Source organism: Sporofaciens sp. St.21A7 (assembly GCF_059728535.1).
This window is the reverse complement of the sequence record NZ_BAAGFN010000001.1, coordinates 4765239-4822909: the sequence shown is the minus strand read 5'-3', so window position 1 is coordinate 4822909 and position 57671 is coordinate 4765239. Positions and strand designations below refer to the sequence as shown.

Below are 57671 nucleotides of genomic sequence, written 5' to 3'. Positions count from 1 at the left end.
CAGGAAGATTGTATATTGACGGCGGCAGGCAGGGAAGGAAAATATCCGGCGCTCACAGAGGCAGACCGGTTCGATTTGCAAGGACAGGGGGATTCGTTCGACCGGTGGAGGCAGGCTTTAGAAAAGCTGGAGGCAAGGCATAATCCAGAGCAGGTGCGGCTCGTACTGCCGGCGGGCTTATGCGTGACCAGAGTCTTGCAGCTTCCTTACGGCAAGGGAAAGCAGTTAGCGGAAATGGCGGCAAGGGAGGTACGTGAGAATTTCCGTAATGAGATTACAGACTATTCGATTGTCCGCCGGGAAAACAAAATCGGTGTGGACATCTGCGCAGGCGGTGCGGAGCAGGGTAATCTGGAAAGATTTCTGCATATTTGCGAAGAAACAGGGCTTCGTGTCAATGGCATCACCGTTCCTCTGGAAGGGTATCTCAAGATCATGCAGCATTTGGAACATTTTTATAAGAGGACTGGAATTTACCTTTTCTTCGAGGCTGGGAGCATGACAAGTATCCTTTGCCAGAAAGGGCAGTATCTCTATTCCAGCCGTACACGCCTGTTCAGTGAGCCGGGAACGCTGGATTATGGGACGGAGATTGTGAGAAGTATCTCCGGTATCATCCAGTTTTACGCAGGGCGCAGCCAGGAGGAACCGATTACCGAGGTATGCTATGGAGGATGTCCGGATGAAGACTTTGAGGTAAGCGTGGAAGGAATCCGAACCCTGAACCTGAACGTATCCCCCATGGTCATCGACCCGAAGATTTCCGTGCCGGGGCGGGAGAAGGCATCGGATTGGATTCCCTGTATCGGAGCGTTGATGCGAAGTACAAGGAAAGAAAAGCAGATTGACCTTATGAGCGCCGGACGTAAATCCGAGGAACAGGGCGGACAATGGGATATCGGCAGACATTTGGTAATGCCGGGCGTTGTTTTCCTGACCTGCGCGATTCTGACCGGAGGAATTGCGGCGGCGAACCGGATTGTCAGTGCAAAGAACCTGACAAAACAGGAATGGATTGACAGAGTCCGCCGGGAAGGAACTTACCAGAAGGCCCAGGAGTTGGAATCACAGCTTATGGCGGTGGAAAATGGAATCGTTTCCGTGGAGCTGCTGAACCAAAACCTGTCTTCTTATCCGGAGTTTTCGGGCGGTGTGCTGCGCACGATTGAAGGAGTAGGAGGAAGCCAGATTGGACTTTTAATAACGGATTATGATGTGGAGACAGGGACTTTGACCTTCGACGCCAACAGTCTGGCGGTGATTGACGTGTCTGGGTATATTTTGCGGCTTCAGGAAACAGGGCTGTTCCACACGGTAGATTATACGGGGTATACGTTTGAAGACGGCTGGTATACATTGTCGCTGTCATGTACGATGGAAGGCAAGGTATACGGGGGAGGTGCGCAATGAGGCTGACGGATAAAGATATACTGCTGCTGAAACTGGCAGTAAGCATCCTGACCGTATTTCTGATGGTACGGTTTTTGATTATGCCGGGAATTGGGCGTTATCAAGAATATATATTAGAGGGCAAAGAACTAGATGGGACGATTGAGGAAATGCAGTCTGCCATTGATGGAATTCCTGAGTTGGAGCAGGAGATTGAAGAACGTAAAAGAGAGCTTACGGACATTTCCGCAAAATATTATGATCTCATGGAGAACCGGCAGGTGGATGAACTGCTGACAGGGATTGCCCTGGATGCGGGACTGTTCCCGGTGTCCCTGTCTATTGGGGAGGCGAAAGGGGAGATAACTGGGCCTTACCTTTATGGAAAGATTTCCGGAGGAATGGATGTCCCTGTGCAGGAAGGAGAAGACAGTTCAGAAGGAGAGACAGGAAGAATAGATGGGGAGAATGGCAATACGGACAGAGAAGGCAGAACGGATGGATATATCCTGACCGTCAACTGTACGATGGTCTTGCAGGGAAGTCCGACTCAAGTATATCAGTTTATAGACGATATCGCTCATAATTATCCCGCAGTCCAGATTCGCGCCATGCATATAAGTGAACGGACATATCTGGATACGGAATGGAATGTAGTGGAACAGCCGGAGGCCAGTTTTGAATTAGCTGTGTATATGCATGGCAGCATCGGGCAGCTAAATAATTAAATTGTAAACGAATGATATCTTGCATTTGACGCGGATGGCGGCAGACGAACTATTTTTGGATTGGAGCAAAAGGAGACAGGACATCTTGTAAAGGATGTGAAAAGAAGTGGGAAGGGGAATCGAGGCTTGAGGACGAATCTGAGGATTGGGGAAATATTAGAAGAAAGAGGATATGTAGACGCCCGGCAGATGCAGGAGGCGCTTGCCTACCAGAAAGAACACCGGGATAAGCGGGTCGGGCAGATTTTGATAGAACTGAATTTTGTGACAGAGCAGCAGGTATTGGAGGCTTTGGCAAGCAGGTTAGAGTTGGAAATCGTGGATGTGGCGTCCCAGCAGGTAGACTTGGAGGCGGTTGCCATGGTCAATAAAGAACTGGCGGAAAAGAATCTGTTCCTTCCGCTGAGTGTGACAAATCGGACAATGGTTCTTGTGACGAATGACCCGCTGAATTATTTTGCTTTGGAAGAGGTGCGCCAGCAGACCGGATGTTACCTGCAGATTCTTTTAAGCGAAGAGAAACCCCTCAGGCAGGCTATTTCCTATTATTTTGCCGAGGTAGGGGCGAAACAGGCGGCGACTGAGGCAAATGCCGGGTTCGGTGCGGATGATTTCGATGATCTAGACCTTACGGAACTGGAAAATGTAGAGGAGGAAGCTCCTATCATCCATCTGTTGAACAGCCTTGTGGAGCGCGCAATCAAGAGTAATGCCAGCGATATCCATATAGAACCCTTTGAGCGTGAGACGAAGGTAAGGATGCGGATTGACGGTGTGATTCTGGAATATGTGGCAATCCAGAGAAATGTCCACCAGCCGTTGATTGCCCGGATTAAAATCATGGCAAATCTGGATATCGCTGAGAAGAGAATCCCGCAGGACGGTCATTTCCGTGTAAGGACGGAGAGTGGGTATGTCAACATCCGTGTATCCCTGATGCCTACCGTGTTCGGGGAAAAGGCGGTGCTTCGTCTGCTTACTTCCTCGGGACAGTTGGATTATCCGGATCAGTTTGGCATGGATGCGGACAGTTATGGGAAATTCTTTCCGATGCTGAACAGCAGCAATGGGATTATCTATATTACAGGACCCACAGGAAGCGGGAAGTCTACGACATTGTATATGGTGCTTGAGTATCTGTCCGGGCGGATGCTGAATATTGCCACGATAGAAGACCCTGTAGAGAAAAATGTGCCAGGTATCAACCAGACACAGGTGAATCCAGTGGCGGGGATGACATTTGAGACTGGGCTTCGCGCATTGCTGCGTCAGGACCCGGATGTTATTATGGTTGGCGAGACGCGGGACGGGGAGACGGCGGGGATTTCTGTGCGCGCGGCGATTACCGGGCATGTGGTCTTGAGTACACTGCATACCAACAGTGCGGCTTCCAGTATTGTACGTCTGGAGGATATGGGAGTAGAGACGTATCTGGTTGCGAATTCGCTGGTGGGCGTCGTTGCCCAGAGGCTCATGCGGAAAGTATGTCCCCATTGTGCGCAGGAGATGGAGACGACAGCAGAAGAGAGGGATTTCCTTGGGGAGGAGATAGAGACTGTGTGGAGAGGAAGGGGATGCGCCCACTGCAACAACACGGGGTACAGGGGACGTATTGCCGTGCATGAGATTTTCACCGTAGACGCCGTACTGCGCCGAATGATTAGCGGCCATGCGACCATGGAGGAAATCGAGAATTATGCCAGGGAACACCAGCAGATGCGTACTCTGAAAGAGAATGGGGTGCGGCTGGTGGCGGATGGGGTCACTACGATTGAGGAATTGATGAAAATTGCTTATGAATAGGAATCATATTTGAGGACAGGGCGGTATTGTAAAATACTGCCCCGTCCTTGGATAAATCGAATGTATTTTATTTATAACCCTTTATTTATAACCCGTAATGTTCATACATATGGGCGAGATATTCTTCATCTTCGGTGATTCGCTTTATATCGTCTATAAGATTATTGTTGATGAGACGCTGAATCAGAGAAGCAAAGCGTTTTTCAGTCTTTTTGCAAGCATTTTTTTGCACTTCTGCAGCTTGAGATTTGAATTTTTCTTCCTGGGATTTGAATTTTTCTTCCTGGGATTTAAATTTTTCTTCCTGGGATTTGAATTTTTCTTCCTGGGATTTGAATTTTTCCTCCTGGGCTTTGAGTTTCTTTTCCTGGGCTTTTAGCTTTTTTTCCTGAACTTTGAACTTTTTCTCCTGAGCCTTTAGCTTTTCTTCCTGAGCTTTCAGCTTTTCTTCGTGCTCCTGAAATTCATCCGCAAATATTTCTTTGAATGCATCACATACCATGACCCTTGCCTCCTTCATCGTCTTAGGATTTGCCCGCATGATCAGATCCATTGCCGCCTGATACAGGATGGATTGCTTATGCATATTATAATCTCGGATTATGCATTCCGTATCCGCATTCACTTCCAAATTGTGCCTAAGGCTGTTAAGCCATCGGTTTTCATCCGGAGAGAGCTGATTGATTAATATAATCTGCATAGGAATAGGATCGTTATGCAGCCAATAGATACCAGCCTCCCTCTGTTCAACATAGATACCCCGCTCTTGTTCCAGCAGCTTTATCATTTTTTTTGGATAATGGCTGCATACAAAAGTCAGTGACACATCCATCATGGATATGGAATGTACCCTGTCCGTATTGGACTGGTATAGGCATGCATAGCCATATGCTTTGTAAAAATCATCGATGCTCAGATAATCATCCGGGCTTTTGTATTCTATTAGGTTATGTTTTCGGAAAATCTTTCCAATATTCTTTTGTATCGGCGTATCGTCTGATTCCATAATAACAAGAGTGTCAATCCTCAACGGTTTCTTATACAACTCGTGTTCTGAATAGAATCTCAGACGTGCAGATTCTCCCTGAAGTTCAATCTGGAGCGCTGCGTGAAAGCCGTCATGCCATTGTAAAGCCTCATCTGCCATTCACTACCTCCATTATATTCAATTATCGGCCCATACGCAAGACGTCAGCGTCAATTTTATTCAATCATGGGAATCACCTGCACTTTCCGGATTCATACACAAATCGGATAATTCCTGACGAATGTCAGATATGAAAATAAGATTATCTTGATCGTTGAACATTTTTAATGAATGTACTATAACATATTTTTCACTATTATACAATCGTTTCTGCGAACTTTAAATGAAAATAAGAAATCATTTCAAAAGATAACAAATATTGTTATAATGAAGTTAATATGTCAAAATATATGTATTAAGGAGAGGATAAGACGATGTTAGCAGTAGTAAAAGAACAGGCCGGACCGGGATTTGCGGTGAAAGACGTACCATATCCGGTATTGCGGGAGGATGATGTCATTATTAAAGTAAGATCCGTTGGAATCTGCGGGACAGACGGTCCCATACTCGCCGGAACCCGTGAAGTGCCATGGCCTTTGATTCCGGGGCATGAATTTGCCGGAGACGTGGTGGAGACAGGTTCCCGCGTGAAACATCTGAAAGTGGGCGATCGTGTGACTCCGTGTATCGTTATTGGATGCGGAGACTGTGACATGTGTATTGAAGGGAAGGAAGTACTCTGCGACAATCTGGTGGAAACCGGGATTCATGTGGACGGCGCATTTGCAGAATATGTGAGGGTTCCGGCCAAAGTCTGCCGGAAGATGCGGGATACCACGACCTATGACCAGGGCGCGTCCGTAGATCCGATTGCATCCGCTTACCGTACCGTCAAGGCGTCTTCTATCACTTCTAAGGATGTCTGCGTTGTATACGGTCCAGGACCGATTGGGCTTTACGCCGTGCAGTTAATCAAACTGCGAGGTGCGAAAATGATAATCTGTGTCGGTACAGACGTAGACAGCCAGCGTCTTGAACTGGCAAAGGAACTGGGGGCGGATATTACAATCAATGCATCCAAGGAGAATCCGGTGGAGCGGGTACGCGAGATTACGGGAGGACGGATGGCGGATTACGTTCAGGATTGCGTCGGTGTGCCGGGAATTCCGGTTGCGGCAATGAATATGCTGAAAAAAGGCGGTACTTATGCAGTTACCGGGCTGTATCACAGCCTGCCGGAGGTTGACCTTGGGAAAGTAGTGAGGAGCGAGATTCACATTTACGGGACAATCTGCTATACAAGACAGGAGTTTGAGGAATGTCTGAATTTTGTGGAAGACGGACGAGTGAAGGTAGAACCGCTGATTACCCATCATTTCCCACTCAGGGAGATGGAACAGGCATTTGCCGTGATGCAGTCGAAACAGTGTATGAAGATTATTATGCATCCGTAGGCGCTGGAGTTGGTTAGGCGGCTTATGCTCAATGATTTTAGAGGGGGTTATGACTCATTTGAGGCATAGCCCCCTCTATTTGAATGCTTCATGCATGATGCATCCTTAAAAAGTATTTGGATGTGGAGATTTTTGGACATCCAGTTTGGTAGACTGATAGAGAACCGAGGAAAATACGAAAACAGGAGGTGCATAGTATGAAGGGTTATTTTGTAGCGGATGGTTATATGGGATATGTGAATGGAAGCTATCTTCTGTTTGCAGATGAAAGTGATTATCGTGAATTTTTGGAGGAAGAATAATGAGAGAGGTTATCGGTTCCGTATATGATTATAGATGCGCAAATGATTTGAATATGTTCGGGCAGGTGGTTGGTTTCCTGTTCCGGCAGGAGGCGGACAAGGAGGAGAAGACAGAGTTTGAATTGTCCGGGCTGATTGCAGAAGAACTGGAAGTGATGGGGCGAAGAGAGCGGAGGGCAGTTATGCGAAGAGCAGGGCTGAATCCGGATAAGTACGACTTCTGATAGAGGGTATTCCCCTTGCGGGCGGGTGGACTTCGTCCATAAAGGTATACCCACAGGGCATCCCGTAATTCATGCCCCTGACGGGGCGGGTGGACTTCGTCCATAAAGGTATGCTATAATATTGTGGAACAAGTATGAGGTGCGGAGGGAAGTCAGTTCATGGCAGTTTCACAGGTAAAGCTAAGGACACTCTATATCATGAAGATGCTTCTGGAGAAAACAGACGAGAAATATACAATGTCTGCGGCGGATATTGACACTGCATTGCGTGATTATGGGATGTCAGCGGACCGGAAGACGGTGTATAATGACATTGAGACGTTAAGGGAATTCGGGATGGACGTACTGCAGGTGAAGGGAACGAACGGCGGCTATTACATTGGAAGCCGGAAGTTTGAGCTTCCGGAGCTTAAACTTCTGGTGGACGCAGTACAGGCTTCAAAGTTCATCAGCCGGAAAAAGTCGGAAGAGTTAATCCGGAAGTTGGAAAGCCTGGCGAGCGAACATGACGCCAGACAGCTCCAGAGAAATGTATTTATCTATAACCGCCCTAAGACCGGCAATGAGACGATATATTACAATGTAGATCAGATACATACGGCAATCCTTGAGAACAGGCAGATTCAGTATCAGTATGCAGAATGGACTGTAAGGAAGGAGTTAAAGCCAAAGAAACAAGGGGCTGTCTATACGGTAAGCCCATGGTCGCTGACATGGGACGACGCGAATTATTATCTGATTGCATACGACGAGAAAGCAGACTGTATGAAGCATTACCGTGTGGATAAGATGCAGCGGGCATGTGTGACGGAGCGGGAACGTATCGGAAAAGAAAGGTTTCAGGATTTCGATCTAGTTGAATTCTCCAAGAAAACTTTTTCTATGTACGGCGGGCATGACGAAGAGGTTACGCTTCAATGCGGGAATGAGTTGGTCGGAGTGATTCTTGACAGGTTTGGAACGGATGTGATGATAATACCTGCGGATGACGGTCAATTTCGGGTACGCGTTCTTGTGGCGGTCAGCCCACAGTTTTTTGGATGGGTGACAGGGATTGGGAGCGGGATTCGGATTACCGGACCAGGAATGGTACAAAAGGAATACCGGGAGTATCTCAAAGAGATTTTGCAGGGATATTGACGGGTGTGTTCCATTAAGGTTTAAGGCAGGGGAAAAATAATGGAAAATAGGCAGCATACGGAAAAGCGCAAGGGAAAGAATACGCCCCAGAATCGTCGTCATTATGTGAGCCTGAGAGAACGTAGAAGAAGGAGACGGCGCAGGCAGATCATTCTTCGTGCTGCGGCGGCCTGCGGAACGATAGTATTGGTCATCTTGGGTGTTTCGCTATTCATGGTATTGGGCCGGCACGATAAGAAAGCGCCTGAGAAGCCTGAGGATGAGAATGCGAAGCTTTTAGAACAGTATTATGCAGATTTTATAGCGGATGCAGGGGGAACAGAAAAAAAGAAGACGGGATTTTCCTCATGGTTTCTTGAAAATTGCGGGGAAGATGCATGGAAGAAAATTTCCGGAAAACTTGGAGGGGCAAGCTTAAAGGAAACGGATTTTTATGAGATAACAGGAAAGACGCTGCATGTCCTTTCCGATATGTATCAGGGTCGGCTAAAAGATGAAAAGACCGCCGCAAAGCATCACATTTACATAAGGGAAAACGGGGAAAAGAAAGCGGCAGGCCTGCTGATTGCGGGAGATATCTGTCTTGAAGAGGATGATTTTGTCATAGACTATTATGACGAAGTGCAGGAACTTAATCAGTGTATCTCCCCTGAGATTTTACAGCGTACCAATGAAGCGGATGTGTTCTTGCTGAATCACGAATATTGCATCAGCGACAGGGGCGAGCCGCTGGAAGGCAAATACTATACATTCCGTGCAGACCCGAAACGGATGAAGCTGATTGAGGAGTTGGGGACGGATATGGTTTCATTGGCGAATAACCATGTCTATGACTTCGGGGCAGATGCATTTTCGGACACCATGGAGCTTCTTTTACAGAGCGGAATTCCTTATGTGGGAGGAGGACATGATATAGAGGAAGCAAAACAGCCGGTCTACTTCGTGGCAAATGGCGTGAAGATTGGTTTTGTGGCGGCTTCCCGGGCAGAGAAGACACGCTACACCCCTCAGGCAGAAGAGGACGCGCCCGGAGTGCTTCTGATGTATGAGTCGGAGGAATTTGCAGAAGTGATAGAGAAAGCCTCTCTTGCGTGCGATTATCTGATTGCGTATGTCCACTGGGGAACAGAAGATTCCAACCAGTTTGAGGATTATCAGCATGACCAGGCGGAAGTATTGCTGGATAGCGGGGCAGATATGATTATCGGAAGCCATCCCCATGTGCTGCAGGGGATAGAATTTATAAAAGGCAAGCCTGTCATATACAGTATGGGGGACTTCTGGTTCAACGGCGAAACAAAATACACTGGGCTTTTGGATATTAAAGTGACGGGAGAGGGACTGTCTGGGATATCATTCGTCCCATGCCGGCAGACGGAGTATACGACAAGATATCTGGCGGAAAAAGAAGAGCAGAGAGAATTGTATGATTATCTGGAAGAACTGTCGGTGGGGGTAAAGATTGGGGACGGAGGAGAGATTCAGGAAGAGAGTCATGGAGGATTTGACAGATAGAAATGGCGAGGGAGAAAAGGAGGATTCCAGTCCTTATCTCCCTCGCCATATTTGCGTCTTGTCTTGAGCCTGGGCGGCTATTCCTTTATCTTGTCGATATCTGTCAGATTTACGCCAAGAACATTAAGGATTGCTTTTAAAGAGAGGTATTCGTCCTTTAATTTGGCATATGTTTTGGTTGCGTTTTCCTCTTTCGCCACTGCCATATAATCTTGAATTTTTTTAAAATCATCAATCGCATTCTTAGCAATCTCAGCATTGTTTGGCATATTATCACCTGCTTTCCGTAAAACCTTTTAATATCTAGTTCCTTTTTAATATAATAACAGATGGGTATAGCCGTGTAAAGGAGTCTGGTTAAAAGAGTAATAAGTTCGCCAAATAAATAGAAAATATCTATAAATAAACATATATATGAATATTATGAATTTGATAGGGGGGTATTATGATAATATTAAATTTGGCAAAGTTCAACAAGGAGGAATTAAATTATGAAACGCAAATTAGCCAGTATGTTATTATGTACCGCTCTGGCTGCATCTTTAGCGGCAGGCTGTGAAGGAAAATCAGAAGAGAGCAAGACGGAGGACGCCTCTTCTGACAAGGCAGAAAAAACGGAATCTGTGGAGACCAAGAATGAAGGCGACCCAATTATCCTGGCGACTATGACGGATGAAGAAGGGCAGATTTACGGAGAACTGATTAAACAGACCCTTGAGGCAAACGGTTACGCTGGAAGCATTGGGGTTATACGTCATTGAAGATCCAGAGTTTGTATCTCCGGTATACAGTCCGGCTCCGGTGGTGCGCGAGGAAGTTATAGAGACATACCCGGAACTTACCGAGATTCTAAAGCCGGTGTTCGATGCCATAGATGCAGACACGATCCGGGATATGAACAAGAGATTGCAGGTAGACGGAGAGAATCCGGCAGATATAGCGACTCAGCTTTTGCAGGATAAAGGGCTTGTAAAATAGTGGATGATGATTACGGAATCTGTTTACAAATATGTAGACGGTTCCGTAGTGTTATATTAGGAGGAGAATGATGTTAAAGAAACAAGATGTGGCTGCCGATCTTCTCGCATTGCTGCTTTTTTCCCTTCTGTTCCTGAATCAGTTTATGTTCAAGGCAGCGGCACGGGTAGGGGAGAAAGAAGGGCTTACGGCAGGAGAATGTCTGGGCGCTAATTATGTGATTCTGTTAGTCCTTACGGCTGCGCTGATCGTGTTGGTGTTCCTGAAGGCAGACAGAGAAAATCTGAATTTTCTGGCAGGAATCGTGGCAAGCGCCTGTCTTGGCTGTGCGGTTTTGTTTGCCGGACAGGCCGTCAATGTGGTGGAAGTTGCGTCCGAGAACGGAAGGGTATCGATGAGCGTGGGCTGCTATCTCTATATCGGTTTGGCTTACCTGATTGAAGTAAAATGTAATGAGTATATCGGAAAAGTGTGGAAACGGTTTCTGGTAATCACAGTCGGTTTCGGCATTGTGGCGGCTTCATTTCTGACCGGACAACTGGACGGCTTATCTGTGATGAAAGAATATACCACATACCAGAAACAATTTGCCGAATGCTTTGGAAATCATATCGGGATGGCGTTCAAAGTCGTAGTGTGCGGCGTAGTTGTAGGAGTGCCCCTGGGATGGTATGCTTATAAGCATGCCAGAGCGGGAAAAGTAATCAGCACAATTCTAAATACCATAGAATCTATCCCCTCTTTGGCATTGATTTGTGTGATGATGTTCCCGCTTTCCTTTCTGAGCAACCGGTTCCCGTTCTTGAAAGACCATGGAATCGCCGGCGTCGGGGCAACACCGGTATTCTGCGCCTTGTTCTGCTATGCGCTGTTTCAGATTGTGAACAGCATGTATGGAGCGTTGAAGGTCGTGGATAAGCAGTATATTGACGCGGCAAGAGGGATGGGAATGACGGTGCGCCAGATTTTCACCAAGGTAGAGATCCCAATTATACTGCCGGTTATTATATCTGGAATTCGTGTATCGCTTACTGCCACGGTGCTTGGAGTGACGATTGGCTCCTACATCGGTTATGGCGGGTTAGGGAAATTTATTTTACAAGGGTTAAATGGATTTGCCATTGATATTGTTATGCTGGGGACGCTTCCGATTATGGGGCTGGTCTTTCTGTTTGATTTTGTGTTGAAAAAACTGGTGGTTCTGATTGAAATTCATAGAAAAGCTAAGGGAGTAGTAAAGGTATGATAGTATTAAAGAACGTTACGAAGAGATTTGGAAACCAGATTGCCGTAGATAATCTGTCCATGGAATTGAAAAAAGGGGAACTGTGCGTATTTGTAGGAGAATCGGGATGTGGAAAATCTACGACGCTTAGGATGATTAATCGGCTGATTGATGCGGATGAAGGTACGATTGAGATTAATCAGAAAAATATACATGATTACAATGGGGAAGAGCTTCGCAGAAGAATCGGTTATGTCGTCCAGAGTACAGGCTTGTTTCCACATATGAACGTGCGTGAAAATATTTCGGTTGTGCCACGACTATTGAACTGGAAAGAAGACCGGATTCTGGAACGTGTGAAGGAGTTGATTGCGCTTGTTGGGCTGGATGTGAAAGCCTATATCAATAAATATCCCTCAGAGCTTTCCGGAGGCGAGGCACAGCGGATTGGAGTAGCGAGAGCATTGGCGGCAGATCCGGAGATTATCCTGATGGATGAACCCTTTGGCGCCGTAGATCCGCTGAACAGGGCAAACCTTCAGAATGAATTCCTAAAGATTCAGAAACAGCTCAAGAAAACGGTTATTTTTGTCACCCATGATATTGACGAGGCGATGAAAATGGGAGATAAGATTGCAATCATGTCCAAAGGGATTCTGCGTAATTTTGCAAGTCCGGAGGATACCCTGCTGTCTGACGATGAATTTGTAAAATCTTTCCTGGGTTCGGAGACATACATTAAGATTTTAAGCCGTTTCCGCGTAAAAGAGCATATGCGTCCGCAGAATGGGGCGGACATACCTTATCATGCAGACTGCGAAGCGAACCTGAGAGACGTGCTGGCGCAGATGATAGAGTATGGCACAGATTCCATGCATGTGACAGAGAAGGGAAAAATTACGGGAACCATATTATTAAGCGATATTCTTAATTTGTTTCAGAAAGGACGTAAGGGAGAATGAAGGCAAAAGGAAATAAAATAGACGGCCATATCGTTGCGATTGTACTGCTTCTGACCGCACTTTTGCTCTTTGTTTTTGGTTTTCAATATATCGAAGAGTGGGTATATGACATATGGCCGTATGACGTTGGAAATGTGGCAAAATACAGCCTGCCGAAACTGACGGTTGAATTCGTGGAGATAGCAGGAATCTCATGTATCCTGTCAGCGTTTGTGGGAGTGGGGCTTGGAATCTTCTGTTTTACAAAGCCGGGAGAGTCCTTTGGACTTGTGATTGAGAAGACTTCTATGATTGTGCAGACGATACCGGCGATGGCGGTTCTGATGTTTGGCATGACGGCATTTGGAATTGGAATGAAGGCGGCTGTGTTCGCGCTTCTGCTCCAGTCATTGCTTCCGATTGTATTTGCTACGATGGCAGGCCTTAGGAATGTCCCGGGAACTTATCTTGAAGTGGGAAAAGGACTGGGTATGACGAAACGGCAGATTCTCTGGAAGGTGCAGATTCCGTTGGCAATACCGGTTATCTTGTCAGGAATGAGAACGGCGCTGATTATCTGCATCGGGGCGGCGACTTTGGCGTTCAGTACGGGCGCAGGCGGTCTGGGGCTTTTGATACAGACTGGGTGTTCGACTTATAATACAGTGTACATTCTGGAAGGTACTGTGCCGATTTGCATCATCGCCATTTTAATGGATCAGGTACTTAGGAAGGTGGAGAAACATGCATATCGGACAGGAGGAATGTAACGTATGGATGAAGAGGCAGTAGAATTTCAAACCTTGCTTGGTATGGCGAAGGACAGGCATTTGGTTGGCGTAAGGTTCCTGTTTTCAGAGGCAGAATATCAAGAGGCCGAGGGAAAGGAAGCGACGCATCAGATGTTTTTCTGCATGATGGTCAAAGCGGCGGCAGTCGGGCATGGTATGAAGGTAAGAAAAGAGCATATTTACTGTTCGGCAGCAGCAGAGGCATTGGGATTCGCCAAGCCTTTGAAAGAGTCAGAGCCGGGAGAAATCCTTTATAAGAGAAATATGTACGGAACTAGAGAGGCGGCGGCAGATATCAGAGAGAATATGCCTTGTCTGAAACACGAGGTCTATGGAATGTGTATACAGCCGTTGGAGCAATGTGACCGGAAACCAGATGTTGTGCTGGTTTTCTGTCAACCGTATACGGCAATGCGGATTGTGCAGGGATATTCTTATCAATATGGATTTGCGAAGCAGGTCCGGTTTGCGGGGATGAGCGGCATATGTACAGAATTAATGGCGGGAGCCTACAAGAATCAGGATATGAATCTGTCGCTTCTGTGTTCCGGGACGCGTTTCGCAGGGGCATGGAGAGATGATGAGCTGGGAATCGCTTTTCCGTATGGGATGTTCCAAAAGGTTCTTTCGGGTGTAAGGAGTACGGTAAATACGTTTGAACCGGATGATAAGAAAGAGGCGCTCCGGCAGCGGGCCTGGGAGTATGGGGTCAAGGCGGAGGTTGAAATGGGCAATAACTACCATGGTTCCAGCATTGGCGTTGCAAGAATGGGTGTGGAAGGTTATTTTCCGAAAAAGGCGAAGAGCTTAACTTCCGGGCAGCGGATGGCAAGATTTTACCGGGGGGAGAAAATCGACCGTGTGCCGATGCTTTCCTGTGCTACTATGTATGCGGGGTGGCAGAAGGGATTGTCTTCGGAAGAGTTTTATTTTGACGTAAAAAAAGCGTTCCATGCTCAGAAAGAGATCGCCTGGGAGAATGGCTACGACGATGTTCCCTGCTATGATCTTCCTCATGGAGAAATACTGGATTTGGGCGGGGAACTGGCGATACCGGAGACGGGAAGGGTAGGGCTTCCTCTGGTTAAACGGTTCGCCGTAAATTCGGCAGAAGAGGCGTTGGCATATGAGCTGCCGCCCATGGAGAAAAGAAGGTTTACCAGGCTTAGGATTGCATTTTTACGGTATGCGAAAAGCCAGGGGCAGAACGGAGTGACAATCAGCGCCGGGTCGCCGTTTACCATGGTAGGTTCTATGGTGGAGACGGGGCTGTTGATGCGGTGGCTCATCAAAGAGCCGGAGCTGGTGCGGCGTCTGCTTAGGAAGGCGGTACAGTATCTAAGTGAGACGGCAGATTTGTTTATACAGGAATTTGGATTGGAAAATTGTTCGGTTTCGTCAAACTATCCTTTTGAATCCAACCATCTGATTTCCCCGCGCAATTTTGAACGGTTCGCGTATCCGGCAATGATGGAGATTCATGAAGAGATGAGGAAGAAAGGCCTGCAAAATTTTGGGCTGCATCTCTGTGGAAACCATGTTAAGACAATGGCTTATTTTAAGGACTTGAATCTGGCACCGGGGAGTTTTATCAGTTTGGATGAAGAGAATCCGCTCACAGAAACGGCAAAGGCGCTGGGGGAAGATATGATTTATGCCGGCAATATCTCTACAAAACTGTTGGTGGGCGGAACGCCGGAACAGGTATACCGGCAGTCGGAGAGGGCGATACGGGAGATGAAGTATCACAAAGGCGGGTTTATCCTGATGCCGTCCTGTGATTTGCCGATTAATGCGAACCCGGAGAATTTAAAGGCGATGCTTGCGGCGGCGTGCGAAGTTGGGAAGTATTGAGGGATAGGCAGGCAATAATGCATGATTGTAAACGGACATATATTGCGAACCCGGAAACTTTGTGGTAGTATATTCAGAATATAAAATAAATTCATCTGGAGGTACTATCGAATTGGATTTATACCAGATTTTTATCACACATAACCGTGCCTGGACAATCCGGGAAATTGTCTGTTTCTCCATACTTTTTTTCATTGTATCAGTCATCTTATTCAGAATGGTGGGACATCGCAAAATTGCGCTCTCGCAGGCAGTTGCGGGATTACTTTTGCTGCTCTTCCTTGGCATAGTCTTTGCATCGACTGTATTTACACGAAACCCGACAGGGGTCCATCGGTATGAATTAGAAGTGTTTTGGTCCTGGAAAGCCGTATATCACGGCAGCCGCGAGATGTTGAAAGAGAATCTGCTGAACATGATATTATTGTTTCCGGCAGGTCTGCTTCTGCCTTTTGTGGTTCACAGGAAAATGCCATGGTGGAAGGGACTGCTAATCGGGCTTACGATTTCGGGAGTGATTGAGACATGCCAGCTCGTCTTCTGCCGCGGGCTTTTTGAGTGGGATGATATGATACACAACGGGTTCGGCTGTATGGTGGGCTGCATATTCAGCAGCGGGCTTCATAGATGTACGGACAACTGAGAAAGAAGGCGCGCCGTGTTTTTAAGATTGCAAAAATCAATACCTCTGCCTTTCAAAACCTTCCGCGGTATGCTATAATGAGAACCATGTTGGCGCACATTGTGAACCAGAGCAGTGAAAAAGGAGTAAAAAGATATGGATTTGATTACAATCAGAGAGTTATACAAGAACAAAGAGAACTATCTCGACCAGAAGCTTACGGTCGGCGGCTGGGTGCGCAGCATCCGCGATTCCAAGACATTTGGCTTCATCGTATTGAACGATGGTACGTTTTTTGAGCCTTTGCAGATTGTCTATCACGACAAGATGGAGAATTTCACAGAGATTTCAAAACTGAACGTAGGCGCGGCTGTCATCGTGACTGGTACGCTGGTCGCTACGCCTCAGGCAAAGCAGCCTTTTGAAATTCAGGCTGACTCCGTAGAGATTGAAGGCGCATCCGCCCCAGATTACCCGTTACAGAAGAAACGGCACAGCTTCGAGTACCTGAGGACGATTTCCCATTTAAGGCCGAGGACGAACACCTTTCAGGCTGTGTTCCGCATCCGCTCGCTGACGGCATACGCCCTCCACAAATTTTTTCAGGAGAGAGGCTTCATCTATGTCCACACGCCGCTGATTACCGGAAGCGATTGCGAGGGCGCGGGAGAGATGTTCCGCGTTACCACGCTGGATATGGAGAACGTGCCTGTGAATGAAGATGGAAAGGCTGATTATACGCAGGACTTCTTCGGCAAGGAGACAAGCCTTACGGTCAGCGGCCAGTTGAATGCAGAAACCTACGCCCAGGCTTTCCGCAACGTCTACACCTTTGGCCCCACGTTCCGCGCAGAGAACTCCAACACCACCAGGCATGCGGCGGAATTCTGGATGATTGAGCCGGAGATTGCATTCGCAGACTTGGACGACGACATGGCGCTTGCTGAGGCGATGCTGAAATATGTCATTAACTATGTATTGGAACAAGCGCCTGAGGAGATGAATTTCTTCAACTCCTTTGTTGACAAAGGCTTGCTGGAACGGCTTCACAACGTAGTTTCCTCCGATTTTGCCAGAGTGACATACACCGAAGCCATTGGGATTCTTGAGAAAAATAACGACAAATTTGAATACAAAGTATCCTGGGGCGCAGACCTCCAGACCGAACATGAACGCTACCTGACCGAGGTGATCTTCAAACGTCCGGTCTTCGTGACGGACTATCCTAAGGAGATCAAAGCCTTCTACATGAAGCAGAACGAAGACGGCAAGACCGTGGCGGCGGTAGACTGCCTTGTCCCGGGAATCGGGGAAATCATCGGCGGAAGCCAGAGGGAAGACGACTACGATAAACTGCTTGCGAGAATCAAAGAGAACGGAATGAACGAAGAAGATTACAAGTTCTATCTTGACCTCCGCAAATACGGCTCTACCCGCCATGCAGGATTTGGATTAGGGTTTGAGCGATGCGTGATGTATTTGACTGGAATGGGCAACATCCGCGACGTAATTCCATTCCCAAGAACCGTAAATAACTGCGAACTATAAAAGACGGCGAAAACGAGGTTATCATGAACATTTTAGTTGTAGATGATGAAAAAGAGATTGCGGATGTCATCGAATTATATCTCCAAAACGACCAGTACAGCGTATTCAAATTCTACACAGGCGAGGATGCGCTGAACTGTGTCAGGAGCAAGAAAATTGACCTTGCGATTCTGGATATTATGCTTCCGGACATCGATGGTTTTCAGCTATTGAAGATGATTCGCGAGAAATACACTTTTCCGGTCATTATGCTGACGGCTAAGACGGAATACATGGATAAGATTACCGGACTTACACTGGGAGCAGACGACTATATCCCGAAACCCTTCAACCCGTTAGAACTGGTCGCGAGGGTTAAGGCGCAGATCCGCCGTTATACCCAGTATAACGACGGGGGGAAGGACGCGGGGGATGTGATTGATTTCGGCGGGCTGCTTCTGAACCGGACTTCCCATGAGTGCGTTTACAATGAAGCGCCGCTGACATTGACGCCCATTGAGTTCGACATTCTGTGGCTCCTTTGCGAGAACCGCGGCAAGGTCATCAGTTCTGAGGAACTATTTGAGAAGGTATGGAATGAAAAATACTACAAGAACAGCAACAACACGGTTATGGTGCATATCCGGCATCTGCGGGAGAAGATGAGCGGTCCCACAGGCAAGTCGGATTTTATCAAGACGGTCTGGGGAGTAGGGTATAAGATTGAAGAATAATTATCGCAAGCTGAAATTCACCATATTGCTGCAGACAGTCCTGGTCACGGCTTTGACGGTGCTGGTAGGGGGATTTCTGCTGAATTATGTGATTGACGGCATTTACAATGACAGTTTTGCGGAAAATTTCGTCAAGTTTCTCATGTCCATGGACATGGAGGAGAGCCAGGCGATCAAGTTATACTGGAAACTGATTGGAAACAACAAGATGTTCTTCATTATTGTGGGTTTCCTGCTCCTTTTTGCGCTGTTTTTTTATGCAGCGCTGTCTAAGATGATGAAGTACGTAGATCAGATTGGGGACGGTATCGAGAACATTCTGTCAGAGTCCACAGAGCCGATTCATCTGATTACAGAACTAAAGCCCATCGAGATTCGGCTGAACGAAATTAAGGCGACTCTGAAACGGCAGGAGTTAGAGGCGATTGAAGGTGAGAAGAAGAAGAATGACCTTGTGCTTTTCCTCGCTCATGATTTAAAGACGCCGCTGACCTCCATTGTCGCATATCTGAGTATGCTGGACGGGCGTCCGGGGATGCCCGAAGAAGACCGGATGAAGTATATCCATATCGCGCTGGAGAAATCCATCCGACTTGGGGAGCTGATTCATGAATTTTTTGATATCACGCGCTATAACTTGCAGGATATTGAACTGGAAGCCATTGAGATTAACTTGACTATGATGTTAGAGCAGCTTGCAGACGAGCTGTACGGGGTATTGCAGGAGAAACGTCTGTCCTGTGAGGTCCATGTGGAAGAGAATCTGGTGGTATACGGCGATCCGGATAAACTGGCGAGGGTATTTGACAATATTTTAAGAAATGCCATCGCTTACTGTTATGAGGACACGAAGATTGAGATTGACGCCCGGATGAAGAAGAAGGACGTGGAAATCGTTTTCATGAACCAAGGAGAAAAGATACCCGGGGCGATGCTTCAGACGATATTCGAGAAATTTTACCGTGTGGACGGTTCCCGTTCTTCCGGTACAGGCGGAGCAGGTTTAGGGCTTGCCATTGCAAAGGAGATTGTAGAACTGCACGGCGGCAGGATACGCGCGAAAAGCGATGATATCCGGACACAGTTTATTGTGGAATTGCCATCGAAGACAGAGAAGGAAGAAGGAACAGCAGATGAAGTTCATACATATCGCAGACGTGCATTTGGGGGCAGAGCCGGACGCCGGAAGAGCATACAGCGCAAGCCGGGGAAGGGAGATCTGGGACAGCCTGGCAAGAGTGGTGAAGGCATGCAATAAGGAGAAGGCAGATCTATTGCTGATTGCGGGGGATTTGTTCCACAGACAGCCTCTTCTGAGAGAACTCAAGGAATTGAGGGATTTGTTCGGAACCCTGAAAGCCACGCAGGTAGTCCTGATAGCGGGGAATCACGACTATTTAAAACGGGATTCCTATTACCGGACGTTTGTGTGGGGAGAAAATGTACACATGATTCTGGGCGGGCAGATTTCCGCCGTGGAGCTGCCAAAGCTGTCGGCGGCAGTATACGGGCTGAGTTATTATGGCAGGGAGATTACGGAACGGCTGTATGACCAGGAGCTGCCAAAGAAACGGCAGAAGTATGAGATTCTGCTTGCCCACGGAGGGGACGAGCGGCATATTCCAATCAGGAAAGAGAAGCTTAACGCCCTTGGTTATGACTATATTGCGTTGGGACATATCCACAGACCGCAGGACATGGATAACGGAAATGCGCCGCAGAAAGGCGGGAACGGATTCCTTGGCGGGCAGGCTGTTGAAAGCAGGATGGCGTATTCCGGCGCCTTAGAACCCATTGACAAGAATGATATTGGCTGTCATGGCTATATTTTAGGCGAGATGACAAAGGAAAGATGTCGGATTCGTTTTGTACCGTGTGCTTTGCGGGAATACGTGCATCTGGATGTGGCTGTCGGGAAGAAAATGACGAACAGGGGATTAAAAGCCTGTATCCGAGAGCAGATTGAGGCGGCAGGGACTCAGAACGTTTACAAAGTGACCGTGAAGGGGTTCCATGACCCGGACGTCCTGTTTGACCTGACAGATATGGATACTTACGGCAATATCATAGAGCTTTTGGATGAATCAAAGCCAGAGTATGATTTTCAAAAGCTGCTGGCGCAAAACCGGGGCGATCTTCTTGGAAAATATATTGAAAGCCTGATGGATTATGACAAGGACAGCGTAGAATATCTGGCGTTATGCGAGGGAGTGCAGGCGCTGATAGAAACAAGTAGAGGCTGATTATGAAGATTCAGGAATTAAGGTTGAAGCATTTTGGCAAGTTTACGGATAAAGACATTCGGCTTAGGGAAGGTATCAATATCCTGTACGGGGAAAATGAGTCCGGGAAATCGACGCTCCATTCCTTTATCAAGGGAATGCTATTCGGCATGGAGAGAGGGCGGGGACGGGCTTCTGCCCATGATGCGTTCAGTACTTATGAGCCGTGGGAGAACCCCAACTATTATTCTGGAACGCTGAAATTCGAGAGCGGAGGGAAGATATTTCGGATAGATAGGAATTTTGACAGATATACGAAGAAGGCGGAGCTGACCTGTGAGGATGACGGGGAGCTGCTTTCTGTGGCAGACGGTGATTTGGATATGCTTCTCGGGGGCTTGGACTCCGGTATTTATGAGAATACCATATCGGTAGCTCAGACAAAGGTGGAGACGGGAAAGCCCCTTGCGGCTGAATTCAAGAATTATGCGACCAACTATGATGCAGTGGCAGAGGGAAACTGTGAGGGTATCGTATCGGAGGGAGTACGCCTGCCTCAAAGAATGTCTTATGAATATACAGCAGGAAGCGGCGAGGTGGATTTTGGCAGGGCATTGGAGCATTTAAAAGAGAAAAAGAAAGCTCTGGAGCGTGAGATGAAAGAATCTCTCCTGAAAAAGCAGGCAGAACGGGAACGCATGGAACAGGAAGCCTCCTATGTGTGGCGGGATGTACATCGTCTGGAGGAAGAGTTTGGGCGGATATCCAAAGAACTTGAGTACCGGCAAGAGAAAGCAGCCAATGAAGTAGAAAACGTAGAGAGCAGACGAATCATCGACGAGTTAAGGCCTGCCAAATGGCGTATCCATCCGGTAGAACTGATACTGTTCGCGATTATTGTCATCCTTGCCTTTATCCTGATTGCCAGGCCATGGAACTTTCTGGTATCCATCATCATTTTTCTGGCATGCGGCCTGTATGTATGGAACCGGATGAAGGTGAGCAAGCAGGAGGAAAAGACGCCGCCGGAGCTGATTCTGGAGGAGATCACCCCGGAGGAGGAGAAAATCCCGCTGGAAAAACTGGTGTGGGAGCAGACCCATGTGCGGGAAGAGCTGCGGGAAAAACAGATCCAATACGGCAACCTCAAGGAACAGCTTGAGGAACTGGACGAAGTCAGCGAAGACTACCGGGAGTACGACCGGCGAAGAGCTGCCTTACAGCTGGCAATGGACCGGCTGAGCGAACTCTCCGGAGAACTACAGAGACAAGTGGAAGAGCGGCTGAAAAGCGAAGCGTCCAGGATTCTCGCATATATCACAGACGGAAAATATACGCAGCTTCATATCGAAGAAGGTATGCACTTGAGCCTGTTCAAAGAAGGGAAGCGGATTTCCCTTGGACAGTTAAGCCGCGGAACCGTAGAACAAGTCTATTTCGCCCTGCGTATGGCGGCGAATACCGTACTCCACGAAGAAGAGTACCCGGTAATTTTAGACGATACCTTCGCCTACTACGATGATATAAGGCTCAAAAAAGTGCTGAAATGGCTCGCAGAACACAAGAAGCAAGTGATAATCTTCACTTGCCAGAACCGAGAAACAAAGCTCCTAGACGAACTCGGGATAACATACCACATAGAAGAGCTTCCCGCCCCTGACGGGGCGGGCGGACTATCGTCCGAAAAGATATAAAATTTAGGCGTTACAATTTATTCCGCCAGTAAACAGCGGTTGGAAGCGGGAGGGGGACCCGGTGCAGACAATTCAGAGGCGTTTTTAATGGAGGTGAAATCCACTGCTTACGAAGACTTAGGAGCGAAGGCTTTCCTGAGCTCCTAAGTCTTCGTAAGCAGTTAGTTCACCGGAATGTTGCCTCGTCTGCACCGGGTCCCCCTCCCGCTTCCAACCGCGTCCAACTGCCCGCAAAATAAATTCCAACACCCTTCCCCTAAACCGTCTCGTTATTTTTGTACTTATTCACCACATGATGAATCCGATCAACCGGATTCAAAATACTGCTGATTGACCCGTCATGGTTCAGCGTATCAATCATCAAAGCAATATATTTACTCATATCACAATTAATATAATACGGCCTTTCCAGAAGTTCCGGCGTCTGATAAATCAAGTTGGTAGTCAGGATTGCGTCGATGCTTCCCTCTTCATAAGCCTTATCAAACTTGTCCAATCCGTTCGTGAACAACCCAAATGTCGCCGCGGCAAAGATACGTCTTGCCTTACGCTGCTTGAGCTGCCTTGCAACATCTAAGATACTGTCGCCGGAGGAAATCATATCGTCAAGTATGATTACATCCTTCCCCTCCACCGAAGAGCCAAGAAATTCATGTGCGACAATCGGGTTACGCCCGTCAACAATCTTCGTATAGTCACGGCGTTTGTAGAACATGCCCATATCAAGATTCAATACATTTGCCAGATATACGGCGCGCCCGGTCGCCCCTTCATCAGGGCTGATTGCCATCATATGGCCGCTGTCAATCTGCAAATCGTCGAAACGGCGCAGAAGCCCTTTCACGAACTGATACGTCGGCCTTACCGTCTCGAAGCCATTCAGCGGTATCGCATTTTGCACTCTCGGGTCATGGGCGTCGAAGGTAATGATATTGTCTGCCCCCATGCGTACCAACTCCTGAAGGGCAAGGGCACAGTCTAAGGACTCGCGGCTGCTCCGCTTATGCTGGCGGCTTTCGTACAGGAACGGCATGATAACATTGATTCGCCTTGCCTTGCCTCCGATTGCGGCGACAACACGTTTCAAGTTCTGGTAATGGTCGTCAGGGGACATATGGTTCGTATGCCCGGTCAGAGAATAGGTCAGGCTGTAGTTGCAGACATCCACCATAAGGTAGATATCTTTTCCGCGAACGGATTCGTTGATAATGCCCTTGGCTTCCCCGGAGCCAAAACGGGGCACTTTTGCGTCGATCAGATAGGTATCCCTCTCATATCCATTATAAACGACGTCATCCTTAAAAATATTGCCGTCTTCCTGACGCCATTTTACGATGTAGTCGTTTACCCGGCTACCCATCTCCTTGCAGCCGTCAAGGGCAATAATTCCCAGCGCCCCTATGGGTATGTTTTCCAGAATACGGTCATTACGGCGTAGCATCATTCGTACCTCCCAAATTAAGTAATTTTTTCTGAATGCGGATATCATCCCCGGTCAGCCTCAGAATCGTGTAGTTACTGCTGATTCGTGAGAACGTCCGCTCAGAGTAGATGGATTGTATATCCTCCAATGCAAGATTGGTTGATATTATGGTTGCCTTCTGCCTTAAAATCCGTTCGTTCAGGCAGATAAAAAGCTGCGATACGGTAAAGGAATTCGGAAGTTCTGTCCCGAGATCGTCAATGATAAGAAGATCGCAGTCGTAGATATGTTCCTGTATATCGGAATCCTGTTCCCCGTGCCTGCCGAACGTACTCTCTGCCAATACGTCAAACAACTGTGCGGCTGTGAAATAAACCACAGAACAGGAGGTGTCAATAAGTTCTTTTGCGATACAGTGGGAGAGAAAGGTCTTCCCGACCCCCGTATCCCCGTATAATAAAATGTTCCGGAATTCCCGGGAAAATGTGTCCACAAAACTGCGGCAGACCTTTAGCGCTGTTTGGATAGATTCCAGCGCTGATCTCCCTGTCAGCGGGTCGATGTGGCTGCGGGAATAATAGTCTATGGAAAAGGTGGAGAAATTCTCCTTCTTCAAGACTTCCTTTAAGTTGGACTGCTCGTAGAGAAGTTCCACAATTGCTTTCTTGAAACAGTGACACTTCTCGTCTCCGATATATCCTGTGTCCCGGCAGTCCGGGCAGGTATAGTGAAGCGCAAGGAAGTCCAAAGGAAGGCCGCTGTCTGCCAATAATTGCTGTTTGCGGCGTATCAGAGAATTCAGCTCTTCTTTCAGAGAAAGGAGAGCCTGCTCATCGCCGTCCAAAAGACGGCGGGCTTTCTCTACACTGAGGGAAGCAATGGCATGATCCGCTTCTTCCAATGCAGGAATCAGGGAATAGGCTTTCTGATAGCGTTCCCTTAATCGGTATTCATTATCCAGTTGCCGTTGTTCGTAGGTACGCATCATCTGGTCATATTGTGAGTTTGAAAGTGCCATATTCTGCCAAATCTCCTGTCTTATTGCTGGACAAGCCTGCGTTCCAGAGAATCCATGTCATAAGAACGCCCGCTGAAATTATTGAATTTGTTGCTTTTACTGCTTTTTGCCGTAGCTGCCGGCTTACCGGCGGACTTTTTCCGGCGCTCTTTTTCTTTCATATAATTGGCGTCTAGTACGTCAATATCCTTAATGTGGCGAACGTTCTTTTCTAACCAGTTCTTGAGTATCGTGTCTGTGTATTCAAAATTCGGCTGGTGTATCGCATTCATCGTACGGTTGCATGCCTCCAGAATTAAGTCCAGGGAAAATCCGTACTCATCGTTCCAACGCCGGATATAGGCGATCTCGGATGCTGCAGGAGCGCGTCCCTTGATTCCATAAGCGTTCAGTATGGAATAACAGTTCTTACTATATAAAACGGTACTTGATTTTGCCTCCGATACCGTCGTAATCTTCTGCTCATTCCAAGACAGGGCGACTTTGCGGATATAATGCATGCTCTTATGCCCGTTCTCCACACAATACTCAATCAGATATTCAATCAGTTCTGCCGACATATGAAGCGTGTCATAAAAATATGTAATCATATCGATGTCTGACGAGGACAGGGTCTTACCGAGATATTGCTCGGCAACAAACATCAGCTCCTTAAATTCCTTGCGGTCATGCCGGTTACGGTATTGCTGGATATTCGTGCCGGAAAGCTCGGATGCGGCAGGATATACGCCGGTACTCGCAGTGTCTGAAGCCGCCGGGACATGTCCGGTGTCGTCTTGTATAGCAGAAACAGGTTCTAAGCCGTTTGGAACGGCAGAAACATGTTCTATTCCTGTCTGCATACCAGAGACACGGATTCTGCCAGTTGGTGTAACGGTAATATTGCCCCTGTCTGCAGGCATAGATGCAATGTTCCCGCCCTCCATAGATGCCGTTATAGAAGCAGTTCCGTCCGCATTAACCGGTTCCGCCTGTTCACAGTAGTCCAAAAGTTCCTGTTTCTTCCAATATCTTAATGCCCTGCGGACATCATTCTCCGTACATTCCAGAATATCTGCCATCTCAGGGACAGACATCATTCCGCCCGGCCTGTTCATATGGCGCAGAAGAAGAAGATATACTTTCACGTATTCTCCGTTCGCTTTGACCATGTGATGGTCAATGAACTCATTCTCAAGCACAGTAGTATTACTCAGTGCATAATTAGTTAAGGTTAATTTCGTCATAATTCTTACGCCGGACCTCCTTTTGTCAGTTCGTAACTCATTTGGTAACTTGTACCTCTCGTAGAGATATTATAGCACCAGACGACCGGGCAAAAAAGAAGTTTTTGCGTGAAAAACAGGCTTTTTTGTGGATAAAAATTTGTGGAAAATGTGGATAACTAACGTTTTAAGAGCGCTTCGCCAATGTTTACAACGTCTCCGGCCCCCATAGTTATCAACAAGTCCCCTTTTTGGCATTTTTCCATACAGAAATCTTGGATTTCGTTAAACGTAGGAAAATAATATGCGTCACAGCCACGGCGGTTTAGTGCGTCTGCAATGTCTTTGGATGAAATCCCCAGAGTATCCGTCTCCCGCGCCGCATATATCTCCGCAAGAATGATATGGTCTGTATGCGACAGGGCGTCAACGAATTCCTGGAAGAGCATCTTTGTCCTGGTATAGGTGTGGGGCTGGAAAATGCACCAGATCTCCCTGTGCGGGTAGTTGCGCGCCGCTGTCAGGGAAGCATTGATTTCCGTCGGATGGTGTGCATAATCGTCAATGACCGTAATCCCGTGTACCTCTCCTTTGTATTCAAAACGTCGGTCGGTCCCGTGGAAGTCTTTTAATCCATCTTTCATTGCCGCGAGGGAGACGTCCAGAAGGTCTGCCGCCGCAATGGAAGCCAGTGCATTCGATACATTGTGGTCGCCGCTTACAGACAGGGAGATTCGGTCGATGGTTTCTCCGTGCCTTACAAGGTCAAAAGAAGCTTCGCCTAGTTCGTCGTGGGAAATTCTGGCGGCGCTGTAATCAAAAGCAGGGTCGTTTCCATAGGTAATGATACGGCATTCAAGCCCATCCGTGATTTCAGAAAGGTTCGGAATCTCGCCATTGATAATCAGCGTCCCATTCGCTGGAATCAGTCCGGCGAATTTGCAAAAGGAGCGGCGGATATCGTCCAAGTCTTTAAAGAAATCCAGATGATCCGCATCAATATTCAGGATAATCCCAATTTTAGGGAAGAAATGCAGGAAACTATTCGTATATTCACAGGCTTCCGTGACGAACACCTCCGGCCCGCCAACCCGGATATTGCCTCCGATTGCCTTCAGGATGCCGCCTACGGAAATCGTAGGGTCTTTCTCGCCTGAAAGCAGGATGTGGGAGAGCATAGAAGTGGTGGTGGTCTTGCCATGGGTGCCTGCCACTGCTACAGATGTATTGTAATTCGTCATGAGCTGTCCCAGAAGCTCTGCACGGCTCAGCATAGGAAGGCCTTGGTTTACCGCCTCCTGGTATTCCTCGTTATCATCATGGATGGCAGCCGTGTATACAACAACGTCAATTCCGGGAATAATATTAGAAGCCTTCTGCCCATAGAAGATGGTTGCCCCAAGGTTCGTCAGATGGTCTGTCAGCGCAGATTCCTTATTGTCGGAACCGGAAATCCGGAAATCTTCCTTTAACAAGATTTCGGCAAGCCCGCTCATGCTGATGCCGCCGATGCCGATAAAATGTACATGTACAGGTTGTTTGAAATTGATTTTATACATAAGATACCTTCCTTTTTGATAAAATACAGGCTATTGCTTGTCATAAAAATAATATTCTGTTCATATTATTATATACATATATGGGAAAAAAACCAAGTCGAAATTTTTTGTATTATTTTAATAAAATATTTACAAAATTTTCAATTTTTTTGTAAATATTGTTCACTATGCAAGAAAAATGTGGTATAATAAGAATTAAACTACTGAGAAGGGGTGATGACATGAGGAAAAAAGAGATGATAGCGATGCTGTTGGCGGGAGGCCAAGGAAGCAGACTGGGAGTACTTACAGCAAAAGTGGCCAAGCCAGCCGTTGCTTTTGGAGGCAAGTACAGGATCATAGACTTCCCGCTCAGCAACTGCATTAACTCAGGAATTGATACTGTCGGGGTGCTGACGCAATATCAGCCGTTACGATTGAATACACACATTGGGATTGGGATTCCATGGGATTTAGACCGTAATTTCGGAGGAGTTACAATTCTTCCGCCTTATGAGAAGAGCAGCAGCAGTGAGTGGTATACGGGTACGGCCAACGCCATATACCAGAACCTTGATTATATGGAGACATTTAACCCGGACTACGTGCTCATATTGTCAGGGGACCATATTTACAAGATGGATTACGAGGTCATGCTGGATTACCATAAAGATAACCATGCAGATGTCACGATTGCCGCTATGCCGGTGCCTAAGGAGGAAGCCAGCAGGTTCGGTATCGTGGTGACGGATGAGGAGGGCAAGATTGCGGAGTTTCAGGAGAAGCCGCCGGAGCCTAAGAGCAATCTGGCGTCCATGGGTATCTATATATTTAGCTGGAAGGTACTGAAAGAGGCGCTGATTGCGCTTGAGAACGTTCAGGGCTGTGATTTCGGGAAGCATATTATTCCATACTGCCATGAACGGGGACAGCGGCTCTTCGCATATGAATATAACGGATACTGGAAGGACGTGGGGACCCTCGGTTCATACTGGGAGGCGAACATGGAATTGATTGACATTATTCCAGAGTTCAACCTGTACGAAGAATATTGGAAGATTTTTACGAACAGCGGAGCCCTTCCGCCCCAGTATATTTCCGGACAGGCAGTGGTTGACCGGAGCATCATCGGCAATGGCTCGGAGATTTGCGGAGAAGTGCATAATTGTGTGATCGGGTCAGGAGTGGTCATTGAGGAAGGCTCGGTAATCCGGGATTCCATTATTATGCAGGACGTACACATCGGCAAGGGGTGTGTGATTGACAAAGCGGTCATCGCGGAGAATTGTAGGATTGGGGATCGTGTGACCTTTGGCATCGGCAGCGACGTGCCGAATAAGTCAAAACCGGCAATCTATTCCTTCGGCCTGGTAACAGTCGGAGAGAATTCTGTGATACCGGACGGAGTACAGGTCGGAAAGAATACTGCCATCAGCGGCGTGACATCCGGGGAGGATTATCCGAATGGCGTGCTGGAGAGCGGAGAGACATTGATAAAGGCAGGTGGACGAGTATGAGAGCGGTAGGTATTATTTTAGCAGGCGGTAACAGTCATAAGATGCGTGAACTGACTCAGAGGCGGGCGATTGCGGCGATGCCGGTGGCCGGAAGCTACAGGGCGATTGATTTTGCGTTGAGCAATATGTCGAATTCCCATATCCAGAAGGTAGCGGTACTGACTCAGTATAATGCACGTTCACTGAATGAACATCTGAATTCCTCCAAATGGTGGGATTTTGGGAGAAAGCAAGGGGGACTGTATGTATTTACCCCGACGATAACGGCGGATAACGGATACTGGTACAGAGGGACGGCAGACGCCATTTACCAGAATCTTGATTTCCTGAGAAAATGCCATGAGCCGTATGTGATTATTTCCTCAGGAGACGCTGTATATAAGATGAATTATAATAAGGTGCTGGAGTATCACATCCAAAAGAAGTCGGATGTTACGGTTGTCTGCAAGAGGCTTGGGGCGGATGAGGATGCCAGCCGTTTTGGAACTTTGAAGCTGAATGAGGACATGCGCATTGAGGAGTTTGAAGAGAAGCCTATGCTGGCTACTTCAAATATGATATCGGCAGGGATTTACGTAATCAGGAGAAGGCTTCTGATTGACCTGATCGAGCATTGCGCTGAGGAAGAGAGACATGATTTCGTAACGGATATTCTGATCAGATATAAGAATCTGAAGAGGATGTACGGTTATGAGATAAAAGACTACTGGAACAACATTTCAACGGTGGAGGCTTATTACCGAACGAATATGGATTTCCTGAAACCGGAGGTACGCAGGTATTTCTTCCGGGAGTATCCGGAGGTTTATTCTAAGGTGAGCGACCAGCCGCCTGCGAAGTACAATCCTGGAGCTATCGTTAAGAACAGTCTTGTGGGGAGCGGCAGCATTATTAACGGAACAGTGGAGAATTCGGTTCTCTTCAAGAAGACATTTGTTGGGAATAACTGCGTAATTAAGAATTCGGTTATTTTGAATGATGTATATCTTGGGGATAATACGTACATTGAGAATTGCATTGTAGAAAGCAGGGATACGATCCGGGCGAACACGCGCCATGTCGGGGCGAACGGTGTGAAGGTAGTCGTAGAAAAGAACGAGAGGTATGCACTATAGTGCATAAGCCAGGAGCCGGATGAGGGGATTTCCGCGCCGGTTCCTTTAGGAAGAAAGGGGCAAGTAAGGAGATGCAGATTACAGATGTACGCGTGAGAAAGGTGGCAAAGGAAGGCAAACTCAAGGCAGTTGTGTCCATTACGATGGACGAGGAGTTTGTGGTACATGATATTAAAGTCATCGAGGGTGAGAAGGGACTCTTTATCGCTATGCCAAGCAAGAAAGCAGTGGACGGAGAGTATCGAGATATTGCACATCCGATTAACTCAGGAACAAGAGAGCGCATACAGAGTATTATCCTTGAGAAGTACGAAGAAGCATTGGAGGAAGAGGGCGAGTAAGATGCCCTCTTTTTCTGTGGGGATTATTCCTGGGTGGACGGTGGTTCGGAGATTAGTCGCATAAGTGGAAGCGGAGGAGTTTGTGGGTCTTGGGGTGGTAGAAGTCTAAGCGGTAGGCGCAAAGGCAGATGTTCCGCCATAGGGGGGAGGCTATGCAGTTGGGGTTGTATTTTGTGTCGCCGATGATGGGGCAGCCTATATGGGACAATTGGACGCGGATCTGGTGGTGGCGTCCGGTGTCTAGTTTGATTTCTAATTCGGTGACATTTGGCAGGTTTGCGTATTCGCCGGAAAAGTATCTGTGGCTGTCTGGGACGGTAAAGTAGCGTAGCCTTGCAAGTTTGGCGTCGCGGATTTCGGGGCGGCAGACTCGGGAGAGGTTGGTGCGGGGGTCTTTGGCGAGGTAATGTTCGAGGATGCCTTCGGAAGTTTTGGGACGCCCTTCTACGAGGGCGCGGTAATACTTGCCGAAGCCCTGGGTCTTTAGCTGGCGGCTGAGTTCCCGGGCGGCGAAGGGGGTCTTGGCGAAGACGAGGAGCCCGGTCACGGGCTGGTCCAAGCGGTGGATGACGGCGAGATAGGGCTCTCCTTTAGTGCGGGAGGTCTTATGGATATGGTTCTTGAGGAGATTTACCATGTCGGGGGAGCCTGTTTTCCGGCTTTGGGTAGCAATGCCGTGGGGTTTGACGCATACTATGATATGATTGTCTTCATATAATATTTCTAATGTGTTTGTTATCATATAAGAATTCTCCTTGACTTTCATTCAATCTACTCTTATCATTTAATCATAGTGTGTGAAAATATGCAAATAGAAATTGGGGACGGGGTAAGATGGATTACATATTGTTGATTATCGGTTTTGTGTTGTTGATTAAAGGGGCGGATTATTTTGTGGATGGAAGTTCCAGCGTAGCGCGGCTTTTGAAGGTGCCGACAATCGTGATTGGGCTTACTGTGGTGGCGTTTGGGACGAGTATGCCAGAGTTTTCTGTCAGCGTTACGGCGGCGATGCGTGGGGATAACGACCTTGCGGTGAGTAATGTGCTTGGGTCGAATATTTTTAATCTGTTGGTGGTGTTGGGGTGTTGTGCGCTGGTGAACCCGGTTCAGGCAAAATGGTCGTTGCTAAAGAAAGAATTTCCTTTCTCTATATTTATTACGGTTATTCTGCTTCTGTTGAATTCGGATTTCTCGGTTACAAAGGTTTTGAGCGGCGGCGGGAAGTTCGTCCTTGGAAGGTGGGGCGGAATGCTGTTTCTTGTGCTGTTCCTGATTTTCCTGTATGCAACTGTGACGGAGGCTCTTGCGGCGAGGGACAGGCAGGAAGTAGACGATGCGGATGAGTATAAGGTTTTAAGCCCGGCGAACAGTGCGTTGTATATCGGATGCGGCCTCGCGGGAATTGTATTGGGCGGAAATCTGGTGGTGGACAGCGCCAGTGCGATTGCGGTGCGGTTCGGGCTGAGTCAGACGTTTATCGGACTTACGATTGTGGCATTAGGGACGTCGCTGCCGGAACTGGTTACGTCTGTCGTGGCGGCGGGCAAAGGAGAGAATGACCTTGCTGTGGGAAATGTGGTCGGCTCAAATATTTTTAATATCCTTCTGATTTTGGGGGCTTCTGCGACGATTACGCCGATTGTGATGGATATTACGGCGGTGTATGATACCGTGATTCTGATAGGGGCGAGCCTGCTTGTGTATTTGGCGGCGTTGAGCAAACGTGAGATCCGTAAGAGTGAAGGTATCGTGTTTTTGTTGGCGTATCTGGTATTTTTTGTGTATATTTTGGTGCGGTAAGAAGGAAGGGGCAGAGGGTGGCGTGAAAAAAATCCCCTTGACAAATATCGTCCCATCTATTAGAATTACATTCAAACTTAAAACCCCGCTGGCAATGTTGGTTGCAGAGGCGGGGCTTGGCTGTGAAGAGGAATAGTAGCTGCATACGTAGTCCGACAGAGAGAGAATCCTTTGGCTGGAAGATTCTTGGATTGACCTGTAACGAACCTACCTTGGAGCCGCTGTGTGAAAATGCAGCGTGACGTCAGCGTTAATGGCGATAAAGAGAGAACTGCGAAAGGGTCGCAGTTAACTAGGGTGGTACCGCCGAGCTTTTCGGTCCCTTTTATTTTTTGGGAGTCGAAGGTCCGGTGTTTTTTATTGTTATACCTTTATGGACGAAGTCCACCCGCCCCGTCAGGGGCATGAATTGCGGGATGCCCTGTGGGTATACCTTTATGGACGAAGTCCACCCGCCCCGTCAGGGGCATGAATTGCGGGATGCCCTGTGGGTATACCTTTATGGACGAAGTCCACCCGCCCCGTCAGGGGCATGAATTACGGGATGCCCTGTGGGTATACCTTATTGGACGAAGTCTACCAGACCCACAAGGGGCATGAATTACGGTGTGCCCTTTGGGGTACGATTACCGAGACCGAGGATACTTCCGACAACGAGAGTACTTTTAGAAGATGTCCATGAATCTGGGAGTGCTGAGAATATGGTGGAGCAAGGGCCCTGCCGGAAAAGAAAAGGAGAAGAGAAACATGGCAAAGGAAAAACTGGTAAAAAATATCACATCCAGAGAAGAGAATTTCGCACAGTGGTATACGGATGTGGTACGCGAGGCAGAATTGTGTGATTATTCAAGTGTTAAGGGATGTCTGAATTACCTTCCGAATGGATATGCGATTTGGGAGCTGATTCAGGCTGATTTGGACAAGAGATTTAAAGAAACCGGAGTGGAGAACGTATCCCTTCCGCTGTTGATTCCGGAGGCGCTTCTTGAGAAAGAGGCTGACCATGTAGACGGTTTTGCGCCGGAGGTAGCATGGGTAACACACGGCGGTATGGAGAGGTTGCAGGAGAGGCTGTGTATCCGTCCGACATCTGAGACATTATTCTGTGATTTGTGGGCAAGGACGGTCAAGTCCTACAGAGATCTTCCTAAGGTATGGAATCAGTGGAATTCCGTACTCCGTTGGGAGAAGACCACCAGACCTTTCTTGCGTTCCAGGGAATTCCTGTGGCAGGAGGGGCATACCATCCATGCGACTTATGAGGAAGCAGAGGAGCGTACTATCCAGATGCTCCATGTATATGAGGATTGCTACAAAGAGACACTGGCGATTCCGTTTGTATCAGGAAGAAAGGCAGAACATGAGAAGTTTGCGGGGGCGCAGGATACCTATACCATCGAAGCATTGATGCATGACGGTAAGGCGCTGCAGTCAGCCACCAGCCATTTCTTCGGAAGCGGATTCCCGGATGCATTTGATATCAAATATGTAGATAAGAACAATGAGCTTCAGAGTGTATACGAGACTTCATGGGGATGGTCCACCAGAAGTATCGGCGCGCTGATCATGGTTCACGGCGATGACGACGGGCTGGTACTGCCTCCACATGTAGCTCCTGTGGAGTGCCGGGTAATTCCTATCGCACAGCACAAGGAGGGCGTTCTTGACAAGGCTCACGCGCTTTTAGATGAACTCAAGAAAGCTGGATACAGAGTGAAGATTGATGATTCCGAGAAGAGTCCGGGATGGAAGTTCTCTGAGCAGGAGATGTTAGGAATTCCGACACGTATCGAGATTGGGCCTAAGGATCTTGAGAAGAACCAGGTAATTGTGGTACGCCGGGATACCCGTGAGAAGATTGTGGTTTCTATGGATGAGATTGCTGTTAAGCTCCGCGAGATTTTAGAGACGATCCAGCAGGATATGTATGACCGGGCAAATGAGTTCCTTCAGGGACACATTGACACAGCGGTCACGATGGATGAGATGACAGAGAAGTTCAAGAAGAACCGTGGATTCGTGAAGGCATGCTGGTGCGGCGATCCGGAGTGTGAAGGTGAAGTGAAGTATGTGACAGGCGGCGCGGCGACCAGATGTCTGATTGAGGACGAGGATATGATTTCAGACAAATGTATCTGGTGCGGCAAACCGGCAAAACACATGGCTTACTGGGGCAAGTCATACTAATTTGGCGTAAGAGGCGGATAGTAAGCGGCAGTCATGCATTTTATGGAGAATATAGGAAAAGGTCAGGTGCATGCAGCATCTGGCCTTTTTTGGAAGCGGCAAGATGCAGGCTTATAGCTTCATAAAATGGATATTGCCCACATACAATAAGAATAAGCTTTGTATGAAAATGGGGACGCCGTGTGAAGTTATTATTGTTTATGACCGACTTTATCGTGCCGCTGGTAATCTTCGGAATCATTAGTTATGGAATCCTGATGGAGGTAAATGTATACGATACTTTTATCAAGGGAGCTAAAAGCGGTTTTTTTACAGTCATTAAGATTATGCCGACGTTGGTAGGGCTGATGGTTGCCGTGGGAATCCTGCGGGCGTCGGGGTTTTTAGGATTTATCTCGGAAATAATCGGAAGTGTTACGGGTTCTTTTGGTTTCCCGGGGGAGCTTGTCCCGCTGACGGTAGTCAAGATGTTCTCGTCCTCGGCGGCAACAGGGCTATTGCTGGATTTGTTCAAAGAATTCGGGACAGATTCTTACATAGGATTGATTGGGTCTATCAGTATGTCCTGCACGGAGACGATTTTCTATACGATGAGTGTGTATTTCATGACGGCGAAGGTGACGAAGACGCGTTATTCGCTGACGGGCGCGCTGCTCTCTACGCTGGCGGGATTGATTGCCAGTGTGATATTGGCGGGGCTGATGATATAAAAAGAAGGGAGTGTCAAATGGCGGTAGTCCATAAGGAAATATTGCAAAATTTGTGACGAATGCCAGGTAAACGGAAAAAGAATAACTGCTATGCAAAAGGGTTATCCGATTGCATAGCAGTTTTCTTTTGTCTTTCTATTTAGTTTTTGATTTTCAGCGTTCCAACGGAACGCGCAGCCATCACCGCAGGTGATGATCTCAGGGGTTGGGGGACATGTCACCAACAAGCATTTAGCAGAAATTCCGGGGACGGGATTTCTGCTAAATACGCAATCTTACGGAAGATTGCATTGCTTGCGAACTGTATCGTGAATTCCTGTTAACCGCTAATTGTAAAATCTATTGCTATTATTCATTTAAATGTCTATAATAAGAAAATCGAAAAATCTAATCAAAAACTAATCAAGCCTTAGTATAATCAGATTGGAGGTTTCAGATATGGCAAAAACAATACTGATTATTGAAGATGAAATAGCAATACAAAATATCTTAGCCGAGCCGCTTAGAGCCTGCGGCTATGAAGTTGTGACTGCATCGGATGGTCTGGAGGGTATCAATGCTTTTCATACCCACCACATAGACCTTATCCTTTTGGATATTATGCTGCCGAAAATCAACGGATATGCTGTTTGCGAAATGGTACGACAAGAAGCACAGACCCCAATTATCCTTTTGACTGCCCTTGATACAGAGGATGACCAGATAAAAGGTTTTGATTTATTGGCAGATGACTATATCACAAAGCCCTTTTCTATCAAACTGGTACTAAAGCGTGTGGAAGCATTGCTTAGAAGAACAGAAACAACGGATATGGGTACAGACATTATCCGATATAAGGAACTTCAGATAAGTGCCAAGCAAAGGCAAGTTCTTGTAGCAGGTGCAGAGGTCATTCTTACGCAATCCGAGTTTGATATTTTACTCTTGTTCCTTAAAAATCAAGGACGAGTATTCACAAGAGATGAGCTGCTCAACCTTGTGTGGGGATATGAATTTATCGGCGAGGAAAAAAGTGTCAACTTCCACATTATGAATTTGCGAAAAAAGTTAGGCGTGGATTACATAGAAACTGTCAGAGGGGTGGGATACAAAATTGCGAAAGAAAATCAGTAACTCACTAAGTGCAAAAGTGTTCCTGTGGGTCTTTACCGCATTGACCTTGTGTAGCATTTTGATATACGGCATTGTCCTTATATTCGTGCCACAAAGTTATCAGCTCACAGGTAGCAAACAATTTGAAACCAATGCGGGAGCGTTGTTCTCTGCTCTGGAAAACAAAAACTATGAGGACGGAACAACTCTGATTACAAATTTCTGTATTGAAAACAATGCCGTGGCGATGTTAGGAAATGAAAAGAACAGCGTTACTTTCGGAGATTTTGACAACATTGGCGACGACCTGTCAACAGCACAGACCTATACAACAGATGTAACCTTTTCTGAAGATAAGGCAAGCTATACGCTTTCTGTTATTTCTCTTTCCAAAACGGCAAGTGAACTGTTCAGTCTGCTGCTCCGCTTTATTCCGTTAGTATTGACGGTCATTCTGCTTCTATCTGCCCTAAGTGCTTTGATTTGCAGCCGAGTGATTGTTGCACCGATTGCAAAAATCAGTCAGATTTCCAAGCGGATGACCGAACTTGATATGACTTGGAGATGTGATACAGACCGTAAGGACGAAATCGGTGTGCTTTCTTCCAGTCTGAATACAATGGCGGCAAGACTGCAAAGTACAATGGAAGAACTGGAAACAGCAAATCAGCAGCTAACCAAAGATGTCAAGAAGTTTAAGATGCTTGAGGAACAGCACAGGAATTTCTTTGCGGCTGTTTCCCACGAGCTGAAAACACCGTTGACTATTCTGAAAGGTCAGCTTGAAAATATGATATTAGGTTTCGGGGACTACCAAAATCACGACAAGTATTTGCCGCAGGTACTAAAATCCGCCGAGGACATTGAATACTTAGTCAAAGAGATACTGTCCATTACGAAAATGGAAACAATGAATATCGGAAGCTCTCTGGAAACACTCTCTTTAGCTGATATGATAAGCAAAGTAGTCACAGAATTACAGCCTTTGGCTGCTGAAAAGGACATTGCTATTTTGCAGAACATCCCAGAAGATATAAGCGTATCGGTCAATCGCAACCTGTTTGCCAAAGCATTATCCAACATCATCGGCAACGCCATCCGCCACTCAAAAGATGGGGCTAAAGTTTATGCAGATTTTGACAGGGATACGCACATTCTGGTTGTGGAAAATACAGGCGTATTTTTGGATGAGGATAACTTGGAAAATATGTTTACGCCGTTTTACAGGGCGGACAAATCCCGAAGCAAAGCCACAGGCGGAAGCGGTCTGGGATTATACATTGTAAAGACTATCCTTGACCTGCACCAAATGGGATACCAAATCATGAATACCGACAAAGGTGTTGCGTTCTATCTGAAATTAAATTAAAATCATCTTCTAAGGAAGCCGTCAGTTATCTGGCGGCTCCTTTGCATCTCTAAAAACGAATGAAACGCATACCAAATGCTAACCAAAAACTAATCAAAAAAAGATATGATTGTCAGCAGAAAGGAGATGTTGCCTAAATGGATTATAAAAAGCGGGCAGGTCTGTATCTGCTCCGCAAAAAAGGAAATGCCATCAGTATCTTTCTGCTCATAATGGTCGTTTCGACCTTTCTCATTTCCTGTTTTACGCTTCTTACCGCATCCGAGAAATTAGCGAGCGACATTCGAGGAGCTTTAGGAGCTGCCTTTTATCTAAGGGCAAGTACAGGCGTCGTATCAGATGAAAACGGCGAAATGACAGTTACGGAAAACCATATCCGTATTACTGATAATGAGATAAAGCAGATACAAAGTTGTGGCGATATTGCATACCACAATCCTATCAATTATGGATATGCCAAGGGCGAACAACTTGCTCAAGGCAATCCCATTACTTTTATCCACGGAGAGAAACACACTGAGGATAACAATATGGGAGCAGTTACAGCACTTTGCTACTCTGCATTGGAAACAGATTTTGTAGACGAGGTACTAACTCTTTCCACAGGCAGACATATTACGGAAGCAGATACAAATGCCATTTTGATAAGCTCTGATGTGGCTGCTGCGAATGGCTTGTCTGTTGGAGATAAGATTGTCTTGTCATCGTCCGAGCTTGGAGAAGCTGACGGCGAGTACATTGATGTGTGGTCTGGGGAAAGAAAAGAGATAGTTGTAACGATTGTCGGAATATATGACATTCTGGAAGCTGATGCGAATGTAACAGCAACCGCAGGCAGACAAGAAAATCGTATTTACGCAAGTATTGATGTTTTGACACAGCTTGCCGCAAGCGAGCCGTCTGTTTATACAGGCGAGGTTGGTTTTTATGTGACCGACCCTAAGACACTGGATGAGATTGTATCTAAGGTGCAGCAGATAGAGGAAATTGATTGGAAAACACATTTTATCCGCACTAACGATTTTCAGTATTCTAAAATTGCCGATAGTCTTGCTTCTTTAGGGGATTTAATAAAAATCCTGTTGGCGTGTGTTTCCATAGTGAGTGCCGCTATTTTGACTTTGATTTTAACTTTGCGTATCAGAGGTCGCATACCAGAAGCAGGCATCCTTTTAGGAGCAGGTATCCCAAAGGGGGAAATCATAAAGCAATTTCTGTTAGAGGTACTGTTTGTCGCTGCCGCCGCCTTTCTGTTCTCTTATGCTGTGAGCTTTAAAATAAGCCATAACTTAGGTAATTATCTGCTTGCAGATTTTCAGCCTAATCTTATAAGCAGTGCGGTATTGCAAAGCGGAATAAGCGATGCAGTAAATATCGACAGTTATCTCACTCTGGGTATTGGAAAAACTCTGATGATATATGGATGCCAGCTTATCGTAGTTGTGCTTTCTGTACTACTTTCATCGGCTTCTATCTTGAAGCTGAAACCAAGAGAGATACTGACAAAAATGAGCTAAGGAGGATATGCGTAATGAATTTTGTAAAGAGAGCTTTTCTTTACTGCTTTCGGCAGAAAGCAAAGACATTGATTTTGTTCTTGGTATTGGCGATTATTTCGACCTTTTTTTTGACAGGTCTGGCAATCCGTGATGCATCCGAGGGTGCGACTGCGGATGTGCAGACAGCTATCGGCGGTAAATTATTTTTGGAAATTGACCCTACCAACCAATACGATTCGAGCCAAGACGGATACGGGATGACCTATACCTACAATGGCGATTACATTACCCCAGAGATTTTAGATGCCATTTCAAAGGTGGACGGCGTTGTAGATTATAATTCTGACAATCCGAGAGGATTTTGGGGAGCAGGCGTGGACTTTCAATATTTACCTGCGGCATTTAATTTGAGCTATACCCCTTATGGAGAGTCGTCTGCGTATACGGCAGCTCTTTCCTCTGAAAAAAGCTCTGATTTTGAAAGCGGAAAGTACAGCCTTGTGGACGGCAGACACATCACCCCCGAAGATAAGTATGTCGTGATGATTTCAAAAGAGCTTGCGGATTACAATAAGCTGTCTGTGGGTGATGTGATGACAATGTACTGTCTGGACTCCGACAGTAATGTGGAGCTTAAAATTATTGGTATTTTTGACGGTACGGAGGGTACTTCTGGGAACGGCGGTTTTTCTGTATCGGATATACCCGCAAACTGCGGCTATGTGGACTACACGACGATGTTTGAAAACTTTGGTCGTAAGATAGACGGTTATACACAGATTGATATTTATGTGGAAGACCCTGTAAGCATCCAGAATGTCTATGATAAAGTAAAGGACTTGCCAGAGTTTCGTGGAAAATCCTTGAAACTGAGCATTGATACCGATGAATATGAGGTCGTACAAGCACCGCTTGAAACCTTGCAGAGCTTGGTAAATACCATTATCGTGATTATCATCGTTGTAAGCTCTCTTGTGCTGACACTTCTTTTAACTCTTTGGATTAGAGGGCGTAAAAAAGAGATTGGCGTTTACCTGTCTATTGGTAAGAGCAAGACGAGCATTATCGGGCAATTCTTTGTGGAAACTGTGACCGTTGCGATTGTCGCATTTGCAACTTCTGTTTTCTTCGGCAGTCTGATTGCAGGAAAAGCAAGTGAATTTTTGGTTTCCAGAGTAACAACAGGTGCAGCAACGCTTCATGTTGAAATTTCAGCGGCGTATCTATTGCCTGTGTATCTTATCGGTATTGCCATTATTGCGATTGCAGTAGTGCTTGCATCGTGGACGGTGTTCCGTTTGAAGCCGAGAGATATTCTTTCAAAGATGAGCTAAGGAGGTAGAAAGCGATGAATATTATGGAGATAAAAGGAGTTCGCTACTCCTATGATAACAAGCGAAATGTGTTAAAAGGCGTGAGTGCTGAATTGGACGCAGGGAAAATGTACGCCATACTTGGACCGAGTGGCTGCGGAAAGACAACGCTGCTTTCCCTGCTTGGTGGATTAGACAGTCCGCTTGAGGGGCAAATCCTTTTTGAAGGGCAAGACATTGATACCGTAGGTCTTGCCACGCACCGCAAAAACAATGTAGCCTTTATCTTCCAGAGCTACAATCTGATTGATTATCTTACACCAAAAGAGAATGTGGCTCTGACTTCTAAACTGCCGCCACAGCCTATTTTAGAGCGGGTGGGACTGACCGAAGAAGAAAGCAAACGAAATGTTCTGAAACTTTCTGGCGGTCAGCAACAGCGTGTAGCGATTGCCCGTGCGTTAGCTTCTGATGCAAAGGTCATCCTTGCCGATGAGCCGACAGGCAACCTTGATGAAGATACAGCAGCAGAAATCACGGCAATTTTGAAAGAATGTGCCCATCAGATGAATAAATGCGTGGTTATCGTCACGCACTCCAATGAGCTTGCAAAGCAGGCAGATGTTATCTTTCGATTGAAGAAAGGTGACTTGCAGGTCGCAGGAAATTAGAGGGTAAGCAACGAAATATTCAGAATGAACAGGAGGGGGGGGGGGGGGTAACATGGGAAATTAGTTGTATTAGATATATCCGAATCCGGCAGACAGATTGGTGAGAAGTTATTTGCGGTTCTTAATGCTGGAAGAAAAAAAGAACTGACTGAATTTGTCCGGGAATATGAGGGAAACTGTGTTCCACGTTTTCCTTCATACCTTCGTAGCAACAATCCATCATTAACTGAATTTCAGGAGGGCAACCTGTACGTATGCCTGGAGCAAAGGCTTGTACGGGTTCAGGATCAGACTGTCAATCTGACAGCTAAGGAGTTTGATATACTGGCATTGCTGATTCGAAATCCAAAGCGGGTGTTCACCTATGAGATGATTATTGATTTTTGATCCATACCCTCCCGGTCACAATCCTCATGCTCATATCATGCTGACAGTGCGCCCGTTAGATGAAAAAGGGAACTGGCAATATAAGACGCAGAAAGAATATCTCTGTGTGAAAAATGGAGAGGAACAAGGCTTTACTGCGGATGAGTTTAAGGCAGCACAGACAGAGGGATGGGAAAAGCAATACCAGTATAAGGTAGGAAAGAAAAAGGTTTATATGACTGCTTCTGCTGCTGAAGAAAAAGGCTATGAACGGGTATCGAAATACCCCAAAAGCACGAAATACGGCAGACAAAATCCCATAGCCGAGCGTTGGAACAGTGAAGAACAACTTGTTTTATGGAGAGCGGCGTGGGCTGATGTGACGAACCGCCATTTGGAGCAATACGGACACGACGAACACATCGACCACCGCAGCCATGCAGAACGGGGACTTGATGAACAGCCTACTATTCACGAGGGTGTGGTTGCAAGAGCATTGGAGAAAAAGGGTATTGTTTCTGACCGCTGTGAGTTAAATCGTCAGATTAAGGCAGACAATGCGTTGCTCCGTGAGCTGAAAGCAACGGTCAAGAAGCTGATGCAGGCAGTTAAAGCATCTGTTCCTGCTCTTGCAGAAGCAATGGAGTCCTCACGGGCGAACATGGTTATTTTCCGCTATCAGATTCGCTATGCTGGTTTTGGAAAACACAAATTATCGGAAAGCCTGAATGTGCTGAAGCCCGATTTAGAGCGATATTCCTTACTGGTACAGCAGATTAAAAATAAGACTAAAGAACGGAAAACGCTGCTTGCAGAAAAGAAAGCGACACCATTTTATCAGTTTGTTGCTCATAATGATTTGGCAAAACAGATTGCCGAACTGACAGAAGACTTGGAAGAACTGAAATACGAAAAGACGATGCTCCTCAGTTCATTTGATTGTAGTGAGGATACTGGAATCGCCGAAGTCAAAAAGAGTGTTGCGGCTATGGAGGAAAATTTGAAACGGCTGACAAAACAGGAAGAAAAATATGTTGCTGAGTTGGAGGATGCCTTAAAGCAGTTCTCAGAATTAAGGGCGCAGGCAAAAAATGTGGATTCGGCAGAACTCTTAGAACAACGGGCTGCCCTGCAATCAGATAAAATTCAAGCTGCCACTTCCAAGATTAAAGCGGCATACGGAGAAAAATTTGATCCGCTTATCCTGTTTGACAGCAAACGTGATGTATCTGAATTATTGGAAGAAAAAACAAAGGTACAATCCGTTCGTGAGCATTTGAAGAAAAAGCAGACGCACAAAAACGGGTATAAAAAGACGGCAAGGAAACACGAACAGGAAAGATAAAATTAGCGGGAGTAAATTCGCAAATTCACTCCCGCTTTTCCTATTCCTGTATTCTACGGAAAACTCTTTTTCTAAAATGGCGACGGTCGCCGTTTTACAATAGGCAAACACATTGTGCTTTATTGAATTTCTTATGTTTTGCTTTTTGAAAGAATCCAACTCAAAATGGTTTCATCATCAAACACGATATTGCCGCCGCCGTGGTAGTTGTAAATGCCACGGCTGTTAAAGTACTCGTTGTCGGGGATTTCAAGAGCCAGCAATTCGCTGATTTGCTCGTCTGTATATCCCTTTTCACGGTAGGCTGCTTGCAAGCTGTCATAGGCAGAGCGTGCCTTTTCAGAGCCGTAATACTCGTCGTTTTCAGCCATAAAGATATATACGGCAACATCGTTCTGTGCTATTTCCTCATAAGTACCGTCCCATTGCGAAGCTCCGTGCAGATATGCCGCATACAAATCAGGGCGCATTGATACCGCTTGTGACATTGTTTCACCGCCTGCCGAATATCCGGTAGCATAAATTCTTGCCCGATCAACTGAAAAATTTTCGATAAAGTATTCGGTCAACTCAACCGCCTGCCGTGCAGATGTTTCGTGCCAGTCGGTAAGTTGGGCGGAAACTACAATCATATCTTCGGGAAGTTCTGTCCATACCCGAAAACCGTTCCATTCCAGATTACTGCCCGATGAATCCTCATCAAACCACATCATATTGTAACCCGGCATTGTCATTACCAGCGGATAGGTTTTGCTTTCGTCGTAATCCTCCGGCAAGTAATAACTATAATGAATTTCTCCGTCATTGCCGTCCAAAACCTGCTCGGCAATAACACCTGTTTTTTCGGGCGTGTTCTCCGTTTCGCTCGGTGTCTCCGATTCGGCAGGAGCAGTTTCGGATATGTCGTTGCTTTCCGAATCAACTATGGGCTGATTTGCCGAGCAAGCAGTAATCAAAAGTGAAACACTCAATATAACAGCAGATAGAATTACTCCTTTTTTCATTTGTTCCACCTCGCTTTGAAAAGCCATTGTTAATGCAGTTTCACAAGCCTTTCCACAACTGCTGGATCGTAATGAGAGAAAAACAGGCTTTTGTTTTCGTCCAATGCCCGGATAGCGTTCATATCGCTTTCATCAAGGGTGAAATCAAAAACATTGATGTTTTCTTCCATACGCTCTTTGTGGGTGGATTTCGGGATTACCACAACATCGCTTTGCAAGAGAAAACGCAGAGCGACCTGTGCTGCGCTTTTACCGTGCTTTTTGCCGATTTCATTCAGCACGGGATTGGTAAAGAAATCTTTTCTTCCCTCGGCAAACGGGCCCCAAGATTCGTGCTGTACGCCGTATTTCTCCATATACTCGTGGGCGATTTTCTGCTGTTGGAAAATATGGGTTTCCACCTGATTGATTGCAGGCTTAACCTCCACGAAGCTGCACAAATCCACCAGTCTGTCGGGATAGAAATTGGAAACGCCGATTGCACGAATCCAGCCCTCTTTGTAGGCTTCTTCCATTGCACGGTAAGTGCCGTAGTAATCGTTAAAGGGCTGATGAATCAAAACGAGGTCGATATACTCGGTTTGCAGTTTGCGTAAAGATTCCTGCAAGGATTCCTTTGCTTTTTCATCGCCGCCGTTTGTAATCCAAATCTTTGTGGTGATAAAAAGTTCGTCACGGGGAACGCCGCATTTGCTGATAGCATTTCCGACTGCTTCCTCGTTGCCGTATGCCTGCGCTGTATCAATGGAGCGATAGCCTGCATTGATTGCGTCCAATACGCAGCGTTCACATTCCTCGTTTGACACCTGATATACGCCGTAGCCCAGCTTCGGCATTTTGATTCCGTTATTCAAAGTCACATATTCCATAATCCTTTTCTCCTTATTTTATATTTGCATAATCTTCGTCGCTGACAGCCTCGCACCACTCGGTATGGGTATTTTCTCCCGGCACTTCCACCGCAAGGTGAGAAAACCAACTGTCCGGCGCTGCTCCGTGCCAGTGCTTCACGCCTGCCGGGATATTGACAACATCACCTGCCGTCATACAAATCGGTTCTTTGCCCCATTCCTGATAAAAGCCCCTGCCGGCAACGCAGACCAAAATCTGACCGCCACCTTTCTCGGCGTGGTGGATATGCCAGTTATTCCGGCATCCCGGCTCAAAGGTCACATTGAAAATCCCCACCTGTTCTTTTGAAATAGGGGCAAGATAACTTTGTCCCACAAAATACTGTGCAAAGGCGGCGTTTGGCTGTCCAATCGGAAAGAGCATTGATTTTTCATAAGCGGTCTTTTCGTCCGCTTCATTTGTATCCTCTTTCCAAATATCTTTTGCCAAATGGAAAGCCGCCCACGCTTTGGGCCAGCCTGCATAAAAGGCTGCGTGTGTGATAATCTCGGCAATTTCGTTTTTGGTAATGCCGTTCGCCTTTGCCGATTCCAGATGATGAACAAATGAGGTATCGGTAAGCCCTTGTGAAAGAAGCGCCACCACGGTAATCAAAGAGCGTTCTTTCAAGGAGAGTTTGTCCTCTCTGCTCCACACCTGACCGAAAAGCACATCGTCATTGAGTTCTGCAAATTTCGGCGCAAATTCTCCAAGGGCGGTTCTTCCCGCCGTTTGCTTTACTGCCATACTGTTGTCCTCCTAACATATTGATTTATTGTTTTCAGATGTTTTTTGCTAATTTAGCCGCTTCGGAACGATTAGTTGCCATACCTGCATATTTCATTCCGTAAAGCGCCGTAAAGCGTTTCATCGTATATTCTCCAGCTTCCAGCATCCATTTTTCCGGCGAAGCGCCTTGAAAGAGGAAATAAAGTGTTCTGCCCGACAATGAGCCGTTTTCTACCAAGCCGTAGAAGCGATCCAGCACATTTCGCACCGAGCCGCAGATATTGTGCCAATACAGTGGAGAGCCGATAACAATTACCTCTGCCTGTTCCATTTTCGTAATGACCTGACCCAGCTCGTCGCCCTCAAAGTTCTGCCTGTAGCTTCCGATTTTATAATCGGTCAGATTCAGCGTTTCATATTCTTTCCCTTTCAGAAGCTCGCTTGCAAGTGCAGCAGTATTTCCGTTCTGATTAGGGCTTCCGTTGATAAATAAAATATTCATTGTTTTTCTCCTGTTGTATGCACTAAACATTTTTGCCCATTTCATAGGCTTGTGCCATAGCGTGGGTATTCAGTATCTCGCCCTTTTCATAAACGCCTGTACCGTAAATCACACCCATTTCCTTTGCGCCGTTTACACAGTCTGCATAGCCACGGAAGCAGGCAAGGGTGGTTTCCATAGACGATTTATCTTCATCAGCGGCGGTCATAATGTAGTAAAACTCTTTATCCTTAACCTCCAGCCAGCGTGCAACTGTTCGGTCGATCACCGCCTTTAATTGTGCGTCAATGGAATAGAAATAAACGGGGCTTGCAAGCACAAGCACATCGACGTCGATCATCGCTTGCAGGATTTCAGCCATATCGTCTTTATAGGCGCACTCGCCGCCGTGTTCACGGCAGAAATAGCAGGCGTGGCAGGGCGCTATCTTTTTGCTTGCAACATTGATTTTGGTTACATTGTTGCCGCTTTTCTTTGCTCCGCGCATAAACTCATCGCAGAGCAAATCGGAGTTGCCGCCTTTACGGGGACTGCCGGATAAGATAAGTATATTTTTCATTGTTTAAATTCTCCTTGTTTAGTTTTTGTAGCCGAGCTCGGTCAGCCATTCGTCAACATCGCTTTCGGCTTCGTCCACATTGTTGCCCGAATAGGTAAAGTAGTCATCGGTCAGTACGGTGGAATCCGGGCAAAGCTCGGCTACGGTAGAAATGCTGCTCGCCCCCGACGAACTGCCGTTATGAGTAAAGAATGGAATGATTGTCTTACCTGACAGGTCATATTCTTCAAGGAAAGACCAAACAGGCATTGGCAGATCGTACCACCAAATCGGGAAACCCACAAAGATAACATCATATTCAGCCATAGTTTCGCTGTCTATGTGAGAGGAAAGGGGCGGGCGGGTGCCACTGTTCAGTTCGTCCTGTGCTCGATCAAATACATCGTCCTCTGTGTAGTCCACTTCGGGAGTGATTCTGAACAGTTCGCCGCCTGTTTTATCGGAAATCCAGTTCGCAACCTGCTGTGTGTTGCCCGACCACGAAAAATAGGCTACCAAGATATTTGAATCTCCGGCTGTGCTTTCTTCGGAGGTGCTGTCGGCAGAATCATCTGTGTTGTTGTCTGCGACGGTATTATTGCTTACGGCTGTGTCGGTGTTATCCGTAGTGGTGTTGTTCTGCTGACCGCAGGCGGCCAGAGCAAATACACAACCGATACATAAAACAAGTGAAAGAATAGATTTCAATAATTTATTCATAGTGCCTCCTTGAATTTTCATTTTATTTTTCTTCATTTGCAGAAGTTTTCTCCCATAATAAGTGATAAAAGCAAAGGGAAAGGACATTGCGACCGTTTCAAAAAAGTATAAGACTGCCGATTTATCGGTATCAAAAAACTTAAACTCGGTAAGGTAAAACAGTTCCTCGTAAAAGGCTCTGCCGATAAACACATAAACGCCGTATGCCGCCAGTAAAACGGCAAGGATTTGACCCGCCCGCAGAAGTTTCTTATTCTTTTTAAGTTTGTTTGTCAAAGAGGTTAAATGCAGTCCCAAGTGCAGGCTCATCAAGACAAATGCCCACGCAGTCGATACAAGGTGAAGCGTTCTGCCGAATCTTGCCCCACCCAAATTCAGAAAAGCAAAAACCTTTCCTGAAACCAGCACCGAACTCACCATACAGCACAGCATAGCGGCGAGCAGGGCAATATTGATTGTTGCCAATGTGATTCTTGTCGCTGTAAATTTCCCTTTGAAAAAAGATTGATACCAACGAAAATTGAGAATATTGTGCTCAATAAACAATACAAACAATACAATACCGAGCCATTCGTGTAATCCGTCCGACCATAAATGCTCCTGCATAAGAGCGACAAAAATCAGATACATCGCAATATCAATGATAATTTTAACTGTTCGCTTGCACCTCATTTTCATCACCTCCATATCCAGCGCAATCCATTGTAAAAGTAGAGCATAGCATAGTAGCCGGAATGATCGCCGTCGGATTCAAGGTAATATAGATTGCCCTCTGCTTCATTATCGGCAAAACGGAAAAGTCCGCTGTCGCTTTCTCTCATAGCGTCAATTCCATTCTTAAATCCCGAATAGGCGAAATCATTTGTACCCGAAGCGGCAAAGATAAAGAAATCGTCCCATTCGTGACCCGAATCTTTAATTACGCTCTCATAGGTTTCTATGCTTGCCGCCGGGCCGCCGCTTGACGGCATAAAGTAGCGGAAGTAGTCAAGGGAATGCTCAAAGGTGCGCCAAGTTGCCATAGAACCCATTGAAAATCCGCAGAAAGCTCGGTAATCACGGGAAGCGGCAATCGCTTCGGGGGTGGTGTCCTCGGCATAGGTGCTGTATTTGCCCTCTACCGCCGGGATAAGGTCGTTTATCAGCTCATTGTGATAATTGTCGGTCAGCCGGAGAGCAAGGCTGTAATCTCCGCTGTCCTCCGGGCTTGTGTTGTTGTAGGTAGGGCAAACAACAATCATCGGTTGAATTTCGCCGTTTGCAATCCCGTGGTCGAGAATATGTTTCATTCCCTGCAGCTCATCGGGATTGCCGAGATAGGTATATTCGTTGCTCCAACCACCGTGCATAAGGTAGAACACAGGATATTGCTTGCTTTCGTCATAGCCATAGGGCAGATACACAACGGCGTGCTTTTGGAGTTTTTGGCTCTTTTCGTTGTAGGAAAAGGATTCGTGAGTATCGTAATAAAGGTCTTGCAAAGTACCCTGCTGTTCTGCCTCGGTCAAATAACTGTCGGGAATCGGGGTAAGCGAAGCAGGAAAACGGTTTGTACCTTTCTCTGTGTCAGACGGCTCACCGTTGTTTTCAATCTCCGTACTGCCGCCTTCTGACCCCGACACCTCGCTGCTTTCCGAGGTGTCGGGTGTCTGCGAAGCACACGCTGAAAGAATGAGCGACGAGGCGATCAGCATTGTCAAAATTATAATCCCTTTTTTCATAGTGTTATCTTTCAAGGCTTTCTACCCAAGCCGTTACATCGCTTTCGCTGACGCCGGAACTAAAACGCTCGCCTGTCAGCCAATCGCCCGTGCCTGCCATTTCAGCAAGCAGTTCGCCGCTTTCACCAAGTCCCGAACTTGAAGATGTGGCAAAGGGAATTACGGTCTTTCCTGTAAAATCGTTGGCTTCGATAAATCCGTCAACAGGCCAAGCGGCAATTCCCCACCAAATGGGATAGCCGATGAAAATTGTGTCGTATTCGTCCCAATTTTCCACGGTGCTTTTTACAAGGGCAATATCACGTTCATCGGGATTATCGTGTTCACGCACAACACGGCTGTTATCGTCCGTCCAGTTCAGATCGGCGTCGCTGTACGGTTCAGCGGGCTCTAACTCGAACAAATCACCGTCTGTTGCGGTAGCAATAGTTTTTGCCACATTCTCGGTATTGCCGGTTGCGGAGTAGTAGACAACCAATGTTTTACCTGCTTCATCGGTAGGCTGCTGTGCTTCGGCAGAAGAATCGGGCTGTTCTTCGGATTCGGTAAGACCAAGAGAATTTACCCAATCTACGATTTCCTGCTCTGCGTCCTGAATATCATTGCGGGAGATAGATTTGCCGTCCAATACCTCGGCGTTCGGCTCAAGCTCCTTGATTGTGGAGATTGTACCCGAAAATCCGCTGCCGCCGTGGGTGTTAAAGGGAATAATGGTCTTGCCGGAAAAATCGTACTCGTCAAAGAAAGAGTACAGGATCATCGGCATATCGCCCCACCAGTTGGGATAACCCACAAAGATATTTTCGTAGGTATCAAAGTTTTCAATCTTGTCTTTGATTGCCGGTCTTGCATTGTCGCTTTGTTCTTCACTTGCAAGGTCAACCAGTTCGTCGTGGTCGGTGGGATAGGGCGTTTCCGGCTCAATGCGGAAAATGTCAGCTCCAACTGTTTCCTGAATCACATAAGCCATATACTGCGTATTGCCCAGCGTTTCACCGTCAATTACAACCGTACTGTCATCAACATTATCGGGCATTGAGAAGTACACCACAAGATTTTTTCCGTTTGTGGTACTCGGTGCAGGGGTACTTTCGTTTGTCGGGGTACTGCTTTCTTCGGGTGTTGCGCTGGGGGCTTCATTTGTCGAACAGGCTGCCAGCGACAGCACCATAGCAAGCGCCATAAAAAGTGAGATAATTTTTTTCATCGTTTTTATTCCTTTCTGTTTTTAATAACATTCCTTGAAGATTTCAAGGATTTCTTCGTGGGTCATTTTTTTGTAACTACCGGGCATAAGAGCGCAGGAATCTGCAATCGCTTTCAAGTCGGTATTTTCATTTACTCCCAAGTCCTGCAAAGATACAGGCAGTCCGATTTCGACAATGAAATCTTCCAAAGTCTCAATACCTGCAAGGGCGATTTCTGCGTCTGTTTTGCCCTCTGTTGAAACTCCCATAACATCGGTTGCAAACCGTTTGAATTTTGGCAAGCCGTATTTGTAAATATGCCGGTAATAAACGGGGTGCAAAACGGCAAGCCCCTCGCCGTGGTTGCAGTTTGTGTATGCGCCAAGTTGATGTTCCATTTGGTGACACTCAAAATCCATTCGCTTGCCCAGTTTGATAACGCGGTTTTCCGCCATTGTCGCCGCCCACATCAAATTGCTTCGTGCGGTGTAGTCCTGCGGATTCTGAATAGCGGCACGCAAGTTTCGGATCACGCTTCGCATAAGCGCCTCGGAAATATCATCCGATACATTGTCCTCATTCGGCTCGCTGAAATAAATCTCCATAATGTGTGACAGAATATCAAAGCTGCCGGACACCATTTGTTTTTGGGGAACGCTGTAAGTATAGGTCGGGTCAAGCAATGCGAATTTGGGATTGCATTGCGGATAATCTCTGCCCGTCTTGATTTTCAATTCCTCATTAGTAATCACAGCGCCGCCGTTGCACTCACTGCCCGTACCCGTAACGGTAACGATTACACCGAGGGGTAACGGCTCAAAATCAAAAACACCCGGTCTTGCCCAAAAATCTTCCCACACATTGCCGTTATATCGGGCAGCAATAGAAATCGCTTTGCAGCAGTCCATAACAGAACCGCCGCCGATTCCCAAAAGCAGACTGACATCGTTTTCCTTTGCCAGCTTCGCACCCTCCAATACCTTTGCATAGGTGGGATTCGCCATAATACCGCTAAACTCCACAACGGTTTTTCCTGCGGCTTCCAAGATTTTTGTTGCCTCGTCATAGATACCGTTTTTCTTGATTGAGCCGCCGCCATAACATAGCATAACGGTATCGCCGTAGGCCTTCGTCAGGCAGCAAAGGTATTCCTTTACACAGCCTTTTCCGAAAAACACCTTTGTAGAGTTTTCAAAAATAAAGTTATTCATTGTCATAGTCCTTTCTCTGATTTATTGATAATTTGAGCTAATCATTGCATTTGATTTTCCCAAAAATTCACAGCGTCGTTTATCCAACCCTCTGCAACCGTTCCCGTTCCGAGACCGAAGCCGTGGCGAAGTCCCTCGTAATGATGAAACTCTGTTGGGATTCCAAGCTCGTTTAAGCGATTCAGCCGAGCCTCCATTGTACGCCAGTTTGCAATACCGTCATTTTCGCCCACACAAGCGTAAGTCGGCGGGTCGCTTTCGCTGTATTCGCTGTGACCTGTGTACTGCATAATCACAGCCCCGGCCTGCGGTAAATCTTTTTCCCCGAACGCAGCCGTGCCGTAAGAGCCGAGCCAAGCCGCCATTCTTCCTCCTGCCGAGCCTCCCCAAAGGGAATAGCAATCGGTGTTTACTTCTAATTCGTCGGCATTTTCAAAAATAAAGCTGATTGCTCTCGCTAAATCCTCGCAGGCGGTTTGTGCGCCGGGACGGTAGATCAAGGCAAAGGCGTTGTAGCCCATTTTGGATAATTCCAAAGCGTGGGGAAAACTGTCGTGCATTGCACCTACATAGGCAAATCCACCGCCTGCGTTGCATACCGCAAACCGTTCGCCGGGATTTCCTTTGAAGAAGAACAAGCCTGTATCTTCTTTTGCGGGATCGGCCGCTTTTTCTTCATCGGTATAAATATCGTAAAAGATTACATCGCCGTTTTCAGCGTGGCTTTTCATATAGTTTGCAATCTCTACCGCTTTGTCGGGATCGATATTGTTGTACCAAGTGAACACCAGTTCGCCCAATGTATCGCCGCTGTAATAGCTGCTGTTCACAGGGAATATCAGCCTGCCGTAATCGCCAAAGGCAGTGTCATTTATCACATCGGAGATTTCCGTATCTTGCGTATATTGTTCTGTATCATTCTGATTTGTTTGCACAGTAGTTTCTGCTCCTTTGAAATCTGTGTCCGATTCAGTGCTGTTCATATCTGCGCTGCACCCTGCCAAGAAAACAGCTATGCAAATCAGTACCGCAACAAAAGCATTTATTCTCAAAGTCGTCACCAACCTTTCTGATTACATTATAAAAAAACGAGACCTCATAAGAAGTCTCGTTTCGTTCATCAGTTTATACCTAAAGGTTATAACAATCTGTTTAGTGGTACAATTCCTTGCTCACCTTTTCGGCAGCATCCAAAAACTGCTGTACGGTAGGCGTTGGAGTGGGAGAATGGAGGATTCCATAGGGAATACAATGGTTCCACTCCACAGGTATTACTTTCAGTAGAGGGTGAACATTCGCCCATCCGGGAATAGCCAACAATACATCATTTGTATTCTCACAACGATTAAATATATCCATTCCGTAAAAGTCAAAATCCACAATATTTATTTGTGGGTGATTCTGCCAAAGGTCGTCTCGGAGCTGATCGACATAGCGGCTCCAGCCACGGTGCATAAGCAGCAGATTTTCGCCATAGAGGTCAGAAAGCTGCAATTTATCTTTGGTTGCCAATCGGTGGTGAATTGAAACAGCACAATGAAACGGGCCTCTAATCAATTCCAAGCCCGCACAAGCACGAACATCTAACATTGTATCATCGAAGATACCGCTGACTATATCAATGTTTTTGCCTAAATTGGCTAAAATCTCCCGTGCGTTTTCGGGGGTGTTCTCAAAGGGTACAATTTGAAATTTGATATTTGGGTGCAAGGCTTGAACTCTCGACCAAAGTTCCATAAGAAGCTGTGCAGGGGTGATAGGCGATGAACCGATACGAATAATATTGCTATCTTCCTGCATTGCATTTTTGGCTCTTGTAATGGAATCTCTACAATATTGTATAATGTATTTTGAATCCTGATATAGAGAGTGTCCGGCCTTTGTTAAGTGTAGCCCTCTGTGCGTCCGATCAAATAGTTTAACGCCCAACGAATCCTCCAGCAAATTGATTTGTTTGATAACAGCTGTAGGTGTAATAAAGGATTCCTCCGCCGCTTTGTTAAAGCTGCCTGCGTCTGCTACTCTTATAAATGTTTCAAGCTGTGGGTTATACATAACATTTCACCTGCCTTATTGGGACGAATTATCTTTTCTTCGTAAATCTATCGGCTTGTTCGCTGTTTTAGGAATCATCCAAGAACGCCCGAATTTTTGTATTCCGTCTATTCTGCTTTCTTCACATAGTTTTTGAACACGCCGTTCAGAGATTTCCCATTTTTGCGCCGCTTCTCTGACTGATATGTAATCCATTTCTATCCTCCAAAAAGTACGATAACCGAATAATCTTACAATTATATTTTATTCGGTTATGCGTATTTTGTCAAGAATTGGGCTTATGCTTTCTTATGGATTTCTTATGACCTCACGAAAGAGTGATTTTAAAAGTTACAGCTAATTTCTGCAATGGATAACTTTTGACAAAAACTCCCCTTGACAAATCTCGTCTCAAAAGGCTTTATTGTCCAAATATGCGGCAGAACACGGCTTTAGAAACACTATGTTTTTCATGGACGACGGATTCTCAGGGACAAATTTTCAAAGGCCCGGGTTTTTGGAAATGATGAAATATGTGGAGGACTATTCAGTCTCCACCCTGATCGTCAAAGACCTGTCCCGTCTGGGCAGGGAATATTCCTATATGGGACGTTTACAGGATTTCATCTTTCCCGCTTATGATGTCCGCTTTATTGCCATCAATGATGATGTGGACAGCGCCAAGGGCGAGAATGATTTTGCTGTATTCAAGAATGTTTTTAACGATTATTACGCAAAGGACACCAGCAAGAAAATCCGTGCCGTTGTGAAAATGCGCGGGGAGGCCGGGGAACATATTGCCAGCAACCCGCCTTATGGATATGTGAAAGACCCACAGAATAAAAAGAAATGGATTGTGGACGAAGAAGCGGCAAAGGTGGTACGGCGTATCTTTGACCTGTGCATTGCGGGGAAAGGCCCCATGCAGATTGCAAAAATCCTGACAGCGAGCAAGGTGCTGACGGTTACGGCTTATAACGCAAAACAAAAGGGATGGGCAATGCCGGATAACCTGTACCAGTGGTGTTCCAAATCTGTCACCACAATATTGGAGAGAACGGAATACACTGGCTGTACCGTCAACTTCAAGACCTATACCAAATCCTTGAAATTCAAAAAGCGTATGGTGAATCCGAAAGAAAAACAGCGGATATTTGAGGACACACAGCCGGCAATCATTGAACGCGGGCAGTGGGAACGGGTGCAGGAATTACGGACAAACAAACGCCGACCGACAAAGACAGGGAAAACAAGTATTTTTTCCGGCCTTGTCTATTGTGCCGACTGCGGTGCAAAACTCTATTACTGCACCTGCAATACCTACAAAGATGATTCACAGAATCATTTTGTATGTTCCAATTACAAGAGCAACACAGGTTCCTGCCAGATTCATTATATCCGGGAGGTCACGCTTTATAAGAGGGTTCTGGAATGTATTCAGGGAACGCTGTCCTATGTACAGCTGTTCCGGGATGATTTCACGCAGGAAATGCTGGCGCAGGACGAAGCCAGCCGGAAAGCGGAGCTGACGCAGAAGCGAAAAGCCCTCTCCGGGGCACAGAAGCGTATGGAAGATTTGGACAAGATTATCCAAAGACTTTATGAGGATTCCGTTCTGGGTAAGTTGAGTGACCTCCGTTTTCAAAAACTTTCGGCGCAGTATGAAACGGAACAGGCGGAGATTCAGAGACTTGCTTCCTCATTGGAACAAGAAATTGAAAATGAGACGGAACAGATTGCCGATGTGGGGCGCTTTCTCCAGCTTGCAGACCGGTATTCCGACTTGCAGGAACTTGATGCTTCCACCGTAAATGAGCTGATTGACAGGATCGTAATTCACAGCCCGGAGAGAATCGGCGGGAGAAAGCATGTCACCATTGAAATTTATTTTACTTATGTGGGGAAAATCCGTATTCCGCTTTATAAACCGGATATACCTGCAGGTACAGAAAAACCGGCGTAACCTTTCGCTACGCCGGTTTTACCGGAAAATTCATTTACTTCCTTATGGGTGTCCGCCTAAAGACAGCTCCCTTTTGTATCTCAGCGTTTCCTGCCCTTATCATGGGGATTCTTCCATACGTTAAGAGCCGCGACGATTCCAACGATATACAGGATACTAATAAGGATTGTCGGATTATCCTGTAACAGATAAGTAATCGCAACGATGGCAGCCAGTGAAATCAATAGCTGGAATGCAATCAGGATGCGCTTTTCCTTCGCTTCTTTTGCCTGTTGAAGAAATTCGATTCTCCGTTGTTCTAGGGCAAGGTATTCCATAAGGTCTTCGTCCTTAATCCGAGACAGAATCAGTTTGTCTCTGGATTCCTCCTCATTGGCTGAGCGGAATCGGAAGAAACGTTTCTTTGGGCGTTCTTCCTCGTCAAAATCAAAGTCATCCTCAGGCTCGGAGCGGAAGAAACGGCGTCTCAGGCTGCCGCGTCTGGGCTCATCGTCAGGTTCCGTTTCCATATAGTCGGCAGCATTCACCCCTTGCCCGGCAGAAGAGTTAGAAGCGGTTTCTACATCAGAAGTATTGGCAAATCCTGTCTGAGCATCTGTGCTTGTTGCAGACTGAACTCCCGCCTGTGTGGAAGCTGTCGCTGCCGGTTGAGACTGCGTCTGTGTAGAAGCTACTGCGCCCGATTGAGACTGTGTCTGTGTGAAAGCTTCCACTCCCGATTGAGATTGTGTCTGAGCAGCCGTGCCCGGTTGGGGCTGTACCTGTGTAGCCGCTGCCGCTTGAGAGTCTGTCTGGGCTGCCGTTGCCGTCATTGGCTGAGAACCTGTCTGTGTGGCCGTTCCTGTTACAGGCTGAAATCCGAAACGGGAAGCTGTATCCGTTACCGGCAGGTTTGCAGACTGTGTGGCAGTTGGATCCACAGGCTGCCCTGCCGATAAACTGGCGGCATGTATTGCCAACTGTGCCTGAGCAGCGGACGGCGCATTATGATAGGCAGAGATTTGGCTGGCGGCATAAATACCAGACTGATTAGCCGCAAGAGCCGCATACTGGGCGACAAGCTGAGCCGCCAATTCAGCCGTAGATGCGGCATTTTCAGAGTACGCAGAACTGGCCTTATTTATAGGAACAATCTTATTCTCATCCTTAACCCCTTTGTCCTCCCCAGAACATGTTTCTGCAATGTTTTCCTTTGTTTTGTTGTTGACGATATTCATTTCATCTGACACAATTACTCCCTCCTTTTGTGTGAATGACAACAGAAAACCCGGCAGGTTTTCCAAAGTCAATTATCTGAACAATCATCTGCCTTTCTATCATAACAATTTTCGACATAAAATTCAAGGAATCTGAGGGATTGATTGGGAGAAATTTTCAATAACGCCAAAGAGGTTGTTCTGGAAAATGCAGACGGGTTATGTTATACTTATCACGTAATTTTACTGTAAAGCCATGAAATAGAAGAAGGGTCAAGCATATGAAAAAGAAGCGATTACAGATCAGATGGAAACTGGCTCAGATAACCGCCGCCGCATTGCTCCTTTGGGGAGGGCTGACAGCAACAGCGCATGCTTCCGGCAATGTGAATCTGGATCTGACAAAAGGCGATATTGAAATCAGCGTGGACGGCTACCGGCAAAACGGCGGCGACCTGAAAGACGGTCCAGAAGACGGCAGCTATGTCATCACCTCGGATGGCAAGGAGACGGCAAATGTCGTGACGGTAGTAAGCGGCAAGCGGCATGAGATTATACTGGACAGTGTCAGAATCCATGCTGCGGCAAATCCTGTTTACATAGCGCCAAAGGCAAAGGTCAGCATAACCCTCAAGGGAACCAACGTGTTACAGTCCGACGGGTACGCTGCAATTGCAGTGCCGGAAGATGCGTCTTTGATGATTGAAGCGAAGGCGGGCGGCACATTGGACGCATGGGTCGGCGCGGCGTCTGCAAGCGCAGGAATCGGCGGCACGTTTAGAGATAATCAGGGAAATGATATGGCGAACGCTAACTGCGGCACGATTGAGATTAACAGCGGCGTAATCAGCACATCATCCATTGGCAAGGGGAATAACGGTACATCGGCCCAGAGCGGCAGTCTGGTTTCCGACGATGACGGGACGGCATGGATTGATGCGGGGAGTGTAAGCGCAGGCAAGCGGGAGTTTGAATCTGGCGTCATATTTGACGGGGCTGACGGGCAGGTGTACGGCGATTATACATTGAATAAAGAGGGCTTGATGGTTCCCTTTGGCAAGACACTGACCATATCCGGCAAAGGGTCGCTGACAGTCCCGCGGAGATATCCCCTGACCCTTGAGGGCAGCTTAGTGAACAACGGGACGCTAAGGATTGGCGATGAGGGCAGCCTTGCGGGGAATGGCTGGCTTGGCGGCGACGGGAAGTTCTATATACTCAGCGGGATTACGGCAGACATGTTTTCCGTGCCGGACAGAACACTCTACGGCACGGGCGAGGATCACACGGATT

General features: G+C 46.8%; 55 protein-coding genes and 1 other annotated feature (2 of these 56 cut by a window edge). Of the genes, 35 read left to right on the top strand and 20 right to left on the bottom strand.

All coding sequences use genetic code 11. The annotated features are described in order from the left end of the window. The 3 genes from AC6I3O_RS23985 to AC6I3O_RS23975 all read left to right on the top strand — a co-directional run. A protein-coding gene (locus AC6I3O_RS23985; RefSeq protein WP_497853026.1) for a type IV pilus biogenesis protein PilM crosses the window boundary here: on the top strand, positions 1–1410 show its 3' portion. The gene continues 24 nt to the left of window position 1, outside the view; the window shows 1410 of its 1434 coding nt (coding positions 25–1434); the start codon falls outside the window, past its left edge; the stop codon is at positions 1408–1410. Continuing rightward, the gene (locus tag AC6I3O_RS23980; RefSeq protein ID WP_497853025.1) at positions 1407–2117 is read left to right on the top strand and encodes a hypothetical protein; all 711 of its coding nucleotides are present in this window, start codon (positions 1407–1409) and stop codon (positions 2115–2117) included. Before AC6I3O_RS23985 ends, AC6I3O_RS23980 begins: the two co-directional genes overlap by 4 nt. A gap of 126 nt (positions 2118–2243) precedes the next feature. Further along, positions 2244–3920: a GspE/PulE family protein gene (locus AC6I3O_RS23975; RefSeq protein ID WP_497853024.1), complete on the top strand. Its 1677-nt coding sequence runs from the start codon at positions 2244–2246 to the stop codon at positions 3918–3920. Positions 3921–4005: 85 nt separating this feature from the next. On the opposite strand, the gene AC6I3O_RS23970 is transcribed toward AC6I3O_RS23975, so the two are convergent. Then, entirely contained in the window at positions 4006–5067 is a 1062-nt protein-coding gene (locus tag AC6I3O_RS23970) for a 3-isopropylmalate dehydrogenase (protein ID WP_497853023.1), read from the bottom strand. A 314-nt stretch (positions 5068–5381) separates the two neighbouring features. On the opposite strand from AC6I3O_RS23970, the gene AC6I3O_RS23965 reads away from it, so the two are divergent. From AC6I3O_RS23965 to AC6I3O_RS23950, 4 genes are all read left to right on the top strand, one after another. Continuing rightward, a complete protein-coding gene (locus AC6I3O_RS23965) occupies positions 5382–6401 on the top strand; it encodes a zinc-dependent alcohol dehydrogenase (RefSeq protein ID WP_497853022.1) in 1020 nt (339 codons plus the stop codon). 301 nt (positions 6402–6702) lie between these two features. Further along, positions 6703–6927: a hypothetical protein gene (locus AC6I3O_RS23960; RefSeq protein WP_497853021.1), complete on the top strand. Its 225-nt coding sequence runs from the start codon at positions 6703–6705 to the stop codon at positions 6925–6927. A gap of 159 nt (positions 6928–7086) precedes the next feature. Further along, positions 7087–8067: a helix-turn-helix transcriptional regulator gene (locus AC6I3O_RS23955; protein ID WP_497853020.1), complete on the top strand. Its 981-nt coding sequence runs from the start codon at positions 7087–7089 to the stop codon at positions 8065–8067. 39 nt (positions 8068–8106) lie between these two features. After that, positions 8107–9582: a CapA family protein gene (locus AC6I3O_RS23950; protein ID WP_497853019.1), complete on the top strand. Its 1476-nt coding sequence runs from the start codon at positions 8107–8109 to the stop codon at positions 9580–9582. A 77-nt stretch (positions 9583–9659) separates the two neighbouring features. On the opposite strand, the gene AC6I3O_RS23945 is transcribed toward AC6I3O_RS23950, so the two are convergent. Further along, on the bottom strand, positions 9660–9851 hold the full coding sequence (locus AC6I3O_RS23945) for a hypothetical protein (RefSeq protein ID WP_497853018.1): 192 nt from the start codon (positions 9849–9851) through the stop codon (positions 9660–9662). Between the two features lie 222 nt (positions 9852–10073). Here AC6I3O_RS23945 and AC6I3O_RS23940 point away from each other — a divergent pair, with 222 nt between their 5' ends. The 12 genes from AC6I3O_RS23940 to AC6I3O_RS23885 all read left to right on the top strand — a co-directional run bounded on the left by AC6I3O_RS23940 (position 10074) and on the right by AC6I3O_RS23885 (position 22170). Continuing rightward, the gene (locus AC6I3O_RS23940; RefSeq protein WP_497853017.1) at positions 10074–10343 is read left to right on the top strand and encodes a hypothetical protein; all 270 of its coding nucleotides are present in this window, start codon (positions 10074–10076) and stop codon (positions 10341–10343) included. Beyond that, positions 10324–10560, top strand: a complete 237-nt coding sequence (locus AC6I3O_RS23935; RefSeq protein WP_497853016.1) for a glycine betaine ABC transporter substrate-binding protein — start codon at positions 10324–10326, stop codon at positions 10558–10560. Before AC6I3O_RS23940 ends, AC6I3O_RS23935 begins: the two co-directional genes overlap by 20 nt. A 70-nt stretch (positions 10561–10630) precedes the next feature. Then, positions 10631–11806 (top strand): ABC transporter permease, encoded by a 1176-nt coding sequence (locus tag AC6I3O_RS23930; protein ID WP_497853015.1) that lies wholly within the window; start codon positions 10631–10633, stop codon positions 11804–11806. After that, positions 11803–12747, top strand: a complete 945-nt coding sequence (locus tag AC6I3O_RS23925) for an ABC transporter ATP-binding protein (protein ID WP_497853014.1) — start codon at positions 11803–11805, stop codon at positions 12745–12747. The genes AC6I3O_RS23930 and AC6I3O_RS23925 overlap by 4 nt, the downstream gene beginning before the upstream one ends. Continuing rightward, on the top strand, positions 12744–13496 hold the full coding sequence (locus AC6I3O_RS23920) for an ABC transporter permease (RefSeq protein WP_497853013.1): 753 nt from the start codon (positions 12744–12746) through the stop codon (positions 13494–13496). Before AC6I3O_RS23925 ends, AC6I3O_RS23920 begins: the two co-directional genes overlap by 4 nt. A gap of 3 nt (positions 13497–13499) precedes the next feature. Next, the gene (locus AC6I3O_RS23915; RefSeq protein ID WP_497853012.1) at positions 13500–15371 is read left to right on the top strand and encodes a DUF169 domain-containing protein; all 1872 of its coding nucleotides are present in this window, start codon (positions 13500–13502) and stop codon (positions 15369–15371) included. A gap of 112 nt (positions 15372–15483) precedes the next feature. Further along, a complete protein-coding gene (locus tag AC6I3O_RS23910) occupies positions 15484–16014 on the top strand; it encodes a VanZ family protein (RefSeq protein ID WP_497853011.1) in 531 nt (176 codons plus the stop codon). 135 nt (positions 16015–16149) lie between these two features. Next, a complete protein-coding gene (gene asnS / locus AC6I3O_RS23905; RefSeq protein WP_497853010.1) occupies positions 16150–17541 on the top strand; it encodes an asparagine--tRNA ligase in 1392 nt (463 codons plus the stop codon). Between the two features lie 23 nt (positions 17542–17564). Further along, the gene (gene vanR, locus AC6I3O_RS23900; RefSeq protein WP_497853009.1) at positions 17565–18254 is read left to right on the top strand and encodes a VanR-ABDEGLN family response regulator transcription factor; all 690 of its coding nucleotides are present in this window, start codon (positions 17565–17567) and stop codon (positions 18252–18254) included. Beyond that, a complete protein-coding gene (locus AC6I3O_RS23895; protein WP_497853008.1) occupies positions 18244–19512 on the top strand; it encodes a sensor histidine kinase in 1269 nt (422 codons plus the stop codon). Before vanR ends, AC6I3O_RS23895 begins: the two co-directional genes overlap by 11 nt. After that, entirely contained in the window at positions 19397–20497 is a 1101-nt protein-coding gene (locus AC6I3O_RS23890) for a metallophosphoesterase family protein (RefSeq protein WP_497853591.1), read from the top strand. The genes AC6I3O_RS23895 and AC6I3O_RS23890 overlap by 116 nt, the downstream gene beginning before the upstream one ends. Positions 20498–20499: 2 nt before the next feature. Beyond that, positions 20500–22170: an ATP-binding protein gene (locus tag AC6I3O_RS23885; protein WP_497853007.1), complete on the top strand. Its 1671-nt coding sequence runs from the start codon at positions 20500–20502 to the stop codon at positions 22168–22170. A gap of 256 nt (positions 22171–22426) precedes the next feature. Here AC6I3O_RS23885 and AC6I3O_RS23880 read toward each other — a convergent pair whose 3' ends face one another. From AC6I3O_RS23880 to murC, 4 genes are all read right to left on the bottom strand, one after another. Beyond that, positions 22427–23611: a ribose-phosphate pyrophosphokinase gene (locus AC6I3O_RS23880; protein ID WP_497853589.1), complete on the bottom strand. Its 1185-nt coding sequence runs from the start codon at positions 23609–23611 to the stop codon at positions 22427–22429. After that, positions 23598–24611 (bottom strand): ATP-binding protein, encoded by a 1014-nt coding sequence (locus AC6I3O_RS23875; RefSeq protein ID WP_497853006.1) that lies wholly within the window; start codon positions 24609–24611, stop codon positions 23598–23600. Before AC6I3O_RS23875 ends, AC6I3O_RS23880 begins: the two co-directional genes overlap by 14 nt. A gap of 20 nt (positions 24612–24631) precedes the next feature. Beyond that, positions 24632–25837 carry a DnaD domain protein gene (locus tag AC6I3O_RS23870; RefSeq protein WP_497853005.1) on the bottom strand — a complete coding sequence of 402 codons (1206 nt, stop codon included), beginning with the start codon at positions 25835–25837 and terminating at the stop codon, positions 24632–24634. A 158-nt stretch (positions 25838–25995) separates the two neighbouring features. Then, positions 25996–27375 (bottom strand): UDP-N-acetylmuramate--L-alanine ligase, encoded by a 1380-nt coding sequence (murC, locus tag AC6I3O_RS23865; RefSeq protein WP_497853004.1) that lies wholly within the window; start codon positions 27373–27375, stop codon positions 25996–25998. Positions 27376–27596: 221 nt separating this feature from the next. On the opposite strand from murC, the gene AC6I3O_RS23860 reads away from it, so the two are divergent. From AC6I3O_RS23860 to spoVG, 3 genes are all read left to right on the top strand, one after another. Continuing rightward, positions 27597–28871 carry a glucose-1-phosphate adenylyltransferase gene (locus AC6I3O_RS23860; RefSeq protein ID WP_497853003.1) on the top strand — a complete coding sequence of 425 codons (1275 nt, stop codon included), beginning with the start codon at positions 27597–27599 and terminating at the stop codon, positions 28869–28871. After that, positions 28868–29986, top strand: coding sequence for a glucose-1-phosphate adenylyltransferase subunit GlgD (gene glgD / locus AC6I3O_RS23855; RefSeq protein WP_497853002.1), 1119 nt, complete (start codon positions 28868–28870; stop codon positions 29984–29986). Before AC6I3O_RS23860 ends, glgD begins: the two co-directional genes overlap by 4 nt. A gap of 71 nt (positions 29987–30057) precedes the next feature. Continuing rightward, positions 30058–30327: a septation regulator SpoVG gene (gene spoVG / locus AC6I3O_RS23850; protein ID WP_159755951.1), complete on the top strand. Its 270-nt coding sequence runs from the start codon at positions 30058–30060 to the stop codon at positions 30325–30327. A 52-nt stretch (positions 30328–30379) separates the two neighbouring features. Here the strand turns inward: spoVG and AC6I3O_RS23845 are convergent, their stop codons facing one another. Further along, a complete protein-coding gene (locus AC6I3O_RS23845; protein WP_497853001.1) occupies positions 30380–31069 on the bottom strand; it encodes an RluA family pseudouridine synthase in 690 nt (229 codons plus the stop codon). Positions 31070–31161: 92 nt separating this feature from the next. Between AC6I3O_RS23845 and AC6I3O_RS23840 the strand changes: the two genes are divergently transcribed. From AC6I3O_RS23840 to AC6I3O_RS23790, 11 genes are all read left to right on the top strand, one after another. Further along, on the top strand, positions 31162–32130 hold the full coding sequence (locus tag AC6I3O_RS23840; RefSeq protein WP_497853000.1) for a calcium/sodium antiporter: 969 nt from the start codon (positions 31162–31164) through the stop codon (positions 32128–32130). A gap of 113 nt (positions 32131–32243) precedes the next feature. Continuing rightward, positions 32244–32457, top strand: a binding site (T-box leader). Positions 32458–32617: 160 nt separating this feature from the next. Beyond that, positions 32618–32812, top strand: coding sequence for a hypothetical protein (locus AC6I3O_RS23835; protein ID WP_497852999.1), 195 nt, complete (start codon positions 32618–32620; stop codon positions 32810–32812). A 65-nt stretch (positions 32813–32877) separates the two neighbouring features. Next, a complete protein-coding gene (gene proS, locus AC6I3O_RS23830; RefSeq protein WP_497852998.1) occupies positions 32878–34317 on the top strand; it encodes a proline--tRNA ligase in 1440 nt (479 codons plus the stop codon). Positions 34318–34517: 200 nt separating this feature from the next. Next, complete coding sequence (locus AC6I3O_RS23825) at positions 34518–35027, top strand: spore maturation protein (RefSeq protein ID WP_497853587.1); 510 nt, start codon at positions 34518–34520, stop codon at positions 35025–35027. A 438-nt stretch (positions 35028–35465) separates the two neighbouring features. Then, on the top strand, positions 35466–36140 hold the full coding sequence (locus AC6I3O_RS23820) for a response regulator transcription factor (RefSeq protein ID WP_322200798.1): 675 nt from the start codon (positions 35466–35468) through the stop codon (positions 36138–36140). Next, positions 36121–37488, top strand: coding sequence for a sensor histidine kinase (locus AC6I3O_RS23815; protein WP_497852997.1), 1368 nt, complete (start codon positions 36121–36123; stop codon positions 37486–37488). The genes AC6I3O_RS23820 and AC6I3O_RS23815 overlap by 20 nt, the downstream gene beginning before the upstream one ends. A gap of 137 nt (positions 37489–37625) precedes the next feature. Next, positions 37626–39005, top strand: coding sequence for an ABC transporter permease (locus tag AC6I3O_RS23810; protein ID WP_497852996.1), 1380 nt, complete (start codon positions 37626–37628; stop codon positions 39003–39005). A 14-nt stretch (positions 39006–39019) separates the two neighbouring features. After that, a complete protein-coding gene (locus AC6I3O_RS23805) occupies positions 39020–40321 on the top strand; it encodes an ABC transporter permease (RefSeq protein ID WP_497852995.1) in 1302 nt (433 codons plus the stop codon). Positions 40322–40335: 14 nt separating this feature from the next. Next, complete coding sequence (locus tag AC6I3O_RS23800) at positions 40336–40971, top strand: ABC transporter ATP-binding protein (RefSeq protein ID WP_322200802.1); 636 nt, start codon at positions 40336–40338, stop codon at positions 40969–40971. A 330-nt stretch (positions 40972–41301) separates the two neighbouring features. Then, positions 41302–41358, top strand: coding sequence for a hypothetical protein (locus AC6I3O_RS23795; RefSeq protein WP_497853585.1), 57 nt, complete (start codon positions 41302–41304; stop codon positions 41356–41358). Continuing rightward, a complete protein-coding gene (locus tag AC6I3O_RS23790) occupies positions 41348–42682 on the top strand; it encodes a MobA/MobL family protein (protein WP_497852994.1) in 1335 nt (444 codons plus the stop codon). Before AC6I3O_RS23795 ends, AC6I3O_RS23790 begins: the two co-directional genes overlap by 11 nt. A gap of 131 nt (positions 42683–42813) precedes the next feature. On the opposite strand, the gene AC6I3O_RS23785 is transcribed toward AC6I3O_RS23790, so the two are convergent. From AC6I3O_RS23785 to AC6I3O_RS23730, 12 genes are all read right to left on the bottom strand, one after another. After that, positions 42814–43686 (bottom strand): carboxylesterase family protein, encoded by an 873-nt coding sequence (locus AC6I3O_RS23785; protein ID WP_497852993.1) that lies wholly within the window; start codon positions 43684–43686, stop codon positions 42814–42816. Positions 43687–43715: 29 nt separating this feature from the next. Next, positions 43716–44555 carry an aldo/keto reductase gene (locus AC6I3O_RS23780; protein WP_497852992.1) on the bottom strand — a complete coding sequence of 280 codons (840 nt, stop codon included), beginning with the start codon at positions 44553–44555 and terminating at the stop codon, positions 43716–43718. A gap of 13 nt (positions 44556–44568) precedes the next feature. Then, complete coding sequence (locus AC6I3O_RS23775) at positions 44569–45324, bottom strand: carboxymuconolactone decarboxylase family protein (protein ID WP_497852991.1); 756 nt, start codon at positions 45322–45324, stop codon at positions 44569–44571. Positions 45325–45358: 34 nt separating this feature from the next. Beyond that, positions 45359–45808 (bottom strand): flavodoxin family protein, encoded by a 450-nt coding sequence (locus tag AC6I3O_RS23770; RefSeq protein ID WP_497852990.1) that lies wholly within the window; start codon positions 45806–45808, stop codon positions 45359–45361. Positions 45809–45830: 22 nt separating this feature from the next. Next, the gene (locus AC6I3O_RS23765) at positions 45831–46367 is read right to left on the bottom strand and encodes a flavodoxin family protein (RefSeq protein WP_497852989.1); all 537 of its coding nucleotides are present in this window, start codon (positions 46365–46367) and stop codon (positions 45831–45833) included. A gap of 18 nt (positions 46368–46385) precedes the next feature. Then, on the bottom strand, positions 46386–47738 hold the full coding sequence (locus tag AC6I3O_RS23760; RefSeq protein WP_497852988.1) for a flavodoxin: 1353 nt from the start codon (positions 47736–47738) through the stop codon (positions 46386–46388). A 5-nt stretch (positions 47739–47743) separates the two neighbouring features. Continuing rightward, complete coding sequence (locus tag AC6I3O_RS23755; protein ID WP_497852987.1) at positions 47744–48787, bottom strand: alpha/beta hydrolase; 1044 nt, start codon at positions 48785–48787, stop codon at positions 47744–47746. A gap of 4 nt (positions 48788–48791) precedes the next feature. Then, positions 48792–49958: a flavodoxin gene (locus tag AC6I3O_RS23750; RefSeq protein ID WP_497853583.1), complete on the bottom strand. Its 1167-nt coding sequence runs from the start codon at positions 49956–49958 to the stop codon at positions 48792–48794. 57 nt (positions 49959–50015) lie between these two features. Then, positions 50016–51185, bottom strand: a complete 1170-nt coding sequence (locus tag AC6I3O_RS23745; protein WP_497852986.1) for an iron-containing alcohol dehydrogenase — start codon at positions 51183–51185, stop codon at positions 50016–50018. A gap of 41 nt (positions 51186–51226) precedes the next feature. Continuing rightward, a complete protein-coding gene (locus AC6I3O_RS23740) occupies positions 51227–52168 on the bottom strand; it encodes an alpha/beta hydrolase (RefSeq protein ID WP_497852985.1) in 942 nt (313 codons plus the stop codon). 169 nt (positions 52169–52337) lie between these two features. After that, on the bottom strand, positions 52338–53240 hold the full coding sequence (locus AC6I3O_RS23735; protein WP_497852984.1) for a LysR family transcriptional regulator: 903 nt from the start codon (positions 53238–53240) through the stop codon (positions 52338–52340). A gap of 15 nt (positions 53241–53255) precedes the next feature. After that, a complete protein-coding gene (locus AC6I3O_RS23730) occupies positions 53256–53435 on the bottom strand; it encodes a helix-turn-helix domain-containing protein (protein WP_075821022.1) in 180 nt (59 codons plus the stop codon). A gap of 187 nt (positions 53436–53622) precedes the next feature. Between AC6I3O_RS23730 and AC6I3O_RS23725 the strand changes: the two genes are divergently transcribed. Continuing rightward, positions 53623–55182: a DUF4368 domain-containing protein gene (locus tag AC6I3O_RS23725; protein WP_497853581.1), complete on the top strand. Its 1560-nt coding sequence runs from the start codon at positions 53623–53625 to the stop codon at positions 55180–55182. Positions 55183–55262: 80 nt separating this feature from the next. On the opposite strand, the gene AC6I3O_RS23720 is transcribed toward AC6I3O_RS23725, so the two are convergent. Continuing rightward, positions 55263–56411, bottom strand: a complete 1149-nt coding sequence (locus tag AC6I3O_RS23720) for a hypothetical protein (RefSeq protein WP_497852983.1) — start codon at positions 56409–56411, stop codon at positions 55263–55265. A 248-nt stretch (positions 56412–56659) separates the two neighbouring features. On the opposite strand from AC6I3O_RS23720, the gene AC6I3O_RS23715 reads away from it, so the two are divergent. Continuing rightward, on the top strand, positions 56660–57671 hold the 5' end (the start) of the coding sequence (locus AC6I3O_RS23715) for a bacterial Ig-like domain-containing protein (RefSeq protein WP_497852982.1). The gene runs 1556 nt beyond the window's last position; 1012 of the gene's 2568 nt are visible here — the first part of the coding sequence; the start codon lies at positions 56660–56662; its stop codon lies beyond the right edge, outside the window.

What these genes read in the sequence shown, in the direction of transcription:
- AC6I3O_RS23980 (WP_497853025.1), top strand. Translation starts at nt 1,407, where the DNA reads ATGAGGCTGACGGATAAAGATATACTGCTGCTGAAACTGGCAGTAAGC.
- AC6I3O_RS23970 (WP_497853023.1), bottom strand. Translation starts at nt 5,067, where the DNA reads ATGGCAGATGAGGCTTTACAATGGCATGACGGCTTTCACGCAGCGCTC.
- AC6I3O_RS23965 (WP_497853022.1), top strand. Translation starts at nt 5,382, where the DNA reads ATGTTAGCAGTAGTAAAAGAACAGGCCGGACCGGGATTTGCGGTGAAA.
- AC6I3O_RS23960 (WP_497853021.1), top strand. Translation starts at nt 6,703, where the DNA reads ATGAGAGAGGTTATCGGTTCCGTATATGATTATAGATGCGCAAATGAT.
- AC6I3O_RS23955 (WP_497853020.1), top strand. Translation starts at nt 7,087, where the DNA reads ATGGCAGTTTCACAGGTAAAGCTAAGGACACTCTATATCATGAAGATG.
- AC6I3O_RS23950 (WP_497853019.1), top strand. Translation starts at nt 8,107, where the DNA reads ATGGAAAATAGGCAGCATACGGAAAAGCGCAAGGGAAAGAATACGCCC.
- AC6I3O_RS23945 (WP_497853018.1), bottom strand. Translation starts at nt 9,851, where the DNA reads ATGCCAAACAATGCTGAGATTGCTAAGAATGCGATTGATGATTTTAAA.
- AC6I3O_RS23940 (WP_497853017.1), top strand. Translation starts at nt 10,074, where the DNA reads ATGAAACGCAAATTAGCCAGTATGTTATTATGTACCGCTCTGGCTGCA.
- AC6I3O_RS23930 (WP_497853015.1), top strand. Translation starts at nt 10,631, where the DNA reads ATGTTAAAGAAACAAGATGTGGCTGCCGATCTTCTCGCATTGCTGCTT.
- AC6I3O_RS23925 (WP_497853014.1), top strand. Translation starts at nt 11,803, where the DNA reads ATGATAGTATTAAAGAACGTTACGAAGAGATTTGGAAACCAGATTGCC.
- AC6I3O_RS23920 (WP_497853013.1), top strand. Translation starts at nt 12,744, where the DNA reads ATGAAGGCAAAAGGAAATAAAATAGACGGCCATATCGTTGCGATTGTA.
- AC6I3O_RS23915 (WP_497853012.1), top strand. Translation starts at nt 13,500, where the DNA reads ATGGATGAAGAGGCAGTAGAATTTCAAACCTTGCTTGGTATGGCGAAG.
- asnS (WP_497853010.1), top strand. Translation starts at nt 16,150, where the DNA reads ATGGATTTGATTACAATCAGAGAGTTATACAAGAACAAAGAGAACTAT.
- vanR (WP_497853009.1), top strand. Translation starts at nt 17,565, where the DNA reads ATGAACATTTTAGTTGTAGATGATGAAAAAGAGATTGCGGATGTCATC.
- AC6I3O_RS23885 (WP_497853007.1), top strand. Translation starts at nt 20,500, where the DNA reads ATGAAGATTCAGGAATTAAGGTTGAAGCATTTTGGCAAGTTTACGGAT.
- AC6I3O_RS23880 (WP_497853589.1), bottom strand. Translation starts at nt 23,611, where the DNA reads ATGCTACGCCGTAATGACCGTATTCTGGAAAACATACCCATAGGGGCG.
- AC6I3O_RS23875 (WP_497853006.1), bottom strand. Translation starts at nt 24,611, where the DNA reads ATGGCACTTTCAAACTCACAATATGACCAGATGATGCGTACCTACGAA.
- AC6I3O_RS23870 (WP_497853005.1), bottom strand. Translation starts at nt 25,837, where the DNA reads ATGACGAAATTAACCTTAACTAATTATGCACTGAGTAATACTACTGTG.
- murC (WP_497853004.1), bottom strand. Translation starts at nt 27,375, where the DNA reads ATGTATAAAATCAATTTCAAACAACCTGTACATGTACATTTTATCGGC.
- AC6I3O_RS23860 (WP_497853003.1), top strand. Translation starts at nt 27,597, where the DNA reads ATGAGGAAAAAAGAGATGATAGCGATGCTGTTGGCGGGAGGCCAAGGA.
- glgD (WP_497853002.1), top strand. Translation starts at nt 28,868, where the DNA reads ATGAGAGCGGTAGGTATTATTTTAGCAGGCGGTAACAGTCATAAGATG.
- spoVG (WP_159755951.1), top strand. Translation starts at nt 30,058, where the DNA reads ATGCAGATTACAGATGTACGCGTGAGAAAGGTGGCAAAGGAAGGCAAA.
- AC6I3O_RS23845 (WP_497853001.1), bottom strand. Translation starts at nt 31,069, where the DNA reads ATGATAACAAACACATTAGAAATATTATATGAAGACAATCATATCATA.
- AC6I3O_RS23840 (WP_497853000.1), top strand. Translation starts at nt 31,162, where the DNA reads ATGGATTACATATTGTTGATTATCGGTTTTGTGTTGTTGATTAAAGGG.
- proS (WP_497852998.1), top strand. Translation starts at nt 32,878, where the DNA reads ATGGCAAAGGAAAAACTGGTAAAAAATATCACATCCAGAGAAGAGAAT.
- AC6I3O_RS23825 (WP_497853587.1), top strand. Translation starts at nt 34,518, where the DNA reads ATGACCGACTTTATCGTGCCGCTGGTAATCTTCGGAATCATTAGTTAT.
- AC6I3O_RS23820 (WP_322200798.1), top strand. Translation starts at nt 35,466, where the DNA reads ATGGCAAAAACAATACTGATTATTGAAGATGAAATAGCAATACAAAAT.
- AC6I3O_RS23810 (WP_497852996.1), top strand. Translation starts at nt 37,626, where the DNA reads ATGGATTATAAAAAGCGGGCAGGTCTGTATCTGCTCCGCAAAAAAGGA.
- AC6I3O_RS23805 (WP_497852995.1), top strand. Translation starts at nt 39,020, where the DNA reads ATGAATTTTGTAAAGAGAGCTTTTCTTTACTGCTTTCGGCAGAAAGCA.
- AC6I3O_RS23800 (WP_322200802.1), top strand. Translation starts at nt 40,336, where the DNA reads ATGAATATTATGGAGATAAAAGGAGTTCGCTACTCCTATGATAACAAG.
- AC6I3O_RS23785 (WP_497852993.1), bottom strand. Translation starts at nt 43,686, where the DNA reads ATGAAAAAAGGAGTAATTCTATCTGCTGTTATATTGAGTGTTTCACTT.
- AC6I3O_RS23780 (WP_497852992.1), bottom strand. Translation starts at nt 44,555, where the DNA reads ATGGAATATGTGACTTTGAATAACGGAATCAAAATGCCGAAGCTGGGC.
- AC6I3O_RS23775 (WP_497852991.1), bottom strand. Translation starts at nt 45,324, where the DNA reads ATGGCAGTAAAGCAAACGGCGGGAAGAACCGCCCTTGGAGAATTTGCG.
- AC6I3O_RS23770 (WP_497852990.1), bottom strand. Translation starts at nt 45,808, where the DNA reads ATGAATATTTTATTTATCAACGGAAGCCCTAATCAGAACGGAAATACT.
- AC6I3O_RS23765 (WP_497852989.1), bottom strand. Translation starts at nt 46,367, where the DNA reads ATGAAAAATATACTTATCTTATCCGGCAGTCCCCGTAAAGGCGGCAAC.
- AC6I3O_RS23760 (WP_497852988.1), bottom strand. Translation starts at nt 47,738, where the DNA reads ATGAGGTGCAAGCGAACAGTTAAAATTATCATTGATATTGCGATGTAT.
- AC6I3O_RS23755 (WP_497852987.1), bottom strand. Translation starts at nt 48,787, where the DNA reads ATGAAAAAAGGGATTATAATTTTGACAATGCTGATCGCCTCGTCGCTC.
- AC6I3O_RS23750 (WP_497853583.1), bottom strand. Translation starts at nt 49,958, where the DNA reads ATGGTGCTGTCGCTGGCAGCCTGTTCGACAAATGAAGCCCCCAGCGCA.
- AC6I3O_RS23745 (WP_497852986.1), bottom strand. Translation starts at nt 51,185, where the DNA reads ATGAATAACTTTATTTTTGAAAACTCTACAAAGGTGTTTTTCGGAAAA.
- AC6I3O_RS23740 (WP_497852985.1), bottom strand. Translation starts at nt 52,168, where the DNA reads ATGAACAGCACTGAATCGGACACAGATTTCAAAGGAGCAGAAACTACT.
- AC6I3O_RS23735 (WP_497852984.1), bottom strand. Translation starts at nt 53,240, where the DNA reads ATGTATAACCCACAGCTTGAAACATTTATAAGAGTAGCAGACGCAGGC.
- AC6I3O_RS23730 (WP_075821022.1), bottom strand. Translation starts at nt 53,435, where the DNA reads ATGGATTACATATCAGTCAGAGAAGCGGCGCAAAAATGGGAAATCTCT.